We start from the raw sequence: 57671 nt of genomic DNA on the forward strand, positions 1-57671 counted from the left end.
AGCAGGCGGTCGACATGCTGCAGCGGCTCAAGCAGCTCGGCGTCCAGCTCTCCATCGACGACTTCGGCACCGGGTATTCCAGCCTTGCTTACCTGAAGCGCTTCCCGATCGACCTGCTGAAGATCGACCAGTCCTTCGTGCGCGACATCACGCTCGACCCGGACGACGCCGCCATCGTGCTGTCGGTGATCTCGCTGGCGCACAGCCTGCGGCTGCAGGTCATCGCGGAAGGTGTCGAAACCGCGGAGCAGCTTCACTACCTGCATGAGCATGGTTGCGATTACCTGCAGGGCTATTTCTTCAGCCCTCCGCTCGCCGCAGCCGAGGCGGGCCTGTTGCTGCGGAGCGGCAAGCATCTGCGACTGCCGGGCACGGCGACGCCGCGGGCCACGGCGGCAGAAGGACTTCAGTCCGCAGGTTAATATCCGGGGACCGGAACTTTCCGCGGGGGCGGAATCGAAACGGTAACCTAGACCGCGGAGGCATGCATGACTGCAAGCAGGAAGGAACGGGATACATTCGGCGAAATCGAGGTGCCGGCGGAGCGGCTGTGGGGCGCCCAGACGCAACGCTCGCTGCACCACTTCGCCATCTCCACCGAGCGTATGCCGCAGGAGCTGGTGACGGCGCTGGCCATGGTGAAACGCGCGTGCGCGGCGGTCAACCGCGCCCTCGGCACCCTGCCGGAAGCCAAGGCCGATGCGATCATCGCCGCAGCCGACGAGGTGATCGCCGGCAAGTGGCCGCAGGAGTTTCCGCTGTCGGTCTGGCAGACCGGCTCCGGCACGCAGTCGAACATGAACATGAACGAGGTGCTGGCCAACCGCGCATCGGAACTGCTTGGCGGCGTGCGCGGCCAGGAGCGGCTGGTGCATCCGAACGACGACGTCAATCTCGGCCAGTCATCCAACGACATCTTTCCCACCGCCATGCACGTGGCGGCCGCCATCGGCCTGATGAAGGAGCTGCTTCCGGCGCTGCACACGCTGCGCGCGACCCTGGACCGCAGGCGCGACGCTTTCGACGACATCGTGAAGATCGGCCGGACGCATCTGCAGGATGCGACGCCGCTGACGCTCGGCCAGGAGTTCTCCGGCTACGTTGCCCAGCTGGACCACGCGATGTCGGTGATCAAGGCGCCCATGCCGGGCATCTTCGAGCTGGCGGCAGGCGGCACCGCCGTGGGCACCGGGCTCAATACCCACCCGGAATTCGGCAAGCGGGTCGCGGCGGAGCTGGCGCACCAGACCGGCGTGCCTTTCACGAGCGCGCTCAACAAGTTCTATGCGCTGGCCGCGCACGATGCGCTGGTAGCCGGGCACGGCGGGCTGAAGACGCTTGCCGCCGCGCTGATGAAGATCGCCAACGACATTCGGTGGATGGCCTCGGGGCCGCGTTCCGGGCTCGGAGAAATTACGATCCCCGAGAACGAGCCCGGCAGCTCCATCATGCCGGGCAAGGTCAACCCGACCCAGTGCGAGGCGCTCACCATGTTGTGCTGCCAGGTCTTCGGCAACGACGTCGCGATCAATTTCGGCGGTGCATCGGGCAACTTTGAACTGAATGTCTTCAAGCCGATGATCATCCATAACTTCCTGCAAAGCGTCCGGCTGCTCGCCGACGGCATGCGCAGTTTCGACGCCCACTGCGCGCACGGCATAGAAGCCAACCGCGAGCGTATCGGCGAGCTGATGGAACGCTCGCTCATGCTCGTGACCGCGCTCGCGCCGCACATCGGTTATGACAAGGCCGCCCAGATCGCCAAGCATGCGCACAAGGAGGGCAGCACGCTGAAGCAGGCTGCGCTGGCCCTCGGGCATGTCAGCGAAGCCGACTTCGACCGCTGGGTGCAGCCGAAGGCGATGATCGGCCCGAGCGCATAGGCGGGCACAGGGTTACTCCCTGATCGATTGCGTCACCTGCTCGCGGAACCAGCGGTTGGCCGGGTCGGCGTCCACGTTCGCATGCCAGTACAGGAAGATGTCGAAGGCTGGTACGTCGAGCGGGAAGGGCAGGATCTGGTTGCCCAGCTGCCGGTTGGCGATCTGCGCGTAACGCCCGGGCATCGTGAGCAGCATGTCCGACTGGCTGACCACCCGGCAGGCCGCGTAGTAGTGCTGGCAGCGCAGCCGGATGTGCCGCTCCAGTCCGAAGCGGCTCAGCTCGAAATCCTCCAGGCCCGGCCCGCGCCGCCGCGAGCTGGCCAGGATGTGGTCCTGCCGCAGGTAAGTCTCGATGTCGATGGCGCCGTCGATCTGCGGATGGCCCTTGCGTACCACCACCACCGTCGAGTCCCGGTAGATGCGGGTGCGCATCACCTCGCTTGGCAGCGGCAGCAGCACGTCGATCGCGCCGTCCAGGGTGCCTGCCGCCAGTTCACCGACCAGTTCCCGCCGGTCCGCCTGTATCGCCGCCACGTCGACCAGCGGCGCGCGCTCGAGCACGCGGCGCAGCAGCGGCGGCAGGATGGTCGCCTCGAGCACGTCGCGCACCGCCAGGTTGAAGGTCTTCGCGGTACTCGCAGGATCGAAGCTGCTCACGCCGTTGAGGGTGACTTCCAGTCCGCGCAGCGCCCGCCGCACCGGTTCGATCATCGTGCGCGCAAGCGGGGTGGACACCATGGCATGGCCCTGCCGCACGAACAGCGGATCGTTGAAGATCTGGCGCAGCCGGCCGAGCGCGTGGCTGATCGCCGGCTGTGTCAGGTTCAGCTTCTGGCTGGCGCGCGTGACGCTGCCTTCGGTGTAGATCGCTTCGAAGACGGTGAACAGGTTGAGGTCGACCCTGGATATATGCATGGCATTGATGGAGCGGGATAATAACTATTCATTTGTTAGATTCTAGTCCCGGCGATATGCTCTTCGCAATCCGACATTTGCAGCGAAAGCATCGACATGGGACAGATCTATCTCGTCCGCCACGGGCAGGCGTCCTTCGGCAGCAGCAACTACGACCAGCTTTCCGAGCTCGGCATCCGGCAGTCGCGCCTGCTCGGCCAGTGGTTCGCCAAGACCGGGACCCGCTTCGACCGGATCCTGACCGGCGCCATGCAGCGCCACCGGCAGACCGCCGATGCCTGCATCGCGGAACTGTCGGCGGAACAGGTCGGTGCGGCGGAGTGGTTGAGCGATGCGGACTTCAACGAATACAACCATCACGAAGTGCTGGTCAGGCATCGGCCCGACTTCGCGGATCCGCGGCAGGTGAAGGCCTTCCTCGCATCGCAGCCCAATGCCAAGCATGCATTCCAGGAGATCTTCCAGGTCGCAATGGGGCGCTGGATGGAGGGAGAGTTCGACAGCGAATACGGCGAGCCCTGGCCGGTGTTCCGCCAGCGCTGCTGCGGCGCGCTGCAGCGTGTGCTCGATGGCGCGGGCAAGTCGCAGAACATCCTCGTTTTCACCTCGGGCGGCACCATCGCCACCATCTGCCAGCAGGTGCTCGGTTTGGGCGACCGGCAGGTCGCGGAGCTGAACTGGTCGCTGGTCAACGCCGCAGTCACCAAGCTGTTCTACCAGCCCGGCCGCGTCACCCTCAGCTATCTCAACAACTACGCCCACCTCGAATGGCTGGGCGAGCCCGGCACCGTCACTTATCGTTAGGACCGACATGCAACCAGAAAACCTGTTCGACCTCGGCGGCAAGGTCGCCCTCGTGACCGGCGCCAGCCGCGGCATCGGCGAATCGGTCGCGCGCACGCTCGCCGCGTACGGCGCGCATGTGATCGTCTCCAGCCGCAAGCAGGATGCCTGCGAAGTCGTCGCCGCGGCGATCTGCGACGCCGGCGGCTCGGCCGAGGCCATCGCATGCCACATCGGCGAAATGGCGCAGATCGAAGCGCTGTTCGCGGCGATCGCGGAAAAGCACGGCCGCCTCGATATCCTGGTCAACAACGCGGCCACCAATCCGTACTTCGGCCATATCCTCGAGACCGACCTGTCGTCGTTCCAGAAGACGCTGGACGTCAATATCCGCGGCTACTTCTACAGCTCGGTGCACGGCGCCAGGCTGATGGTGAAGAACGGCGGCGGCAGCATCGTCAACGTCGCCTCCGTCAACGGCGTGATCCCGGGCGATGCGCAGGGCATCTACTCGATCACCAAGGCGGCCGTGATGTCCATGACCAAGGCTTTCGCGAAGGAATGCGCGCAGTCCGGCGTACGGGTGAACGCGCTGCTGCCCGGCGCGACCGACACGAAGTTCGCCTCGGCCCTGGTGCAGAACCCCGCGGTGCTGAACAAGATGATGCCGCACGTGCCGATGCGCCGGGTGGCGCAGCCGGACGAGATGGCGGGGGCCGTGCTCTATCTCGCGTCCCCCGCCGCGAGCTACACCACGGGCGCCTGCCTGAACGTGGACGGCGGCTATCTGCTGGGCTGATTCCGTTTTGCAGTGAGCGTGGCAGGAGACGCCTGAAAAGCGCGGGCAGGGCGGCAGGTCCGCCCTGCAAACCGCCTTCGGCACCTGGCGCCCCGTCAGACAACGATGAGGAGAACGGCATGCATGCACCCAATCCCGACTTTGCCGCCAGGCTGGAAAAAGTCGTGCTGGCGATGCCCCTGGCCCGGGAAATCGGCCTGGCCTTCAGGTCGATAACAGCCGGTGCGGTGGAGCTGGAGATTCCCTATCGCGAGCAGCTGAGCTTCCGGCCCGGTCAGATGCAGGCCACCGCGATTTTCGCCGCCGCCGATTTTGCCGCCGTCGCCGCCGCCGCCACCTTGCTGCCGCCTGGCTGGGCCAACGCCACCATCGACTGCGCCTTGAAGATCATCGGCCCGGCCGACGGCGGAAAACTGGTCGCGCGCGGCAAGGTGGTCAACGCAGGCAGGCTGCTCACCGTCAGCAGCGCCGAAGTCTACTCGGTGCGGGACGGCCGCGAGGCGCTGTGCGCCACCGCGCTTGCCACCGCCCGCAATATCGAACCCCGGCAGTAACCCCTTTTTCTTCGCGCGCGTGCGCAACATCCCAGGAGTAATTGATGGACTTCGAATACAGCCCCAAGGTGCAGGAGCTGCAAAAGCGGCTCAACGCTTTCATGGACGAGCACATCTATCCGAACGAGGCGAAGTTCTATGCCGAGATCGAGGCGAACAGGGCCAAGGGCAACGCCTGGATCCCGACAGTGCTGATCGAGCAGCTCAAGGACAAGGCACGCGCCCAGGGCTTGTGGAACCTGTTCCTGCCTGAGTCCAAGCGCGGCGCCGGCCTCACCAACCTGGAGTACGCACCATTGTGCGAGATCATGGGGAGGGCGCTGTGGTCGGCTGAGGTGTTCAACTGCTCGGCGCCCGACACCGGCAACATGGAGACGCTCGAACGCTACGCGAGCGAGGAGCTGAAGCAGCAATGGCTGGTGCCGCTGCTGGAAGGGAAGATCCGCTCCTGCTTTGCGATGACAGAGCCGGCGGTCGCTTCCTCCGATGCCACCAACATCGAGGCCTCCATCGTGCGCGACGGCGACGAATATGTGATCAACGGGCGCAAGTGGTGGTCGTCCGGGGCCAATGATCCGCGCTGCAAGGTCTTCATCTTCATGGGCAAGACCAACCCCGGCGCGGACCGGCACCAGCAGCAGTCGATGATCGTCGTGCCGCGCGATACGCCGGGCGTGAAGATCCTGCGCGCGCTGCCGGTGTTCGGCTATGACGATGCGCCGCACGGACACGGCGAAGTGGTGTTCGAGAACGTGCGGGTGCCGGCTTCCAACATCCTGCTCGGCGAGGGGCGCGGCTTCGAGATTGCACAGGGCCGTCTCGGGCCGGGCCGCATCCACCACTGCATGCGGCTGATCGGGCTGGCCGAGCGGGCGCTGGAAGACATGTGCCGGCGCACGCTGCAGCGCGTCGCCTTCGGCAAGCCGGTGGCGGAGCAGACGGTGACGCTGGAACGCATCGCCAATGCGCGCATTCTGATCGACCAGGCGCGTTTCCTGGTGCTCAATGCCGCCCACATGATGGATACCGTCGGCAACAAGGTCGCCGCCAAGGAAATCGCGATGATCAAGGTGGCGGCGCCCAACATGGCGTGCCAGGTGATCGACTGGGCGATCCAGGCGCACGGCGGCGGCGGGGTGTCGAACGACTTCGGCCTGGCGTATGCTTATGCGCAGGCGCGGACCCTGCGCCTGGCGGATGGCCCGGACGAGGTCCACCGCAACCAGATCGGCAAGCTGGAACTGAAGAAATACAAGTAGCCGCACGGAGGACTGACACGACAACATCGCTGTCACGACGATGACTGAGGGGCCCTGCTGCCGCGGAAACGGCGGCCGGGCTCCTTTTTTCCTTTCGGGCCGAATAAACAGGAGACCATAGATGGATAGCATCAGCACGCAGCAACCCTGGACCAGGAATTACCCGCCCGGCGTGCGCTGGGACGCGCCGCTGGAAACGATGCCGGTCCAGCAGCTGCTGGACGAGGCTGCAACCAGGTGGCCGCAGCAGCCCGCGCTCGACTTCATGGGGAAGCGCACCCGCTACGAGGCGCTGCAGCAGATGGTCGATCGTGCCGCGCGCGGCTTCCAGGCCCTCGGCGTGAAACCGGGCATCAACGTCGGTCTCTACCTGCCCAACACGCCGCACTACGTGATCGCCTTCTTCGGCGTGCTCAAGGCAGGCGGCACGGTCGTCAACTATTCGCCGCTGGACGCCGAGAAGGTGCTCGAGCACAAGGTGGAAGACAGCAGCACCGACATCATGGTCACGCTGGACCTGAACGTGCTGTATCCGCAGATGGCGAGGCTGCTCGGCCGCAGCCGCCTGCAGAAACTGGTGGTCGGCAGCATCGCGGAAATGAGCGCCGCCCCCGACGCGGTGCGCGCGCAGATGGCACAGGCGGGCATGCTTGCCCCGGTGCCGGAGGACGGCCACCATCTGCGCTTCGCCGATCTGCTGGACAACGACGGTGCGTTCCAGCCCTATCCGGTAACGGATCTCGAGAACACCGTCGCCGTCCTGCAGTACACCGGCGGCACGACCGGCCTGCCGAAAGGCGCGATGCTCACGCACGCCAACCTCACCGCGGCATGCAGCCAGATCCGCGCCGCCGTCGGCGGCGAGACGCCGGTACTGGAGGAGGGCAGGGAACGGGTGCTGGCGGTCCTGCCGCTCTTTCATATCTATGCGCTGACGGTGAACATGCTGTTCGGCCTGAGGATGGGCGCGGAGCTGATCCTGCATACCAAGTTCGAGGTCGACGCGGTGGTGCGTGACCTGAGCGAGAAGAAGGTGACGGTATTTCCCGGCGTGCCGACGATGTACACCGCCATCATCAACTATCCAGGCATACGCGAGCACGACCTGTCGTCGCTCAAGTTCTGCAACTCCGGCGGCGCGCCGCTGCCGGTCGAGGTCAACCAGGCGTTCCAGCGTCTGACCGGCTGCTGCCTCGTCGAGGGCTGGGGCATGACCGAGACCTCGCCCACCGGCACCTTCACGCCGGTGCGCGGCATGCAGAAGGTCGGCTCCTGCGGCATGCCGACAGTGGGCGTCCACCTCAAGTTCGTCAGCGTCGACGACCCTGCCCGGGAGGTGGCGCGCGGCGAGCGCGGCGAGATGTGCATCAAGGGCCCCAACGTGATGAAGGGATACCTGAACAAGCCCGATGCCACGGCCGCCTCGATGACCGCCGACGGCTATTTCCGCACCGGCGACGTGGCATGGATGGATGAGGACGGCTTCGTGTACATCGTCGACCGCACCAAGGACATGATCCTGTGCGGCGGCTACAACGTGTACCCGCGCATCATCGAAGAGGCGATCTATGAGCATCCGTCGGTGGCCGAGGTGAGCGTGATCGGCGTGCCCGATGCTTACCGCGGGCAGTCGCCGAAGGCCTTCATCGCGCTGAAGCAGGGGGCGCCGACGCTGACCCTGGAAGAGCTCCGGGAATTCCTGAAGACCCGCCTCGGCAAGCATGAAATGGTGCAGGAGATGGAGCTGCGCGCGAGTCTGCCGAAGACGCCGGTAGGGAAGCTTTCGAAGCGCGAACTGGTCGAGGAAGAGACGCGCCGGCGCAGCACGTCCTGATCCCGGCCCGGTCCGGCAGGAGAGCCTGTGCGGTGGACGGCGGTGGCAAGCATGCTGAAGCAGGATGCTGCCCCCGTTACGGACTTCATAGCGCAATGTGCTGCGGAAGCTGGGCGAAGAGGATACGACCGATGCGGTAGAGCAGCGAAGGGCGAGCCAAAGAGGGGCGAGGCAACGAAGGGTAGTACGGAGGGGAGAACAGGCGGGACTACGGGGAGGGGGGATGTGGCGCGGAGAGAAGGCTCCGCGCCACTGGATCAACGATGGGGTGCAAGCCGTCCTGGTCCCTCATCGATCCGTCGAGGCCGGGTCATTAACGCGGGGTGCCGCGCCTGACCAGGTTCACGATTGCGAGCAGGATGACGGCACCAAGGAACGATACCAGCAGCGAAGAGATACTGAAGTCGTTCTGATTGATGGTGCCGGTGCCGAACAGCGGAGCAAGCAGCCAACCGCCGAGCAGCGCACCTACGATACCTACGACGATGTTGAGCAGCATGCCCTGGGAAGCATCCGTACGCATCACGAGGCTGGCAAGCCAGCCGAGAATACCACCAACAACAATCCAGATAATGAAGTTCATCTTTACCTCCTATGTATGTTGAAAGACTGGCTACTTCATAGACTGGCCGCCTATGATTTGGTTCATCAGTGCACCTTGTCCGCAAAGCATGGCAGGAGCTGCTGCCGCAAGAGTGCGGTCCTGTCCATGGCGTTGCGACTGCCGGTCCGCCGATGCGCCAATTCGCATGCGGCCATTCCTAGATGCCCGATCCGGGACCATGCACGCGTCCTTCATGCGGCCCTGCTATCCGGGCCTCCCGTCCTGTCCACCACGATGCCTTCGGCTTGCACGGGCAGGGGGGAGAATCCTTCTTCATCCTCGACCAGGGCGGCCGACCCCGGTCTCGATTTCGTCAACTTGCTTGCAAATGCATAGGCATCCTCCTTGTCGTCGAATGACGCGAGCGGTTCTTCATAACCCTTCTCCGAAACATCCCATCGCCCGCGCAAGCCGGGCGATACGCAAATAACGAGCGGTTCCTGCCAGTCAGGGCGCATGCCTTCGTTCTCCTGTAGTGATATCCGCTGCGGCCCGCGACCGCGTCCGCGCCGGTGCGCATGCGGTCCGCGCTGCATGGTGCGCGCGTTGTGCCGGCATTCCTGCATGTCTGTCTTCATTGCCGCTCCCGACTCGGTTGAACGTGCAGGCCGTGCGATGGCGGCCTCCGGTCGCCCCGTGGCGGGTGCAAGTCCTGTGCCTGTCCGTCCGATGCCTGCGCTGGCGCCACATTCGTTATCTTTTGTAAATGTTCCAGTTAAGCGTTGAAAACAATACATCTTGGGTAGCAGGACGCGGCTTGCTACGCATCAAACCGCCATTGGCAATGACCATGTAAAGAAGAGGCTTGAAACCCGCGCGGGGAGCAGAACGGCATGAAGGACGACGGGACGGAGGCTGCTGCAATTTTTTGGGGTTCAAGGGGAAACTTAATTCGGGTCAAGTTGTCATTTGTTACACCCAAGTAGCATTTGTTTCATTATTAACTTGAGGAGTCCACCATGGCCGAACATGCGCTGGCAGGGCAAGAGACTTACGATCCCAACCGTCTTCTTGATACGCTGCTTGAAAAGATGAACCTGAAGAACGACGCTGCGCTCTCGCGCTTGCTGGAGGTAGCGCCGCCCGTGATCAGCAAGATCCGCCACCGCCGGCTGCCGGTCGGTGCATCGCTGCTGATCCGGATGCACGAGTCCTGCGGCATGAGCATCCGTGAACTGCGCGACCTGATGGGCGACCGGCGCACCAAGTATCGCCTCAGCGATGCGCAGGGCAAGCCGAAGCCCACCCCGGAAGTGCAGTCCCAGCCCAGCCAGTCCACTCACCTGCATTGAGGCGCAGGAACCCGTAACCAGGCCTTTGCACCAGGCCAGTGACCACGCGTCGCTGACTGATGCAAAGTCGGTTTGCGGCATGCGGGACCTGCGGGTCCCGTTCTTGTTTCCGCACTTCATTCTCCTCCGCGAGCGCAACGATCATCGGCGGCGGCCGGCGTCATTTCTCCGGGAGCGGGGCATCGACAGCGGGGTAGGCATGCTTACGCGCCAGAAAGAAAGTCGACACCGCATTGCGGCAGGAGCGTGCCTGCGGGTGCGCGAGGCGGCGCCGTGACGATCGCCAGTTTTCGCTTTTACGCGGAGTTGAACAACTTCCTCGGTCCGCATCAGCGACAGCGCCGCTTCGACCATCCATGCGCGCGGGACGCCAGTGTCAAGCACATGATCGAGGCGCTCGGCGTGCCACACACCGAGGTCGGCATGATCCTCGTCAACGGGAGCGCCGTCGGGTTCGGGCATCGGCTCGGGGACGGCGATGCGGTGAGCGTTTATCCGGCATTCTCCCGGTGCGACGTCGGAACGGGAAGTCTTCTGCGGTCGCCTCCGAGCGGCGGCTGCCGTTTCGTGGCCGACGCCCACCTCGGCTTGCTGGCGCGGCAGCTGCGCATGCTCGGATTCGACGCGTTGTACCGCAATGACTACCGCGACGCCGAAGTGGCGGAGATCTCCGCCGCCGAGGACCGCATCGTCCTCACCCGCGACCGGGACCTGCTGATCAGGAAGGAGATCGTGCACGGCTGCTACCTGCATGCGACTGCCTGTCCGGGGCAGGTGACCGAGGTGCTCGTCCGCTATCGCCTGGCCCGGGCCGCGCGTGTCTTCACCCGCTGCCTGGATTGCAACGGCGTGCTGCATGGCGTGCCGAAGGCGGCGGTGGCGCACCGCGTGCCGGCCGCCAGCCGGCAGGTCTACGAACGCTTTTATGAATGCACGGGATGTGCGAAGGTCTACTGGGAAGGCTCGCATGTGCAACGCATGCGGCAGCAGGTCCAGCGCCTGCTCGGCGCCGCACGACTTCAGGAGGACGAACCGTGAACAAGCCGTTTTCGCCCGCCTGCGCACGCAACAGCGCGCCCATCCTGGCCGTCCTGCGCACGCAGTTCTCGACGGCGCGCAACGTGCTCGAGATCGGCAGCGGAACGGGCCAGCATGCTGCCTGCTTCGCCGCCGCATTGCCGCATCTGACCTGGCAGACCAGCGATCTCGCGGAAAACCATGCAGGTATCCTGGCGTGGATGGCGGAGGCCGGGTCGCCGAACCTGCTGCCGCCGCTGAAGCTCGACGTACAGCACGACGCCTGGCCTGCGGGTCCGTTCGACGCGGTCTTCACCGCCAACACCTGCCACATCATGTCCTGGGACGACGTCCGCGCGATGTTCGCCGGTATCGGCCGCGTGCTGGCGCCGGACGGCACCGTCTGCATATACGGGCCATTCAATGTCGACGGAAGGTTCACCAGCGAAAGCAACGCCCTGTTCGACGCGGCGCTGCGGTCGCAGGCGCCGCACATGGGCATCCGCGATATCGGGGCCGTTAACGACCTGGCTGCCCACGCCGGGCTTGTCCTGGTCGAGGATGCCGCCATGCCGGCCAATAATCGCCTGATCACCTGGCGCAAGCCGACCGCTTGAATCCCGCGGCGGCACGGCCGGTGGCCGGCGTCCGCCAGCCTTCGCCCTTGCCGGATGGACGCCTGTGCCAGTCCCGCCCGGGCGTTCCGGATACAACAGTACTCCGGTCATTTTCCGCGGATTTATATTGCTTTTAAGGCAATTATTTTGAGAAATATCAAGCGGGTACGCTATAGTTGCCACTTAGAAAAAGCCGGCTGTCGCTCCACCGCCGGCGCGTCAGAGCACACTCTCCAGGCGAATCAACAACATGAGACTTCGTTCCCGTCTGCTGGCAGCAAGCCTTGCTGCGGCATGCGCTTATCCTGCCTTGGCCGTCGCCCAGGACGGCATCGGCCGATTCGACATCAGTCGATTCCAGGTCGACGGCAATACCCTTCTCGACCCGGCTGCGGTGGAACGCGTGCTTGCGCCCTACGCCGGTACGGGCCGCGATTTCGGCGACGTGCAGATGGCGCTGGAGGCGCTGGAGGCGGAGTACCGGGCGCGCGGCTACAACCTGGTCCAGGTGGCCCTGCCGGAGCAGGAGCTGAACCACGGCGCGGTGCGGCTGCAGGTAGTCGAGACGCGCATCGGCAGGATCCGGGTGGAGGGCAACAGCCACTATGACGAGGCCAACATCCGGGCAAGCCTTCCGGGCCTGCGCGAGGGCCGTTCGCCCAACCTCGGCGAGGTCTCGTCCAGCCTGCGGCTGGCGAACGAGAACCCGGCGAAGAAGACGACGCTGCAGCTGCAGGGAGGCGGCCGCGACGACGAGGTCGATGCGGTGCTGAAGGTTGCCGACGACAAGCCCTGGCGCATCGGTGCGAGCGTGGACAACAGCGGCAACAAGACGACCGGCGAGGCGCAGCTGACCGTGCAGTACCAGCACGCCAACCTCGGCGGACGCGACCATGTGATGAGCCTGCAGTACACGACCGCCATCGAGAATCCGAGCCAGGTCAGCGTCTATGGCATCGGCTACCACATCCCGCTGTATTCCCTGGGCGATTCAATCGACTTGTTCGCCAGCTATTCGGACGTGAACTCGGGGACGGTCCTGGCCGGTATCGTCAACCTCGACGTGAGCGGTCGCGGCAGCGTCGCCGGCATCCGCTACAACCAGGTGCTGCGACGGGTCGGCGACTACGAGTCGCGCCTGAGCTACGGGCTTGACCACAAGGCCTTCGAGAACAACATTTCGCTGCAGGCGGTACCCAATGCACAGCTGGGCAACGACATCACGGTGCATCCGCTCAGCGTGACTTATGCCGGTAGCTGGGCGGCGGCCGGCAGCGAGCTCAGCTTCAGCCTCAGCGCGCTGCACAACATCGCCGGCGGCGACAAGGGCGGCGGCGCGGATTTCGAGCGGGCGCGGGCAAACGCCTCGAAGAACTACAAGATCCTGCGCTACAACGCCGCCTTCGGCAAGGCGCTGCCAAACGACTGGCAACTGCGCTTCAGCCTTTCCGGGCAGCAGACGGGCGATGCCCTTGTGCCGGGCGAGCAGTTCGGCGCCGGCGGCGCTGGCACGGTGCGCGGCTTCGCCGAGCGCGACCTGTCGAACGACGTCGGGCGCCTGTTCAGTGCCGAGATGTACACGCCCAACCTGTGCGGCGCGATCCAGGGCATCGCCTCGCAGTGCCGCGCGCTCGCCTTCTTCGATACCGCCTACGTTCGCCGCAACGAGGCGCTTCCCGGCGAGCAGCGGGACGCCTCGATCGGCAGCGTCGGCCTCGGTTTCCGGCTGGCGCTCGGCAAGGCGGTCAGCATGCAGCTGGACTACGGCCATGTGATCGACGGCGGCAACACCAAGTCGAAGGGCGACGACCGGCTGCACGTCAAGCTCGGCGTGAGCTATTGACGGCCGGCGGCGCAGCACCGGAATGGATACGCGGCGGCCGTGCGCGCGGCACGCCTGGCAAGCGGATGAAAGGGGAGAGATGAAAACCGATTCGACAATGCGCCATGCAGGCGCTGCAGGCACCGGGCGGGGCAGGTCCTTGCGCCGCCGCCTGTTGCCGCTGCTGGTCGCCGGCTGCTTCGGGCCGGCAGCCTGGGCCAATCCGCAAGGCGCACAGGTGGTCGCCGGCCAGGCCAGCTTCAGCCAGCAGGGCGCGGTGCTTTCCGTGACCAATTCCCCGGGCGCGATCATCAACTGGCAAAGCTTTTCCATCGGCGCGGGCGAAACCACGCGCTTCATCCAGCAGAACGCCGCCAGCGCAGTGCTCAACCGGATCACCGGGCAGGACCCGACGACGATCCTCGGCACCCTGCAATCGAACGGCCGGGTATTCCTGGTCAATCCGAACGGCATCCTGTTCGGCCAGGGCGCGCGCATCGACGTCAATGGACTGGTCGCATCCACCCTCAACATCAGCAATGAGGATTTCCTTGCAGGGAAGATGCGATTCGGGGGCGGCGGCCAAGCCGGCAACATCGTCAACCAGGGCGCGATCACGACGCCGGACGGCGGCCAGGTCTACCTGGTGGCGCCGAATATCGAGAACACCGGCATCATCCATACGCCCAAGGGCGAAGTGATGCTTGTCGCCGGCCATACCGTGCAGCTGGTCGATTCGACCAATCCCAACCTGCAGGTGGTCCTGAGTGCGCCGGACAACCAGGCCGTCAACATCGGCCAGATCCTCACCGAAGGCGGGCGCGCCAGCATCTACGGCGCGCTGATCAGGCAGCGCGGCATCGTCAGCGCCGACAGCGCGGTGGTCGGCGAGAACGGCAAGATCGTCTTCAAGGCCAGCAGGGAAACCCTGCTGGAGGCGGGCAGCGTCACCAGCGCAAGGGGCGCCGGCAAGGGTGGCGAGATCCAGGTGCTGGGCGAGCGCGTCGGCCTGATGGGCAACGCCGGCATCGACGCCAGCGGACAGGCGGGCGGCGGCACCGTTCTCGTGGGCGGCGACTACAAGGGCGGCAATGCCGGCGTGCAGAACGCGAAGCGCAGCTTCGTCTCGGCCGATGCCAGCATCAGGGCCGATGCGGTTGCCAGCGGCGACGGCGGCAAGGTGATCGTCTGGGGTGATGAAACGACGCGCGCTTACGGCAGCATCAGCGCACGCGGCGGCGCGCAGGGTGGCAACGGCGGCTTTGTCGAGACGTCCGGCGCCTACCTGGACGTGGCAGGGATCCGGGTCGATACGCGCGCGCCGAAGGGCGAGACCGGCACCTGGCTGCTCGATCCGCGCGACATCTTCGTGCGCGGCAGCTCCGCGACCGCGCCGGAAGACGTCGATGAATTCGGCGACAACGGAACCGCTGATTCGGAGATTGCGGCCTCCACCATCAGCAGCGCAAACTCCAGGGTCGTGCTGCAGGCCCAGCGGGACATTCATTTCGACAGCGCGGTGAACATGGGTGCCGGCGGTAGCCTCCTTGCCCAGGCCGGCAACGATATCAATGTCAATGCAGAGATCCGCACGGCGGGCGGCGAGGTCGAACTGCACGCGAACTACGCGGACTACGATTCCGAGACCACCGACTATGCGACCGGCTTCGGACGCGTCAACGTCAATGCGGATATTTCGACTGCCGGCGGCGACATCCGGCTCAGGGGCGTGGAGGCGAATATCGCCGCTGCGGCCACGCTTGATTCAGGCGCCGGCAACGTCGACATCGAAGTGACGGACAAGATCACCAACAACGGCACCATCCTGGCGCAGGACCGGATCGCGCTGACGGCCGACAAGATGAACCTGGTTGGCGCCATCAGGACCGGCGCCGATGGCGAGGTGGTGCTTGTCGCGCTCGGCGCAGCGGAACTGGGATCGACCGATTCCTACGACACGGCGACTGCCACGCTGCAGCTCAAGGATGAAGAGCTCGACACCATCCAGACCGGCACGTTGCGCATCATTGCGCCGGATGGCATCAACGTCAGCACGGCGATCCACCCCGCGCAGGTAGGACGGGCGCTCAGCCTCGTCAGCGACCAGGGCATCACCCAGTCCGTCGGGGCGACCATCGCCGCACCCGCCCTGGCCATGAGCGCACGCTTTGTCGACCTGCAGGAGGCCAACGGCGTCGGCGTCATTGCCGCCTCGGTCGACGAGGACTTCAAGTTCCGGACGGTCAACAAGCTCACGGTCAGCGAGATCGACGAGATTTCCGGCATCACCCGCTACGGCTATCTCGGTTACTTCAGCGAATCGGAGAGTTCGTCGTCGATGTCTCCCGGAACGATCCTGCTGCAATCGGATTCCGCACAGGGCATCAACCAGGACTTCAACGGTGACATCGACACCGGCGGAGCGACGCTGGTGCTGCGCTCGTCCGGTTCGGTCCAGCTCACCAATGAAGGCAACATCATCGACAGCCTGGCGGCAAGCGTCAGCGGCGGGCTGGACGTGTACAGCGACTACGACATGCAGGTCACGACCTCGTCGAACGGCATCACCGGCGTGACCGCCGGCGGCCCGGTGCGCCTGCGCACCGGCTACGACGCCCTGCTCTCGATCGATGCACAGGTCAATGCCGGGGCGCACGAAGTCGACCTGATCGCCGACCGCCTCGCGCTGAATGCGATGGTGTACGGCAGCGAGGCCAGCATTCGTCCCTATACGCCGGGCCGGTCGATCACCGTCGGTCAGGAAGAGTGCGTCATCGAGGGCTGCCTGAGCATCGTCAACCTGCACCGCATCGCCGCCGCCACCATCGGCATCGGCCGCGATCCGCTGGATTACCAGTACGACCCGTACGAGCCGTATTACGGCTACGGCTACAGCGGCCCGATCCATGTCGCCGGAATCACCAACACCGGCAGCGGCGCGCTGACCGACCGCAACAGCGCGACCACGCTGATCGGCCTGCTCAGCAGTGAAGACGTGACGCAGGGCGGCGCGATCGACGTCGACAGCCTCGGCGCGGTGGCGGGCGGAGCAGTGACGCTGAACCATGCCGGCAACCGGGTCGGGCGGGTGTTCGGCGCGGCGCTGGACGGCGACTTCAGTTTCGTCAACGTCGGCGAGCTGAGTATCGGCGCGCCGCTCGGCCTTGACGAGCTCTACGACACGATGGGCATCTGGGCCGCAAACGGCAATATCAGCGTGTCCAACACCGGCCACCTGAAAGTCGCAGGCACCGCCAGCGTGCTCACCGGGACAGGCAACATCGACCTGGTCGCGCACAGTCCCCTGACAGTGGATGGGACGGTGGCCTCGGGCACCGGCACCATTTCCCTCGAAGCCGCGTCGAGCAGCAGCCCCGACGACATCCTGACCATCAACGGCGTGGTGACGACCGGGGGCCAGGTATCGCTGAAGGCAGGAGAAGGCATCGTCATCAACGGCATCGTCCACAGCGCCAACCTGGTGCAGGCCGGCGGCCAGGGAGCCGAGCAGGCCGGCATCGTCCATCAGGCACAGAACACCGTCGTGGCGACCATCGCCCAGGCGACCGAGGCGATCATCGCCAGGACGGCGAACAGGAAGGACATGCTCGACCCCGCAGACGAGGACGAAGGCAAGGACAAGAAGGGCGCAGGCGCGGACAAGGATGAGGGAGCGAAGAAAAATGAGAAAGCCAAGAAGCTGTACTGCAACTAGGCTGCTGGCGCTGGTCGCGTCCGCATTCGCCGCGCTCGCGGCGAACCCTGCATGCGCCGGGATCGCAGGTACCGTGGTCAACCTCAACGGTCCGCTGGTGGCGAAAAAGGCCGATGGCGCCGTGCGGGTGCTGACGCTGAAATCGACGGTGGAAGAGGGCGACGTGCTGGCGACCGAGAAGGGCACCTATGCGCGCATCCGCTTCGTCGACAACAGCGAGATCACGATGCGCCCGAGCTCGCAGTTGAAGATCGACAGCTTCGTGTTCGAGGAGTCGAAGCCGGAAAAGGACAGCGCAACATTCAGCCTGGTCAAAGGCGGCCTGCGTGCGGTGACCGGCGCACTCGGCAAGCGCAACAACGAGCGCTTCGGCATGAGCACGCCGACGGCGACGATCGGCATCCGCGGGACCACCTTTGTCGTCCACTACGTTCCGCCACCCGCAGGCGGAGGCGGCTACGGCGCCGGTCCCGACGCCGGCGGCGGCGCCCGGAAAACCCCGTCGAAGGAACTGTCGCCGTCACAACAGGCGCAAATGGATGGCTTGCTGCAGAGTCTTTCGGCGGGCAAGGCCGACGGAAACGCTGCAAGCGGCGTCCCGCAGGATGCGACGAAGAAGCCAGCTGACCTCGCGACCGGTCGCCTTCCCATCGATCCGGCAGCGGGGATGAAGCCGGTGCAACCCGTGTCCAAGCAACCGCAACCCGGCCAGCCGCCGTTGCTGCCACCCGGCCTGCACCTGCAGGTCGTCGACGGCGCCATCGTCGTCACCAACGGCGGCGGAGGGCTGGGTTTCAGCGCGGGGCAGTTCGGCTATGTCCCGGGTCCGGCACAGGCGCCGGTCATCGTGCCGCCGAACCCGAACCTGCAGTTCACGCCGCCGCCGTCGTTCTCGTCGTCCGCCGCGCCGCAGACCGGCCCTGGCCGGGAAGGCGACGACGGCGTCGATTGCGAGGTGCGCTGAGGCGCGCCGGGATGTGCCGGGCTGCGTTTCCGGCCACGGCATACGCCGGTCGCACTGCGGCTGGCTTACGTCCTGCCCCCGGGCAGCGGGCAGGCGGTGCGGGCAGGGGGATGCGGCGGGCTACTTGATGCAGACCGCGCGCACCTGCTTGATGTCCGTGATGCCGGACAGGATCTTCTCGATGCCGTCCATCTTGAGGGTCAGCATGCCGTCCTCCAGCGCCGCCGCCAGCAGGACCGCGACACGGCTGTGTTCCTGGATCAGGCGCTTGAGCCGGTCGCTGCCCAGCATCAGCTCATGCAGGCCGACCCGGCCCTTGTAGCCGCCGCTGCACTGGTCGCAGCCGACCGCGCGATACAGCCTGAACTTGCCGTCCGGCCCCGCATAGTGCTTCTTCCAGTTCGCCAGTACCGCCTGCCGGCCCGCTTCCGGCTCCTTGAAGGCGTCGGTATTGCGCAGTTCCTCGCAATACTCCGCCAGCAGTTGCCGCAGCTCGTCCGACGACGGCTCGTACGCCATCTTGCAATGACCGCATAGCCGCTTGGCGAGGCGCTGGGCCAGCACGCCGAGCAGGGCGTCGGCGAAGTTGAACGGGTCCATCCCCATGTCCAGCAGGCGCGAAATCGACTCCGGGGCACTGTTGGTGTGCAGCGTGGCGAACACCAGGTGGCCGGTGAGCGATGCCTCGATGCCCATTGCCACGGTTTCCTTGTCGCGCATCTCGCCGACCATGATGACGTCGGGGTCGGCACGCAGGAAGGCCCGCATCGCCGTCGCGAAATCGAGGCCGCTCTTGCGGTTGACCTGGACCTGGCGCAGTCCCTTCTGGGTGATCTCGACCGGGTCTTCCGCGGTCCAGATCTTGGTCTCCGGCGTGTTCAGGTGGTGCAGCACCGAGTGCAACGTGGTGGTCTTGCCGGAACCGGTGGGGCCGCAGACGAAAAACAGGCCGTACGGCTTGCTGACGGCGGATTTCAGCCTTTCCAGGTTGTGCTGCAGCACGCCGAGCTTGTCCAGCGGGATGGGTTCGCCCGCCGCGAGGATACGCATGACGATGTCCTCGACGCCGCCGGCGGAAGGAATCGTCGCGACGCGCAGCTCGATATCGAGCGGGCCGAACTTCTTGAACTTGATCTTGCCGTCCTGCGGCTTGCGGCGCTCCGAGATGTCGAGGTCGCACATGATCTTGATGCGCGCGGCGATCGCGCTGCGGTAGCTGGCGGGGATCTCGATGTAGGGTTCGAGCGAGCCGTCCTTGCGGAAGCGGATGACGGTCTTTTCCTTGCCCGGACGCGGCTCGATGTGGATGTCGGAGGCGCCCTGGCGGTAGGCGTCGATGATGACCTTGTTGACCAGCTTTACCAGTTCGTTCTCGGCCGCGGCGGACAGGTCGGCCTCCGACACCTCGCCATCCTCATCGATGTCGTCCATGCCCGACAGCAGGTCGCCGACGGAGGTGAGGTCGCCCTCGGCGCCGAAGAAATGGTCCACTGTCTGCCGGAATTCGGCATTCGTGGTGACCCGGTACGCCAGCTTCGCCTTCGGGAAGATGTTGTTGATCATCCGGGCATTCCTGACCTGCTCGGGGTCGGTGGCCAGGATCACCACGCCATCGACGCCGTCCTCGACCGGCACCCACTGGTTCTGTTCGACGAACTCGCGTTTCAGGTTCCTGAGAAGGTCGACCGGTTTCACCCGGTCCGGCTTGAACGGCTCGTACGGCACGCCGAAGAACTTGCCGAGCGCCTGGCCGACGGCCGGCAGCTTCACCTGGAATTCCCGCACCAGCACCGCCTCCAGGTCATCGCTCTTGCGCCGCGCCGAGCGCGCCGCCAGCTCCAGCTCGCCTGCCGACAGCACGCCTTCGGTGATGAGCGGGTCGTACTTGGAACGGATGACGGACACCGGGCGGATGCGCTGCGTGTACGCGATGGCGAGCGTCTTGCACAGCTCCCGTACCCCTTCCTCGACGATGCCCGAGAACGTGCTGCCGTCACGGTTGTTGATCAGCTGGATCACGCCGAGCAGCTCATTGCTGCGCTCGTCGACGAACGGAGCGGCCAGGACCTGCTTGGTGCGGTAGCCGGTGCGGCGGTCGACCTCGCGCAGGAAGTGCAGCTCGGGCGAATGCCGCTTGAGCTCCGCGTCGTCGTACACGTCCTGGATGTTGACCAGCTTGCGGGTGAGCGCCACGTAGCCGGCGACGCTCTGGTCCGAGATCGGCAGCTTCAGCTGATTGACCGAGTTGAGGCCGGTCTTGATCTTGGAGACGATGGAGACCTTGTCCTCGGCAACCGCATAGATGGTGAGGCGATCGGCGAAGAAGAGGTCGCAGATGTCCTGCGACAGGTCGAGCATGATCTCGTCCACGTTGCTGGTGGCGTGGATCTTGTTCGTGACCGCCTGCAGCTTCTTGAAGAAATTGAGGCGGACGTTCACGTCGTCCGCCTGGCCGTTGCCTTTGAGTGTGGTGCCGGGAACAGCGCTCATGTCATTTTGTCCATTCATCTCCGCGGCTGCGCCGCTGCGCCGCGCGCAATGCCGCCATCATAAATGAACGCGGCAGCGAAATGTATCCCATCCTCGTGGTACTTCACCGGGTCCGCCCGCGGTCATATCCGGCGCCGAACGTGTCGCAAGCGTGCCGATTCAGTCTACAATCGTCGAAAAAACGCAAAGGGAGGAAGCACATGGGTGGGCATCCAAACGCGCGCGGGCCGGTGCATCCCCGTGATGCCGGCGCCGGCCGCAAGGCAGTCGCATCATGAAGCTGCAGGTGCTCGGCTGCGCCGGCGGCATCGGTGGCCAGGAAGGCCACACCACCAGTCTGCTGGTCGACGACGACATCCTGCTCGACGCCGGCACCGGGCTTGCCGCACTCGATCTCGACCGTCTAGTCAGGATCGATCACGTGTTCATCACCCACAGCCATCTCGACCATGTCGCGGGGCTCGCCTTCCTGCTGGACGCAGTGCTCGGCAAGCGCACGGGGCCGGTGACGGTGCATGCGAGCGGGATGGTGATCGCCGCGCTCAGGAGGCACCTGTTCAACTGGGTGCTGTGGCCCGATTTCGGCATGATCCCGGACGAGGCCGCGCCGGTGCTGCGCTGGTCGGAAACGGCGGCGGGCGTGCCCGTCACGCTCGGCGACCGCACCCTCGTGGCCCATCCGGTCAACCACACAGTGGGCTCCTCCGCCTGGTGGGTGCACAACGACCGTTCCGGCTTCCTGTTCACCGGCGACATGGCGTCGACCCCGGCGCTGTGGAGCACGATGAGCGAGGAGCGCCGCCTGCGCAAGGTGATCGTCGACTGCTCGTTTGCCAATGCGGATCGCGACATCGCCGACCGCTCCCTGCATTTCTGCCCCGCCTCCCTGCTGGAGGACATACGCAGCCTGCCGGATGCGGTCGAGGTCCTGATCTACCACCTCAAGCCGGGGCATGAGGAACTGATCATGCGTGAACTGCGGCAGCACAGCGGCCCGCGCGGCTTCACCGCGCTGCGGCGCGGCGACACGTTCGAATTCTGAATCCGCCGCCCGGCCCAAGCGACACGAGAGCAAGCATGCGCAATCCCAGGCAATCCGACATCGCGCTGCGACTGGAGCAGCTGACCGAACTCAGCCTGGAACTCGGCACCGGGCATGACACCAACGTGCTGCTCGAAAAGATCCTGCGTACCGCGAAGGGCATGGCCAATGCGGACGGCGGCACGCTGTACCGCGTCGCTCCCGACCGCCGCAGCCTGCGGTTCTCCATCTCGGTCAATGACACGCTGTCGATGTACGTGGGCGGCGTCGGCGGCAGCGCGAACGAGATTCCCGACATTCCCCTTTTCAATGCGGACGGCAGTCCGAACATGGGCGCGATCGCCGCCTGCGCCGCCCACACCGGGCGCTCGGTCAACATCGAGGACGTCTACCAGGCGGACGGCTTCAATTTCTCGGGCATGCGCCAGTTCGACCAGGCCTTCGGCTACCATTCGCAGTCCTTCCTGACGGTGCCGATGCAGGACCATGAAGGCGAGGTGATCGGCGTGCTGCAGCTGATCAACGCGAAGGACGCCGGACGCGGGGCGGTTTGTCCATTCAGCGAGACCGACCAGCGGCTGATCGAGGCGCTTGCCTCGCAGGCGGCGATCGCGCTTACCAACCAGCAGCTGATCGCGCGCCTGGAAGACCTGTTCGAATCCTTCGTCAAGCTGATCAACATCGGCATCGACGAGAAGTCTCCCCATACCGGCCGCCACTGCGAGGCGGTGCCGGAATTGACCATGATGCTGGCCGACGCCGTGCACCGCACCGCATCGGGCCCGCTCGCGGGCTTCCGCATGACCGATGCCGACCGCAAGCAGTTGTGGCTGGCCGGCCTGCTGCATGACTGCGGCAAGATCACGACGCCGGTTCACGTCGTCGAGAAAGCCACGAAGCTCGAGACCATCTTCGACCGGATTCACCTGGTGGACACCCGCCTCGAGGTAGTCAAGCGCGATGCCGAGATCCGCGCGCTCAAGGAAAAGCTGCGGCACGGGGCGGACAGCACGCATCATGGCGAGATCAATCGCGTGCTGTCGCAGGAACTGGCACGCATCGACGAGGATCGGGCGTTCCTGCGGCGCGCCAACATCGGCAGCGAAGGCATGACCGAGGACGACCAGCGGCGCGTGGCCGATATCGCTGCCCGCTACCGCTGGATCGGCCCGGACGGCAACGAGCGCCCGCTGCTCGACGAGGAAGAGACGGCCAACCTCTGCATCCGCGCCGGCACCCTCAACCAGCAGGAGCGCGAGATCATCAACAACCATATTTCGGTCACCATCCGCATGCTGGAGTCGCTGCCCTGGCCGAAGCATCTGCGCAACGTTCCCGAATACGCGGGCGGCCACCATGAACGGATGGACGGCAACGGCTACCCGCGCGGCCTGCGCGGCGACCAGATGTCGGTGCAGGCCAGGGTGATGGCGATTGCCGACATCTTCGAGGCACTGACCGCAAAGGACCGGCCGTACAAGAAGGGCAAGACGCTGTCGGAGTCGCTCCAGATCCTCGGCGGCTTCCGCCTGCGCAACCATATCGATCCCGACCTGTTCGACATCTTCATTCGGGAAAAGGTCTACCTCGAATATGCGCGGCGCTACATGGATCCGGCGCAGATCGACGAAGTCGACGAGAGCAGTATCCCCGGCTATGTTCCCTGAATCCTGAAGGAGCGCCGCATGCGCCGCCTGCTTTCCCGATACGGCGCCCGCTGGGCGCTCGCCCTGGTGCTCATCGTCGTCGCCGAACTGCAGGTGCTGCATTACCTCCCGACCACGCTGGTCGACCGACTGGACGTGTTCGCCTACGACGTGCGGATGCGGGTGCAGGCCGGCGGCCTGGATCCGCGCGTGGTGATCGTGGACATCGACGAGAAAAGCCTGGCGGCGCTCGGCCGCTGGCCGTGGAGCAGGGACACCATCGCGCGGCTGGTGGACAAGCTCGACAACAAGTACTTCGTGCGCACGGTCGGCTTCGACGTCGTGTTTTCCGAGGCCGACAACAGCTCCGGCTACAGCAAGCTCGAAGCGCTGGCGCACAATGAGCTGAAGGAGGTCGAGGGCTTCGGCGAGCTGGTGCGCGCGCTGAAGCCGCGCTTCGACTACGACGCCCGCCTGGCGCGTGCGCTTGACGGACGGCCGACGGTGCTCGGCTACTACCTGTCCAACGAGGAGGAGGCAGTCAGCAAGGGCATGTTGCCGCCGCCTGCCTTTGCCGCCCCGGACCTCGGTGGATACAGCGTGGACGCCTATGCCTACCGGGCCTATACCGGCAACCTCGACAAGCTGCAGGAAGCGGCGCGCGCCGGCGGCTTCTTCAATCCGACGCCCGATGCCGACGGCACCATCCGCCGCCTGCCCCTGCTGGTCCGTGTCGGCGACGCGTACCACGAGTCCCTCGCGCTGGCCACCGCCCGCGTGGCGCTCGGTGCCACGGCGGTCGTCCCGGTGTTCTTCACGGAGGACGAGACGCTGCTCAGCGGCGAAGCCCACCAGCAGTACGGCGCGCTGAAGGCCATCCGGCTCAACAGCAAGCCCCGTCCCACCGTGATTCCCCTCGACCGCGACCTCACTGCGCTGGTGCACTACCGCGGCACCGGCGGGCCGCGCGGCGGCCAGTACCGCTACGTGTCCGCGGTCGACGTGCTGCAGGAGAAGGTGCCGATGGAGACGCTGGCCGATGCCATCGTGCTGGTCGGCACCACCTCTGCGGGGCTGAAGGACCTGCGGGCGACGCCGGTCAATATCGATTATCCCGGTGTCGAACTGCACGCCAACATCATCAGTTCCATTCTGGATGCGCAGTTCAAGCACGAGCCGGATTTCAGCATCGGCATCCAGCAGCTGCAGACCGCCTTCATCGGCATTGCGCTCGGCCTGCTGCTGCCGGTGCTGGCGCCGCTGTCGGCGATCGCGGTCTCGCTCGGCGCGGCGGCCGGCGTGGTGGCGCTCAACCTGTGGATGTACCAGTCGCTGGACTGGGTGCTCCCGGTGGCGGTGCCGCTGCTGCTGGCGGCGGCGCTGTTCATCGCCAACCTCGCCTGGGGTTACCTGTTCGAGTACCGGAAGGGGCGGGCAATGGTCAACCTGTTCGGCGAGTACGTCGCGCCGGAACTGGTGGCGGAGATGGCTGCCAACCCGGAGAGCTACAGCATGGAGGGCGAAAGCCGTGAACTCACCGTGCTGTTCTGCGACGTGCGCGGCTTCACCACGATCTCCGAGGGTCTCGACCCGAATGCGCTGCGCGAATACATCAACCTTTACCTGACGGCGATGTCGGAGGATATCCGGGGCAATCGCGGCACCCTCGACAAGTACATCGGCGACGCGGTGATGGCGTTCTGGGGGGCGCCTGTCGCGCTGCCCGACCACGCCGCGCGCGCGGTCGCCACCGCGCTCCGGATGCAGGCGACGGCGGCCGGACTGAACAAGGATTTCGAAGCCCGCAACTGGCCGCCCCTGAAGATCGGCATCGGCCTCAACACCGGGGAAATGCGGGTCGGCGACATGGGATCGAAGATCCGTCGCGCTTATACGGTGATGGGCGATGCGGTTAACCTGTCATCGCGACTGGAAGGCATCACGAAGGTCTATGGCGTCGGCATCGCGGTCGGCGCGGCGACCAGGGCGGCCGCGCCGCAATACGCCTACCGCGAGCTCGACCGGGTGCGGGTGAAGGGGAAGAATGCGCCGGTGCCCATCTACGAACCGATCGACCTCGAGGCAGAGCTCGATGCCGCCCGTCGCGACGAGCTGGCGCAGTGGCACCAGGCCCTGGCCCTGGTGCGCGCACAGCAGTGGGATGCGGCCGGGGCGCTGTTGCATGCCCTGCTGGAGATCGATCCCGGCAGCGGCCTGTACCGCCTCTATATGGAGCGCATCGACTGGTACCGGCAGCATCCGCCGGGCGACGATTGGGACGGCGTCACCACGTTCGAAACGAAGTAGGCAGGGCAAACCTGCGGTGTGCCTGTCACGCCGCGGTGTGTCCGTCATCGTCGAGCCGGTCGCGCATGCTGCCGAAGTGCAGCGCGTATTGCCGGGTCAGCTCGGCGCCGAAGAAGAAGATCTGGGCAGAGTAGTACACCCAAAGCAGCAGGGCGATCACCGATCCGGCCGCGCCATAGCTGTCGGCCACGTCCCTGCCGCCGAGATAGGCGCCGATCAGGTTCCTGCCGACCCCGAACAGCAGGGTGGTCACCAGCGCCCCGACGATGACGTCGCGCCACGGCAGGTGCACCTGCGGCAGCAGCTTGAAGATTGCCGCGAACAGTCCCGCGATGACGAGGAAGGAAATGCCGGAGGACAGCGGCAGCAGGATGAAGGCGGCCTGTGCCCAATAGCCGGACACCTCCTTCTGCAGCACCGACAGCGCGGCATTCACCGACAGCGAGACCAGCAGCAGGAAGGCCAGCACCAGGATCATGCCGAACGAAAGCAGGCGCGTGCGAATGAACTCGATGATGCCGGACTGGTGCGAAGGCGGCACGCGCCAGATCTGATCGAGACTGTCCTTGAGCTCGCCGAACACGGTGGTCGCGCCGACTGCCAGCAGGAACAGGGCGGCGACCGTGGCGGCCAGCCCGGTCTTTTCGTTGCGGGCATTGGCAAGCAGCAGCTGTATTGCCTCCGCCCCCGCGTCGCCGACAAGTCCGTTGATCTCGTTGAAGATGGCGCCGCGCGCCGCCTCCTCGCCGAACACCGCGCCCGCGATGGCAAGGACCATCACCAGGATCGGCGCGAGCGAAAACAGGGTGTAGTAGGCGAGCGCCGCGCCCTTGCTCGCTGCCCGGTCTTCGACCCAGCTTCCGGCGGCCGCCACCAGCATCCGGCGAAGCTGGTGCAACAGCGGGCGGCGGGGCAGGGCGGCCATGCGGATACCGTGGGGGAAGTGGGAATGAGCCGATTATGTCCGCCGGCCCCGGGTCCGCCCTGATCTTCCACAAGCGAATCCGCCTGCGGGATTTGTGGCAGCGCAGGCGCCGCTCAGGAGGCCCCGCCGGCGCGGCCGCGCCTTTCGTGCCCGCGCACCAGGCGGCCGGGCGAAACCGCCGCGCGGCATGCGTCGCGCAATCCCGCCGCGGCGCTCTCGTAGTTGAAACGGCCGACGATCGAGATACTGCTGGCCGATGCCTCTTCCCAGGCGCGCCGGTCCTGCAGCAGCGCCGCGGCATGGTCGGCCCAGGTGCCGACGTCGAGTTCGGCCACGCTGCCGTTGCGGCCGTCGATCACCAGTTCGCCTGCAACGCCCGCTTCCGGCGAGACCAGGACCGGCAGGCCGGCGGCACAGGCCTCGTTGGTGACCACGCCCCAGGGATCCCAGCGGGTCGGGAACAGGAAGATGCGCGCGGCGGCATAGATCGCCGGCAGGTCATCGTGCGAGACGAAGCCGCGGAAGCTTGCGTTGACCTTGCCGGCGTGCCGGGCGGCCGCATCGCGCAGTGCCTGTTCCTCGTTGCCCGCGCCGACGAACATGATGCTGACCCGTCGCTGCAGGCGTTCGGCGGCGGCGATCGCCACCTCGAGCGCGAACAGCGGATTCTTGACGGCCTCGATCCGTCCGCAGAACAGGAAGTCGACCGGACGGTCGTCGAACGCGGCGCCATTGGCGAACTCGTCGTTGTCGACGCACAGGCAGGAGGTATAGCGCCGCGCGACAGGAATGCGGTACTGCTCGAACAGGCGGTGTCCGCCCCGGCTCGCCGCAACGAAGCTGCGCGAGCGGGCATACACGATGCGGCGGACGGTACGATGCAGACTGCTCAGGCCCTGCTCGGAGATATCGGTGCCGTCGGTCATGACGACATGCGGTATGCCGCGCGCAACCGCATACGCGAACGCATAAAGATGGGTCGGGTTGAATCCGCCCGTCACCACCACGTCCGGCGCGAATCTGCGCAGCGCGGAGATCACGCCGGGGTTATTGTGAATGTAGCGTCCATTGCGGGTGATGACGTGTTCGCGCAGGAACACGTGCCCGAAATCCAGTGGCGGAATTTCCCACTGGCGGTTGGGCTCGCGCCGGCTGCACAGGACGACCTGCAGCGCGACGTCGGGCATGCGCGCCAGCGTCCTGTAGAACGGCACGCGGTACGGCGGCAGCTCATTGGAAATGAGGGCGATCCTCAGCATGGGTAAGTCTCTTCGTTATTGATTCTTTTTGGTGCAGTCGCGTTTGCGCCTGCCCGATAACCTGCAGGACCGGGGCAGCATGCCCGGCCACGCAATGAATGAGTTGCGCTGCAGCGCACGGTTCCTTGCACATGCCGTCTACCTGCAGCCAGCTTGACCGATGCCAATGTCAGGACGACGACACGCAACGCCGTGCAAGGAAAACGCCGCCGCGCGAACCGCTACAATGGCTGCGCCGCGGCCTTCCGGCTGATCTGCCGCAAGCCGGCCGGTTTTTTTGCTTTTTCTGTGTCCGAGCCGCAAACCGGGAAGCCTATCGCGCTTTTCTTTTGCTAGAATCAGACCCTTTTCTAGAAAGGAATATTGATGAACAAGACCGAACTCGTCGATGCCATCGCCGCTGAATGCGATCTGTCCAAGGTCGCTGCACAGCGTGCACTCGATTCCGCGATCAACAACATCGTCAAGGCCGTGAAGGCAGGCGACACGGTACAGCTGGTCGGTTTCGGCAGCTTCGGCTGCGGCAGCCGCGCAGAGCGCACCGGCCGCAATCCGCGTACCGGCGAGGAGATCAAGATTGCCGCCGCGAAGACCGTGAAGTTCACCGCCGGCAAGGCATTCAAGGACGCGGTCAACGGCTGATCGCCACCGGGCCCGGGGGCGAAAGCAGGAAGCCTCGCCGCCGGCGCGAAGCTTCCGGTTTTCACCCGCTCGCCGTTTCCCCGTTTCCTGGTTTGCGATTTTCGTCGCTTCGCGCGGCGGAGGTCGTCATCGACAGCGCGGCCTTCGCGCATCGCCTTCACCACAGCTGCCCTGCATCTGCAAAGCCGGGGGCCCGTCCTGGCGCCTCAAGCATCACATCTCGCGCATCGTGCTCATCGTGCGACAGCGGCGCGGTTCAGCGTTTTTCCCCTGTTTCCATCTCGGCACGCGAGGCAGCCGCGAGCAGCTTGAGGATGTCCGCCACTTTCGCCGGCTTCACCAGGTGGTGGTCGAATCCTGCCTGCCTCGAACGCGCGAAGTCATGCGGTTGTCCGTACCCCGTCAAGGCGATGAGCAGCGCATTGGCATGTGCCGGCTGCGCACGTAGCTGCCTGGCCAGTGCGTAGCCGTCCATGTCGGGAAGGCCGACATCGAGCAGGAACACCCGCGGCGCGATGGCGCCGGCTTTTTCCAATGCCTGCCCGGCATTGAAGCAGGCGCTCGCGTCGTAGCCGCCCGCCCGCAGCAGCATCGTCAGGCTTTCGGCGGCATCGACGTTGTCGTCGACAATCATCACCCGCATGCCGGTTTCGGCATGACGCGCCTGTGCCGGTTCCTCCGGTAGCGCATCGTTCACCGCCGAAGGCAGCAGGCGCGGCAGTGTCACTGCGAAGGTGCTCCCCTTGCCAGGGCCGTCGCTGTATGCGGCAACCTGGCCGCCATGCAGCTCGACCAGGTTTTTCACCAGCGGCAGACCAAGGCCGAGGCCGCCCTGCGAGCGATCGGGTGCCCGCTCGGCCTGCGTGAACAGTTCGAACACGTGCGGCAACAGCGCCGCCGCGATGCCGACGCCGTTGTCCTGCACGAGGATGCGGACGTCGCTGTCGTCCGCGGCGAGCCTCAACGCGATCGAGCCGCCATCCGGCGTGTACCTGGCGGCGTTGTTGAGCAGGTTGGCCACCACTTGCACGAGGCGCGTGCGGTCGCCGCAGGCGAACAGCGCATCGTCGTCGGCCTGGACCGCGAGACGATGCCCGCGCGCCGCGATCAGCGAACGCACCTGTTCCACCGCACCGGCGACGACGCTGTGCATTTCCACCGGCTGCATGTCGAGCTTGATCAATCCGCCGGTGACGCGCGCGACGTCGAGCAGGTCGTCCACCAGTCCGGACATGTGCGCAACCTGGCGCGCGATGACGTCGCTGGCCTGGTTGATGCGCGGATTGTCGGCGCTTTGCAGGCGGAGCAGTTCGGCCGCATTGCTGATCGGCGCGAGCGGGTTGCGCAGTTCGTGCGCGAGCATCGCCAGGAACTCGTCCTTGCGCCGGTCGGCGGCGCGCAGCGCCTCGTGCGCGCGTTTTCTCTCCGTGACGTCGTAGCCTTCGACAAAGATGCCGGACACCGTGCCGTCGTGCTCCGTCAACGGCTGGTAGACGAAGTCGACGTAGTGCTCGGTGTCCGCCGCGTCCGGGTCGCGTCGCAGGCGGATTTGTGCCTCGCTGGCGAAGTAGGGCTCGCCGCTGCGGTAGACCTGGTCCAGCCGTTCGATGAAGGCCTGTCCTTCCAGTTCCGGCATGGCGTCACGCACCGTCCTGCCGATCAGCAGGCGGGTGCCGACCAGGCGCGTGAACGCCGCATTGGCCAGTTCGAAGACATGATCCGGTCCGCGCAGCACTGCCATGAAACCCGGTGCCTGCTCGAACAGCTTGCGCAGGCGCTGGTGTTCGGCCGCGAGCTGGGCATTCAGCGCCTCCTCGGCCCGGCGCCGTTGTTCTTCGGCGCGCGCGAGTTCGAGCGCGGCCCAGGTCCGCTCCGTCACATGTTCGGCGAGCATCACCTCGTCCGCAGTCCAGCACCGCGGCGCCGGATCGTGCAGGTACATCAGCGCATGCAGCCGGCCGCCCTTGCGCAGCGGCACCGCAAGCACGGCGCGGGCGCCGCAGGCGGCATAGGTGGCGGCGCAGGGCGCGGTCAATGCTGCGGCCTCGACGTCGTCGACACAGATGGTGTGACCCTCGCGCAGCGCCTGCAGGGCCGCCTTGCCGAAGGCACGCAACGGGCCCGCCGCGCCGGCCAGCGGCGCCAGGCGCCCATCGGTCCATTCGCCGGCAACCGATATCGTATCGTCCGGCGGCGCCACCTCGCCGTAGCCGGCACGCGCGACGCGCAGCAGGCGGCCGATCGCTTCCGATGTCGTCGACATGATCGTCGCGGACTCGGTGAGGCCGCGCACGCGGTCCGCCAGCTGCAGCTGGAATTCCTGGCGGCGCTCCAGCAGGACGCGCGCCGTGGTCTCGGTGCATGCGCACAGCATGCCCGCAATCCTGCCGCTCTCGTCGCGCGCCGGCGAGTACGAGAACGTGAACCAGGTCTGTTCCTCGTGTCCGTTGCGCAGCATCAGCAGCGGCAGGTCTTCGTGGAACGTGGCCTCGCCGGCGAGGGCGCGCCCGACCAGCGGGCTGACCACGTCCCAGATCTCTTCCCAGATGTCGCGGAAGCGGCCGCCCATTGCTTCCGGATGCTTTGCGCCCAGTACTTCCGCATAGGGGGCGTTGTAGATGAAGCCGAGCTCCGGCCCCCAGGCAAGGAACATCGGAAACTTGGAATCGAGCATCATGCCCGCCAGGGTGCGCAGCGCCGGCGACCAGGTCTCGGGGTGGCCGAGAGGCGAGCGCGACCAGTCGCGCTCGCGCATCAGCGCCCGCATCGCATCATCGCCGGACAGGAAATCGAAGTCCCGCGACATCGTCATTCTTTCGCTCCCGGCGAGCTCGCCGGCGTCGCGGCGGATAGGGCGCGGGGAATGCTGGTCCGGTTCATGTCGGGTTTCTTCTCTTCGCGTTCGATGCGTATGGGGTGACAGCGTGCGCTGCGACAGGTTCGCAATGACGGTCTGCAGGGAGGGGCGAAGTGCGGGACAATACGGCGCATGCATCCAACCGCCAATCGAAGAAGCGCGACAGCGCCATTGCTGCTTGCCCTCACACTGTTCCTTGTCAGCCTCAATCTGCGTCCGGCCCTCTCCGGCATTGCGCCCCTGCTGGAAGCCCTGCGTGCTGCGACCGGCCTGTCGGCGGCCGGCGCCGGGGTCCTCACCACGCTGCCGGTGCTCTGTTTCGGCCTGATCGCGCCGCTCGGTGCTTTGCTGGCCGCCCGCTTTTCGACCCGCCGCACGATCCTGGGCTGCCTGCTGCTGCTTGCGGCGAGCCTCGCCCTGCGGGTGCTTGGCGGCTTGCCGGCACTTTTCGCGGGAACGTTTTTCGCCGGCGCCGCGATCGGCATCGTGATGGTACTGCTGCCAGGAATCATCAAGCGCGACTTTGCGCAAAGCATCGGACCGATGACGGGGCTTTACACGATGGCCCTTTCCCTGGGGGCCGCGCTCGGCGCGGGCCTGGCGGTGCCACTGCAGCAGCTGGGCGCCGGCGACTGGCGCATCTCGCTGGCCTTCTGGGCCTTGCCGGCGCTTGCCGGCGCAGCGGCCTGGGCGGCCGCCGCGCCGCCGGACCCGGCGGCGCCCGCCGAGAGCCGCGGCCGGCCGGCAGGATTGCGCAGCCTTGCCGGCAGTCCCCTGGCCTGGCAGGTCGCCGGCTACATGGGACTGCAGTCCCTGCTGGCCTACTGCGTGTTCGGCTGGCTGCCAACCATCCTGATCGACCGCGGATTGAGTCCGCTCGCCGCCGGCGCGGTGCTGTCGGTGTCGATCGCGGCGCAACTTCCGGCCACGCTGGTGGCGCCGTGGATGGCCGGCAGGGGCAAGGACCAGCGCGGCGCGGTCCTGGGCCTGGTCGTGCTGATGATGGCGGGCCTGTTCGGCGCCATGTATGCGCCGCTCGGACAGGTATGGTGGTGGGCGGTGATCCTCGGTGTGGGGCAGGGCAGTTCCTTCACGGTGGCCACGCTGCTCGTGGTGCTGCGCTCCCCTGACGCGCGTACCGTGGCTGCCCTGTCCGGCATGACCCAGCTGGTCGGCTATCTGCTGGCCGCGTGCGGTCCCTTCCTCACCGGACTGCTGTACGGCTGGACCGGCGGCTGGGATGCGCCGGCCCTGTTCTTTGCCGTGGCCGCGCTGTCGGCCCTGGCCGCCGGCCTGGGCGCCGGGCGCAAGCTGCATGTGCACCCCGGCGGAATCGTGCGGCAATGAGCGTTGTCAGCGTGAACCTCGTTCGCCGCCGGTAGAATCCCCGCATTCCCACCCTTCCTTCGCCAGGTTCTTTTCATATGGGAAACACCCCTCAGGCTGCGCCGGCCCGTCCGCGCTGGCGCTGGCTGCGCCGCCTGCTTGCCGGCGCAGTGATCCTGCTGTGCCTGTACACGCTGTTCGGCTTCCTGCTGTTGCCCGCGCTGGTCAAGTCGCAGGCGGAGCAGCGTATCGGCGACAAGCTGCAGCGCGCCGCGCACATCGGGAGCGTCGAATTCAATCCGTTCACCCTTGCGCTCGGCATGCATGATTTCAGGCTGATGGAGCCGGACGGCAAGACCGTGTTCGCCTCGGCGGATGCGTTGCGCGTCAATCTCGCGGCGGAGTCCCTGCTCCAGCTGGCGCCGGTGATCCAGCAACTGCGCCTGGATGGACCGCGCCTGCACCTGGTGCGCAAGGATGCGCACAGCTACAACTTCGACGACATCCTGGCACGGCTCGACCAGGAACCGCCTTCCGAGGAGCGGGCGCGCTTCGCCGTGAACAACATCGAAGTCGCCGGCGGCCGCATCGACTTCGACGACCGTCCGGCGAAGGCCAGGCACGTGGTGGCCGACATCCAGCTTGGCGTACCCTTCATCTCGTCGCTGCCGTCGCAGGTGGAAATCTTCGTGCAGCCGCTGCTGAGCGCGAAGGTCAACAACACGCCTTTCGTCCTCAAGGGAAAGGCGCGTCCGTTCGCCGACACCCGCGAGGCGACGCTGGCGCTGCAGGCGGACGACGTCGACCTCACCCGGTATCTCGGCTACCTGCCGTCGCGCCTGCGGGTGCGGGTGGGAAGCGGGCGCCTCGACATCGACATGACCGCCAGCTTCCGGCAGGCGCCGGACAAGGCGCCCGCGCTGGTGCTCGACGGCGAGGCCCGGGTGCAGGCGCTGCAGGTGCTGGAGCCCGACGGCCGTCCGGTGCTCAAGCTGGCGGAACTGGTGCTCGGGCTGAAGCAGGCGAATGTGCTCGCGCCGCGCATCGACATCGCGCGCCTGACGGCGACCGGCCTGCAGGCCGATGCCGCCCGCGGGCCGGACCGCATCTGGAATTTCTCCCGCCTGCTGCCCGCGACACCGGACAGCGCGCCGCCACCGCCCGCGGGCAATGCGCCGGCCGCGGGCGGTCTGGCCGGGGTGACGCTGCAGGAATTCAGCCTGCGTGACGCGATGCTGCGCTATGCCGACCATTACACCCCGCAGCGGGTGACGCTGGAGCGGTTCGACCTCGGCGTGCGCAAGCTTGCCGTCGACCTGCAGAAGCGGAACATCCGCATCGGCGAGATCACTTCTTCCCGCGCCGACCTGCTGATGCTGCCGGCTGCTGCATCAGGTGCTGCCGACGTGTCCGGGCCGCTCGGGGCGACGCGGGGACAGCCGGCGCCGGCGAAGCCGCCGGCACGGGAGGGAGCGAAGCAGGCCCCGAAAGGCGTATCGAAGGCGGGACCGAAGCCGGGACCGAAGGAAGCATCGCAGGAAACACCGAAGGAAGCGACGGGCGCGCGGCCCTACCAGTACGCGATCGACGCGGTGCGCATCTCCGGCTGGTCGGCGCGACTGGAGGACGGCGCACAGGCGCAGCCGGCGTCGACCACCGTCGCCCCGCTGACGCTCACCGTGCGCAATCTGTCCTCGGCCCCGGGCGCGCTGGCACAGGTCGCACTGGACGCCGGCGTTAATCGCACCGGCCGCCTGGCGGCGGAGGGCAGCATCGCGCTCGTGCCGCTGCAGGCCGACCTCAGGCTCGACCTGAAGGCGGTCGACCTGCTGCCGCTGCAGCCCTATGTCACCCAGCACATCAACCTGCGCATGACGCGCGGCAACCTGAACGCGAACGGCAGGCTGCAACTGGCGATGGACAAGGAGCAGGGGCTGCAGGGCGGCTTCAAGGGGGATGCCGGCCTGGGCAATCTCGCCACCGTCGAGAAGGATGACAACACCGATTTCCTGCGCTGGAAGACGCTGGCGATGTCGGGCGTCGACCTCCGGCTGCAGCCGCTGGCGCTGTCCATCGAAAACGTCGCGCTGGACGATTTCTTCGCCCGGCTGATCATCGATGCGAACGGACGCATCAATCTGCAGGACGTGATCCGCGCCGCCCCTGCGGCCGCCCCGGCCGCCCCCGCAGCCGCGGCCGCGCCTGCGCCCGCCCCGGCCGGCACATCGACCGCGCGGGCGCCCGCGAAGAACCCGCCGATCACGGTGCGCAAGGTGACGCTGCAGGGCGGCCGGGTGCGCTTCACCGACAACTTCATCAAGCCCAACTACAGCGCCAGCCTGTCGCAGTTCGGCGGCGTCGTGTCGGGACTGTCCTCCGACCCGGCCAGCAGCGCTGCAGTCGATCTGCGCGGCGAAGTCAACAATGCCCCGCTGTCGGTGGTCGGCCGCCTCAATCCGCTGCGGGGCGATCTTTTCCTCGACCTGAAGGCGACGGTGCGCGGCATGGAACTGGCGCCGCTTTCGCCCTATTCCGGGCGCTACGTGGGCTACGGCATCGAGAAAGGCAAGATGTCCTTTGAAGTCGCCTACCGGATCGAGGAGCGCCGGCTCAACGCGGAGAACCGCCTGGTCCTGGACCAGCTGGTATTCGGCGACAGGATCGACAGCCCCGATGCGCCCAGCCTGCCGGTGCGGTTCGCCGCGGCGCTGCTCAGCGACAGCAACGGCGTCATCGATATCAACCTGCCGATCGCCGGTTCCTTCGACGATCCCCAGTTTTCCGTCGGCGGTTTGCTGCTGCGGGTGCTCGGCAATGTGATCGTCAAGGCCGCCAGCCAGCCGTTCCGGCTGCTCGGGGCGATGTTCGGTGGCGGCGGCGAGGAAGAGCTGTCGACCCTGGAGTTCGAAGCCGGTCGCGCGCAGCTGCGGCCGGACGCGGAGAGCAAGCTCGGCACGGTCGCCCGTGCGCTGGCCGAGCGGCCGGCACTGAAACTGGACATCGCCGGCCGGGTCGATCCCCGGTCCGACCTGCCGGGGCTCAAGCGCGCCGCGGTGGACCGCAAGGTGCGCAGTCTGAAGGCGAGGGATCTGGCTGCCGGCGGCGGCGAGGCGCCGCGCCCGGGCAGCGTGAGCGTGACGCCGGAAGAGTATCCCGACCTGCTGCGCCGGGTCTACCAGGAGGAGCCCTTCGACAAGCCGCGCAACCTGCTCGGGCTGCCGAAGTCGCTGCCTGTGGAGGAGATGGAGAGGATGATTGCCGAGCATGCCGCGCCGGACCAGGACGATCTGGTCGCGCTGGGCAACCAGCGGGCAGCGACGGTGCGCAACTGGCTGGTCAGGAACGGACAGGTACCCGCCGAGCGCATTTTCCTGCTGGCGCCTCGCATCGGCACGCCCGAGGGCGGGCAGGGCGGCACCCGCGCCGAACTTGCGCTGCACTGAGCGGCGCCGGCGGCACGGAAAAAGCTTGTAACTCCGTTTGACGCGTTGTCATTCCGTCATGACCATCTGGTGCTTTGCACTGGAGGAAACCGATGCGATCTCCATTCGCCGCCATGCCGGCAGGCGCATGCGCTGCCATGCTAGTTCTCGTTGCCGCCGCCATGCCCGCCGACGCCCGTACGCCGCCCGTGGAGCAGCAGGCGGCCGCCTTGTTCGGCCTCGAATACGCTGCCGTCGCTCCTGGCGCGGCGATCCTGCCCGGCCGGTCGTCCTGCACGGAAGCCGGGGAGAGCATGCTGCTGGTCGAGGGCGCCGAGCAGTCCGGCTGGACCGCCGGCGCCGCCGACTGCGGCGGGCGCCGGGTAGCGCTGCTGAAGCGCCGCATGGGCGAACAGGACGGGCGCGTGCAGTGGCGCATCGAGGATGTGCTCCTGCTGCCGCCCATGGCGCCGGAGCGGGCAAGGCCGCGCCGCCTCGCCCGGCCGGAGGAGTGCGCGCTGGCGGACGGCGCAGACACCTCCTTCCTTGCGGTGCTGCGCGAGCGCCGGCCCGGCGACGACCGCCCGCCAGTGGTCGAGCAGTTATGGACCTACGACCTCGCGCGCGGCCGCCTGTTGCGCCAGCCGGCCTCGCAGCTTGCGTGTACCGGCCATGCCCCGGACTGAGGACACGGTAATGCCCTTGATGCATGCTTTTCCTGCATCGGGTAGTTCTTCGGCAGCAAGCACCGCGACGCCGCTGCGGCTACAATCCTGCGTTACGCAAAAGGAGCAGCAGCATGAAAGACGATTTTTCGGAAAAGGACTGGCAACGCCTGTTGCGCCACCTGGGCGAAGACCCGGAACGGCAGGGCCTGCGCGACACGCCGGCGCGGGTCGACAAGGCATGGCGACACTGGACTTCCGGCTACGGCAAGGATCCGGCGGAGATCCTCAAGGTGTTCGAGGACGGCGCCGAAAAATACAATGAACTGATCGTGGTCCGCGGCATTCCCGTGTACAGCCACTGCGAGCATCACCTGGCGCCGTTCTTCGGCACCGCCACCGTTGGGTACACCCCGAACGGCAAGATCGTCGGCCTGTCCAAGCTGACCCGCCTGGTCGACTGTTTCGCCAAGCGCCTGCAGGTGCAGGAACGCCTGACGATACAGGTGGCGGAAGCGCTGATGGAACATGTGCAGCCGCTGTCGGTCGGCGTCGTGATCCGCTGCCGCCACATGTGCATGGAAAGCCGCGGCATCCAGACGCCCGGCGAAGAGACCGTCACCTCCGCGCTGCTCGGCGAAATGCGCACCAATCTCGGCCTGCGCACCGAATTCCTGTCGCTCGCACGCGAGAAGGAATAAGGGCGTCCGGCCGGCGGCCGCGTCAGTGCAGCCGCACCGGCGGCGTCACCTTGGTCCGGATCCAGTGGGCCAGCGTCTGCGCTGCCATCCGCGCGAAGCCGTGCAGCGCCATCACATGCTTCTGGTACATCAGGCGGTACAGCAGCCGCGCCGTCCAGCCGCCCACCAGCACTTCGCGGCCGCTGGCGCCGGCCAGCGCGCCCACCGCGGCGGACGGTCCGAGCGAAACCAGCGAGCCGTAGTCGCGGTAGCGGAACTGCGGCAGCGCGTCCTTCCATTCGCGGCTCAGCAGGTCGGCCAGGAACAGCGCCTGCTGGTGCGCGACCTGGGCGCGCGGCGGCACCGCCGCCCCCTTCACCGGGCAGACGTGGCTGGAACAGTCTCCGAGCGCGAATATGCGCACGTCGTCCACCGTCTGCAAGCTGGGCGTCACCATGACCTGCTTCAGCCGGTTGAGGGTCAGGCCCAGGCGCGTGCATACCTCCGGCGCCTCCACCCCGGCCGCCCACAGGGTGATATCGGACGGATAGCAGTTGCCGGCGCTGTCATGCACCGCGTCCGCATCCACCCTGGCGACCGCGGCCCCCGTGCAGATCTCGATGCCGAGCCGGCGCAGGTGTCGCGCTGCGCGGCGCGACAGTCGCGGATTGAGCTGCGGCAGCAGGCGTTCGCCGCGCTCCACCAGCCGGATCCGCAAGTCGCTCGCCGGATCCAGGCTATGCACCTTGTAGCGCGCCAGCTCGCGCACCGTATGGCTGAGCTCCGCAGCCAGCTCCACACCGGTGGCGCCGCCGCCGACAATCACGATGTCGACCGGCGTGTAGGCATGCCGGCTGCTGGCCCGCATGCAGCTGGCGATGAACCGTTGCCGAAAGCGCTCGGCATCCTGCACATGGTCCAGCGTCAGCGCATGCTCCGCCGCGCCCGACGTGCCGAAGAAATTGGTGACCGCGCCGAAGGCCAGCACCAGCCTGTCATAGGGAATGGCGCGGGCCGGCTGCATCTCGCTGCCGTCCGCGGCCCGCCAGGCGCCGACACGCAGCATGCGCCGGGCGCGGTCGACACCTTCCACCTCGCCGCAGACGAAATGAAAGCCGTGCTCGGCCGCCTGCGCGGAATAATCCACCTGATACACCTGCGGGTCGAGCTTGCCTGACGCGACCGTATGCAGCAGTGGTTTCCAGAAGTGGGCCGGCGAGCGGTCCACCAGGATGATGCGCGCGCGTCCCGGACGGCCGAGGGTGTTGCCCAGGCGGGTGGCGAGCTCCAGTCCGCCCGCGCCTCCTCCTGCAATCACGATGGTCTGCATGTTGGTCTCCTGCTGATTGAAATGCCGCATGCGTCGCATGCGGCCGTGCGGCATGCGCCGTGTCAGGCGGCGGGGCGGTGCTGCACCGGGCGGCGCAGCACCGGCCGCTGTCCCAGCTGGCCGTGCTTGAGCGACCGCAAGGTGGAGAAGCTGACGTAGCGCCGGTCGGCCGGTACACCTTGCCTGCCGATCAGGTCGCGCAGTTCCTGCAACTGGGGACACCAGAGGTCTGCGCCGGAAATGCGGGCGACATCACGGGCATAAGGGGTGGATGCCATCGTCCAGATGCCGGCGCGCTGGGCGGCCGCCAGTCCGGGAACCGCGGCATCCACCGCCGCGCATTGTTCCGGGTCCACGGCCATCGTGCGCATCGCCAGCCGGTGGGCGTCATCCTGCGGCGCCCCGGCCGCGCCGATGAAGCGGGCACCGCCGACGACGACGGCAAACGTGTTGTTGACGTCGTTGCCGAACGCCTGCTGCAGCAGCGCGTCCGCGCAGGACGAAGACATCTCGGTAACCACCGCCAGCTTGCAGCCGCTGGCGATCGCTTCCTCCATCAACGACGTGCAGCCCGCGTGGCGCGCGGGCGGTTGCGCCTGGAGCCGACGACGGAAACCGGCCTCCGCCGCCTCCTGCAAGGCGGCCGCGACGTTGGGCGCCATGCTGCGGCCTGCCTGGACGATGGCGCGGGAGGCGCCATGCAGTCGCGCAGCCTCGCGGAATTGCCCGAGGGACCACTGCAGTGCGACGCCGCACTCTGCGAAGGCCGCATTGCATGCGTCGAGATGGGCTTGTTCGGTGTCGAATATCACGCCGTCCAGCGCGAGGATGAGAGCTTCGATTGCCATGATGGGCCTGCCTTTATCGTTGGAATGTGCTCCGACGGCGTCTCGCTTCCGTCGACTGTTAGCGTTAATATAAGCGCCGCAAATGCAAAAGAAAAATTAATTTTTGTAGCTGATTGATAAGGAAAAGCTTATGCATCACGCGAGCTTCAAACAGCTGGAGGCCTTGTTGCTGGTGGCCCGCCATGAAAGCGTTTCCCGAGCCGCGGAGGCGCTGCACGTGACGCAGCCGGCGGTTTCGCTGCAGTTGAAGATGCTGGAGGAGGCGGCCGGCACGCCGCTCACCCGCAAGGTCGGGCGCGGCGTGCAGCTCACCGCGGCAGGGGAGGTAATGGCGGACTTTGCCGAGCGCATCCTGCACATGTGGGACCAGGCCACGGACGAGGTCGCCGCATTGCGCGGCGTGATCAGCGGCACCCTGCGCATCGGCGCCATCACGACTGCCGAATACCTGCTTCCACCCATCCTCGTGCGCTTCACCAGCGAGCGGCCGGACGTGCGCATCAAGCTGCAGGTCGGCAACCGCAACGACATCATCAACATGCTGAGCAAGCACGAGATCGACCTCGCGATCATGGGTACGCCGCCGCGCGAGCTGCGTACGAACGCCGCGGTGTTCGCGCACCACCCGATGGCCTTCGTCGCCAGTCCCGATCATCCGCTGATGGCGAAGCGGGAGGTCCGGCTGGAGGACGTGATGGAAGCCAACCTGCTGGTGCGTGAACGGGGCTCGGGCACGCGCACCGCGATCGAGAAGATCTTCAAGGAGGCTGGGCAGACATTGCGCATCGGCTCCGAACTGTCGAGCAACGAGGCCATCAAGCGCATGGCCGTCGCCGGGCTCGGCGTGGCCTTCCTCTCGGGCTATGCGTGTACCCTGGAGTTCGACGCGGGGCTGGTCGGCATGCTGCCGATGCCCGGCAACCCGGTCGAGGCCGACTGGTACGTGATGCACCTGACCGACAAACCTATCCCCACGGTCGCGGCCGCCTTCCAGGATTTCGCGATCGAGCATGGCCGGGAAGCCGCAATGCAGCTGCTCGAACCGTTCTACCGTTCCGGCGCCAAAGGGCGCCGGGGCAGGAGAAGCCAGTGAGGAGCCGGTAGCAGGTATTGCGCGAAATCAAATTCTGCAATGCAGTCGCATGCATACTCCGGCCAATCTCGCCTGCCATCGCTGACCCGCCCGTACAGCGTTTCATTCTTGTGCACCGCACCCAAGCCGTCGCGCGGTTTTCCCCGTCGCGCGGAAGTGAAAGACTGGAAGTTTTGCTATGCAAAACAATGTTCCGTTTTCGTTGACACCTTGCTCTGCTATCGGTTAGCTTTCTCGCAATCCCTCGGGATCCCGTAACAACAATAACGCCGGGCCTGTTGCACCGCGCGAGTAACCCTGGAGACTACAACTTGGAGCTCATACTTCAGCAATTCCTCAATGGTCTGACGCTGGGGGGCGTGTACAGCCTCGTCGCGCTCGGCCTGACCCTGGTCTACGGCATCCTGCACGTACCCAACTTCGCCCACGGCGCGTTCTACATGGCGGGCGCTTTCGTCGCCTTCTCGCTCATGAGTTCGCTTGGCCTCAACTACTGGCTGGCGATGGCCGGCGCAGCCGTCGCCGTGGCGCTGCTGGCGGTGATCGCCGACCGCCTGGTGTTCCACCCGCTGCGCAACTCTCCCGGCCTGCATCACATGATCGCCGCCATCGGCATCCTGCTGTTCCTGGAGTCGAGTGCGCAGGCAATCTGGGGCGCCGACTTCCACCGCATGCAGACGCCCTACAGCGGCATCCTCGAATTCGCCGGCCTCATCATGCCGCAGCAGCGCCTGCTGATCGTCGTCGCCGCCTTCGCATTGATGGTCCTGCTGCATCTCTTCCTGCACAAGACGACCACCGGGGCGACCATCATCGCCATGGCGCAGAACCGTGACGGCGCCGCGCTGGTCGGCATCGATGCCAACCGGGTGGCCATGCTGACCTTCGCCATCTCCGGCGTGCTGGCGGCGGTCGCGGCCACGTTGTACGCGCCGATCAACCTGGTGTATCCGGCCATGGGCCACCTGGTCATCACGAAGGCGTTCGTCATCATCGTCCTCGGTGGCATGGGCAGCGTCGGCGGCGCGATCGTCGGCGGCCTCATCATCGGATTCGCAGAGGCCTTCGGTGGCTTCTACCTGTCGACCGACTACAAGGACATCATCGCCTTTGCCCTGCTGGTCGTCATCCTCTCCGTCCGCCCGCAAGGCCTGTTCAGCAAAGGAGTGCGGTAAGCATGAAATACATTGAAGGCAAGATCGGCTGGGCCATCCTGGTGGCGCTCGCCCTGGCGTTCCCGTTCATGGCGTCGAACGATTACCTGCTGACGGTGATGTCGCTCGCCTACATCTACGCGATCGCGACCATCGGACTCAACCTCATCACCGGCTATACCGGGCAGTTCAACCTGGCGCATTCCGGCTTCATGGCCATCGGCGCGTATACCGTCGGCATCCTGACGGTCGACCACCAGTGGCCGTTCTGGATGGCGTTCGTGCTGTCCGGCTTCGTCGCCGCCGCCGTCGGCATTCCGGTCGGCATAGTGTCACTGCGGCTGAAGGGACACTTCTTCTCGATCTTCACGCTGTGCGTCGGCTACATCATGTTCCTGCTGATCGAGAAGTGGGAAAGCCTGACGCACGGCACGGTGGGCATCATCGGCATCCCGGCGCCGGAGAACTTCCTCGGCATCGACTTCGATACGCCGCGCGGGCAGTACTACATGGTGCTGTTCTTCCTGGTGATCAGCGTGTGGATCATGCACCGCATCGTCACCTCGCTGCTCGGCCGCACGTTCATGGCGGTGCGCAACAGCGAGGAGCTGGCCGAGGCGCTGGGCATCAACCTGATGCGCAACAAGGTGCTGGCCTTCACGCTGTCGGTGTTCTATGCCGGCATCGCGGGCGGCCTGTATGCAGGCGCGGTGCGCTTCCTCGGCCCGGGCCTGGCCGGCGTCGAGCATACCTTCGACATGACCATGTTCATGCTGGTCGGCGGCATCGGCACCCTGTTCGGACCCTTGCTCGGCTCGATCTCGATGCCGTGGCTGACGCAGTACCTGCAGTTCCTCCAGGACTACCGCTTCATCGTGTTCGGCCCGATCCTGGTGGCGCTCGTCATCTTCCTGCCGAATGGCATCGTCGGCACCTATCTCGCATGGAAGGCCCGCGCGGCCTACCGCAAGGCGGCTCCGGCCGCGGCACGTGCACCCGGCGCGCAGGATGTCGCGCCCGCAAAACAGGAGAAGCCGTCCCATGCTTAAGATTGAAGCACTCAACAAGCGCTTCGGCGGCCTGGCTGCCGTGCGCGACGTCAGCACCACGATCGAGGAAGGCAAGATCAACGCGATCATCGGCCCCAACGGCGCCGGCAAGACGACCTTCTTCAACCTGATCTCCGGCGCGATCCAGCCCACCTCGGGGAAGATCGTCTTCAAGGGACAGGACGTGACCAACCTGCCGGCCGACCAGATGGCCCGCCTGGGCGTATCGCGCACCTTCCAGACGACCAGCCTGTTCGACCGCGCCACGGTGCTCGACAACCTGATCGTCGGCCACCGGCTGCGCACCCGTTCCGGCCTGATGGACGTGCTGCTGGGCAGCCGCCGGCTGAAGGAAGAGGAGAAGAAGTGCCGCGAGAAGGCGCGCGACGCGCTGGATTTCGTCGGCCTGTCGCATGTGGCCAACCGCATCGCCGCCGATATCTCCCAGGAAGAGCGCAAGCGCGTCGCCTTTGCGCTGGCCCTGTCGACCGACCCGACGCTGGTGCTGCTGGACGAACCCGCCGGCGGCGTCAATCCGGAAGAGACCGTCGGTCTCGCCGAACTGATCCGCAAGATGGTCAGGAGCGGCCTGACGGTCTGCCTGATCGAACACAAGATGAACATGATCATGAACCTCGCGGACAAGATCATGGTGCTCAGCTACGGCGAGAAGATCGCCGAAGGCACGCCGGACGAGATCCGTTCGAATCCGGTGGTCATCGAAGCTTACCTGGGGAGTGAACATGCTGCAGCTTGACAAGGTCTCGGTGAACTACGGCAGCTTCCGGGCTCTTGATAACGTCAGTATCCATGCGAAGCAGGGCGAGCTGGTCGTGCTGCTGGGCGCCAACGGCGCCGGCAAGAGCTCGATCTTCCTGACCATCAGCGGCCTGAACAAGGCGGCAACCGGCAGCATCAAGTTCGGCAGCAAGGAACTGGTCGGCATGAAGCCGTCGCAGATCGTGCACGACGGCGTGGTGCACTGCCCGGAAGGCCGCAAGCTGTTCACGGCCATGACGGTGCTGCAGAACCTGATGCTCGGCGCCTACGTGCACCGCAAGGACAAGGAAGGCGTGCAGCGCACGCTCAAGGAAGTATTCGACCTGTTCCCGATCCTGCACGAGAAGCGCGACGTCAATGCGGGCGCACTGTCGGGCGGCCAGCAGCAGATGGTGGCGATTGGCCGCGCCCTGATGGGAAGGCCCAAGGCGCTGCTGCTGGACGAGCCCTCGCTCGGCCTGGCGCCGCTGGTGGTCAAGCAGGTGTTCGACGTTATCGAGAAGATCAACAAGGCGGGCACCACCGTGTTGCTGGCGGAACAGAATGCCTTCGCCGCGTTGAAGATCGCCAACCGCGCCTACGTGATCGAGAACGGCCACATCGTTCTGGAGGGATCGCGCGACGAACTGCTGAACAACGAGCAGGTGCGGAAGGCGTACATCGGTGCATGATCCGTATTAAAGTAGGTACCGTCGCTTCCATGAAGGCGGCGGATGACTCGGCAGCAATCAGATCCACCTCAAGGAGACAAAGCAAATGAAGAAGCAACTCGGTGCACTGACCCGCATCTCGGCGGCGATGACCATGGGCCTGACCCTCTGCGGCGGCGCGCTGGCGCAGGAAGTCGTCAAGATCGGTTTCTCGGGCCCGCTGTCCGGCGGCGCCGCGCTGTACGGCAAGAACGTGCAGGCCGGCATGGAAATGGCGATCAATGAAATCAATGCCAAGGGCCTCGACGTCGGCGGCAAGAAGTACAAGCTGGAACTCGTGTCGCTGGACGACCAGTACAACCCGAGCCAGACCGGCGTCAACGTGCAGCGCCTGATCCAGCAGCACAAGACCCCGGCGGTGCTGGTGCCGCACTCCGGCGGCATCTTCGCTGTCCAGGCCTTCAACGAGAAGGCCCCGGTGCTGCTGCTGGCCTACACCTCGCTGCCGCAGGTCACCGCGCGCGGCAACAAGCTGAGCGTGCGCATCCCGCCGGAATTCACCGGCTACATCGATCCGTTCATCAAGGCCACGATGACGAAGTTCGGCAAGAACGTCGCCATCGCCAACGCCGACCATGACTACGCCAAGGCATGGACCGCCGCATTCAAGCCGGCCTGGGAAAAGGCGGGGGGCACGGTCGTCGCCGAGAATCCGATGTCCTACAACAAGGCCACCGACTTCTACTCCGGCGTGAGCCGCGTGATGCAAGGCAAGCCGGACGTGCTGTTCGTCGGCGGCGCCTCCGAGCCGACCGCGCTGGTGGTCAAGCAGGCCCGCGAACTGGGCTTCAAGGGCGGCTTCATCATCATCGACCAGGCCAAGATGGACGAGATGGCCAAGGTGATCGGCGGCTACGGCCCGATCGAAGGCTCGATCGGCGTGCTGCCGCTGGTGGAAGACGAGCGCAAGGAAGCCAAGGCCTTCGTCGAGCGCTTCCGCAAGATCCACTCGCGTGACCCGAGCTCGGAAGTGTCGCTCAACTACAGCGCCGTGCACGCGACCGCGCTGGCGATGAAGCTGGCAGGCACCGTGTCCGACCCGGTGGCGATCCGCGGCAAGATGGATGCGGCCTACAAGCAGCTGCCGGCCGAGTTCAACCCGAACAGCATCGACGGCGTCGATGAAAAGGGCGGCTCGCTCGCCGACACTTACGTCGGCATGGTCGAAGGCGGCAAGGTCAAGAACCTGAGCCTGCGCAGCCTGTCCGCTGCCAAGTAAGTCAGCAACGCAGCAGATGACAAGCCGGCAGCAATGCCGGCTTGTCGCATTCTGTGGCAGCCCTCTCCAACGAACAACAGAAGAATCCCCATGGAACAACGCGCAAAGGCAGTCGTCTGCCGTGAAATCAACCAACCGGTAGTGGTCGAGGAAATCATCGTCGAGGCGCCGCGGCGCGGCGAAGTCATGATCAGGATGGCGGCGTGCGGCGTCTGTCACAGCGACCTGTCGGCGACCAATGGCACCATTCCCTTTCCGCCTCCCGTGGTGCTGGGCCACGAGGGCGCCGGACGCGTCGTCGCGGTCGGCGAGGGCGTGACCGATTACAAGGTGGGCGATCATGTGGTGAGTTCCTTCGTCAGCATGTGCGGCAAGTGCCGCTACTGCCAGACCGGACGTCCCCAGTTGTGCGACCAGGCGGGCAAGGCGATGACCACGCTGCCCGACGGTACGGTGCGCACCCGCGACCTCGCCGGCAATCCCCTCAACGTCTTCTCCGGCTGCGGCGTGATGGCCGAATATGCGACCCTGCATACCGACAATGTGGTCAAGATCGACCAGCAGGTGCCGCTGTCGCGCGCCGCGCTGATCGGTTGCGGCGTCATGACCGGCGTGGGTGCGGCGGTCAACACCGCGAAGGTGGACGCCGGCTCGATCGCGGTCGTGTTCGGCTGCGGCGGCGTGGGCCTGAACGCGATCCAGGGCTGCGCGATTTCCGGCGCCCGCATGATCGTCGCCGTGGACACCTCGGACGCCAAGCTCGAGATGGCCCGCCAGTTCGGTGCGACCCACACCGTCAACAGCAAGACCGAGGAAAACGTGGTCAAGACCATCACCAAGCTGACCGAAGGCGGCGCCGACTATGCGTTCGAATGCGTCGGCCTGGGCGAAATCGCGGCACAAGCCTACGGCGTGCTGCGCAAGGGCGGCACGGCGGTGGTCGTCGGCGTGGCCAACCAGAAGGACATGACCTCGATCCGCACCGCCTCGCTGACCTTCGGCGAGAAGACGCTGACCGGCAGCTATTTCGGTTCGGCGCGCCCCCGCGAGGATTTCCCGAAACTGATCGGGCTGTACCGCGCGCAGCGCCTGAAGCTGGATGAACTGATCACCCGCACCTACAAGGTCGAGGAAGCGCCGCAGGCCTTCGCCGACATGCAGGCCGGACGCAATGCGCGCGGCGTGATCGTATTCGAATAACAGGAGACCAACATGCAGAAACGCGACCAGTTCTACATCAACGGCAAGTGGGTACAGCCGTCCGGCAGCAAGACCATCGAAGTGTTCAATGCCTCCACGGAGGAGGTGATGGCGACCATCCCCGAAGGCGACGACAATGACGCCGACGCGGCCGTCGCCGCCGCGCGCGCGGCTTTCGACGCGTGGAGCGCAACCACGCCGGCGCAACGCGCCGACTACCTGCGCAAGATCCACGAGGGACTGAAGGCACGCAGCGACGAGCTGGCGCAGATCATCGCGGGTGAAGTCGGCATGCCGCTGAAGCTGGCCGCCGCCATCCAGGTCGGCTCGCCGGTGGCGAATTTCGGCTACTACGCAAAGATGGTCACCGGGTTCGAGTGGGAAGAGACCGCGGGCAATTCACGCGTGCTGCGCGAGCCGGTCGGCGTCGTCGTCGCCATCACTCCCTGGAACTATCCGCTGCACCAGATCGCCGCCAAGGTGGCCGCCGCCATGGCGGCCGGCTGCACCATCGTGCTCAAGCCGTCCGAAGTGGCGCCGCTGAACGCCTTCGTGCTGGCGGAGGTGATCGACGCGGCCGGCGTGCCCCCGGGCGTGTTCAACCTGGTCACCGGCCTCGGCCCTGGCATCGGTGAAGCACTGGTGCGGCATCCCGACGTCGACATGGTGTCCTTCACCGGTTCCACCCGTGCCGGCAAGCGGATCTCGGAAGTCGCCGCGGCGACCGTCAAGCGCGTCGCGCTCGAGCTCGGCGGCAAGTCGGCGTCGGTGATCCTGGAAGATGCGGATCTCGCCAGCGCGGTCAAGGGCACCGTCAACGCCTGCTTCCTCAACAGCGGCCAGACCTGCTCCGCCCACACCCGCATGCTGGTCCCGGAATCGCGCTACGAGGAAGCGGCAAGGATTGCCGCAGAAGTGGCGAAGGGCTTCACCGTCGGCGATCCGTTCGGCGGCAGCGCCAAGCTCGGCCCGCTGGTGTCGGCGGCACAGCGCGAACGGGTGCAGAACTACATTCGCAAGGGCATGGAGGAGGGCGCCGAGCTGCTTTGCGGCGGTCCCGACGCGCCGGCCGGCCTGGACCGGGGCTACTACGTCCAGCCGACGGTATTCGGTCGCGTCAAGCCGGACAGCACGATTGCACAGGAAGAGATATTCGGGCCGGTACTTTCGATCATCACCTACAAGGATGAGGACGAGGCGGTGCGCATCGCCAACAACACCTTGTACGGACTGGCCGGCGGCGTCTGGGCGGGCTCGGACGAGCGGGCGCAGCAGGTCGCGCGCCGGCTGCGGACCGGGCAGGTCGACATCAACGGCGGCACCTTCAACCTGTTTGCGCCGTTCGGCGGCTACAAGCAGTCCGGCCGCGGACGCGAGATGGGACCGTACGGACTGGAGGAGTTCCTCGAGTACAAGTCGCTGCAGTTCAAGCCGAACGCGCCGGCGCTGACGGCGAAAGCGCCTTACTGAGGCGTTGCGGCGGCCGCCGCGCGGGCCATCCCCGTGGCGGCCACGGGCGTCGTCGCCATCGGCGGCGACGCTCCGGTCGCCATTTCCTTCACAGCAGCTGCATCAGCTGTGCCCGCTTGACCGCGGCATTCCGCTTGCTCACTTCCAGCTTGGCGAAGATGCTCTTGACATGCGTCTTCACCGTCTCGGGCGTGATGTTCAGGACGTTGGAAATCTCCTTGTTCGACTTGTCCTGTGCCAGCAGCTTCAGCACGCTTTCCTCGCGTGGACTCAGGGTGACGGCTGGCCGCCGCTGCAGGGCCGCGCCGCTATCGAGCAGCTGCGCCAGGTAGTCTTCCACTTCGTTGCGCCGCGTGCCGGCGGGCGCGTGCCGGCGGTAGAGCGCATGCATCAGCGTCAGGTCGGCCGGCTGGGACAACACGGTCGCGCCCAACCCGGCCTTGCGGGCCGCCGCCAGCGTCAGCTCGAGGCGTTCGACCCCGCGATGGATATCGGCGCAGCGGAAGAGGGCATCGGCCAGCGACATGCCGGCCAGGATCGCGAGGTAGCCGTCGCCGCACTGTTCCGCATTGGCGAGCACGCTGGCCAGCACCTCCCGCGCCTCGGCCGGCCGCTCGCTCGTGATCGCATGCCGCGCCTCGGCCAGATCGGCATAGGCATGCAGCTCATGCAGAACACCGGCGCCACCGGCTGCCGCGCGCGCCCGCAGCCGGCGGATGTGGGCAAGGCGGGCGGTGGCCCGCTCGGGCGCGCCGGCGCGCAGCAGCGCGCACATCTTTTCGTAGGCACACTGGACCTGCGCCTGCAGGCTGCCGGCGGCGGAAGCGATGCCGTCCCAACGATCGAGCAGGGCCTGTTCCAGCGCGTGCTCGCCGCGCAACATCGCGCTGCGCGCCGCCGCGGCGAAACTCCGCGCAATGACGTCGGGATAGCCGCTCTGCGCCACCAGGTCGAGCGACGGCACCAGGGTCCTTTCCGCCTCGTCGAACGCCAGTGCTTCCTGCTGCAGCACGCCCAGCATGGCCGCGCACAGGGCGCCGGGTACCGACACCGGGCCGAGGCGGCTGCTCGCCAGTGCATGTCCTTCCTCCAGACAGCGGCGCGCCTCCGGCAGGCGCAGCCGGGTCAGTGCCGCCAGTCCGAGCAGGACCTGGCGATAGATGGTCGACAGGAAGGTGTACTGGTCCACCGGCGCGCGCGACACCTCGGTCAGCACTTCATGCATCTCCTTCCAGCGGCGCGCGCGCAGATGGCAGTAGCCGGCAACACAGCGCACCGTCTCCGTCAGCGAGGCATAGATAGGCGCCTGCTGCAGGCACTCCCACGACAGATGCAAGGCCTCGTCCAGGCGTTCGCCCCGCGCGGCAAGTACCGAACGTATTGCCTGCAGGTGCCAGTACACGGTGCGTGCCTCGGGCACGCCGGCCAGTCCGTCCAGCCGCGACTGGATCAGGTCGAGCAGGCGGTGCAGTCCCGCCTCGTTGCCTGGCGCCGCCAATACCCGGGTGAGCGCGATGGTGAGCAGGATCTTGATGTTTGCATCGGGGTCCTCGCCGAGTCCGAGTTCACCGTCCCACTCCCGCAGCGTGAGCAGGTCGCCGCGGTAGAACAACAGGGGGGCCGCCTCGTCCACCCACTGCAGGGCCAGCTGCCGGTCGCCGGCGCGCAGCGCGAGCGCAACGGCCTCGCGCCAGTGTCCCTGTCCGGCGTGCCAGTGCCCGGCGCGCCGCAGGATGGACGCTGCCTGCTGCGTCGGTACGCGCGCGAGCATGCCCTGGCGCACCAGGTCGTGGCAGGTGAACCAGTGATCGTGTTCCGAGACGCGCGACAACAGGCAGTGGACATGTTCAAGCCTGCGGAACAGCTCCCTGGTCTGCGGGATGCCGCTCAGGTCGGCAAACAGGGGCGCGCACATGCGACCGGTAACGCAGGTCGCGTCCAGCAGGGCGATTTCGTCCGGCTGCAGGCGGGACAGCACCGCTTCCAGCAGCACGCCGAGGTGGGTCTCGGCGAGGAAGCTGCTGCGTCCGCTGAACATGCTGTCGTTGCCGTCCATGCCGGAGGCGGCGAGGATGCCGAGGGCCGCCGGCCAGCCGGCGGTCAGCCGGTGGGCGGCGGTCGCTGCCGTGTCGGCGCGAGCATGCGATGCGAACAGCGCGACGGTCTCGGCATCGTTGAAGCGCATCTCTGCCGCATCGACATATTCGGCCTCGCCGTGGCAGGCGCGCAGCAGTGCTTCGGGCGGCAGCGGTCGCGACAGCAGCACCAGGTGCAGCGTCGCCGGCGCATGGCGCAGCAGGTACAGCACCGCGCCCAGCGCTTCGTCTTCCAGCAGGTGCAGGTCGTCGATGAAAAGAAAGAATTCGCCGTGCTGCTGCGCGATGCGGTTGATGACGGTGGCCGTCATCTGGACCGCGTCGAGGCCGTGCGTGGGGATGCGCTCGCCGGCATCCTGCCCGTCCGGTGCGAAGGCCTGCTCCACCGCGAAAGCGAGATACTCGGCAAAACGCCCGGGAGCATTGTCGGACTCTTCCAGCGAGAGCCAGGCAAGGCGATGCCCCTGCCGCGACAATTCGGCCGCCCATGCGGCCCCGAGCGTGGTCTTGCCGAAGCCGGAAGGCGCCAGCACCAGCGTCAGCCTGCAGCCCGCAATCCGCTCGACGCGTTGCAGCAGGCGGGTGCGCTGCACGGTCCGGGCCGCTGGTCTCGGCGGCCGAACCTTGGGAAGTAGGAGCGGCGTCCGCGCGCCATCCTGCATCATCACTGTTCCTCTCCGGATCGTTTAGAGCGTCATCATTCTACCCACGGAAGGTCGCTCCCGCGCCGTGCGCCGCAGCAATCGAACGTCAAAAAAAAAGGGGATGCCGAAGCATCCCCAAGCGCGAAATCGCGCGCACGGAACCGCAGGTGCGGCGATCAGGAGCCGGTCCAGAATGCGCAGTGATGGCGCGCACCGAAATCGCTGTTGGTGACCGAGGTGCCGGGTTCCAGCGACATGCGGGTGTCGGCGGCGGCACTGTACACCGGCCACGCAGGTCCGGTGCCATTCGGATTGCCGTTCTTCGCGAACTGCGTCCAGTAGTTCACCATCTGCGTCTTCAGCGCTTCCTGTCCTGCGGTGTAGGTCACGCCGGCGCGCGTCGTCGGGAACAGGTACTGGATCTCGGCCGCGTGGTAGGCGCCCCAGCGCGGGCGGGTGGCCGGCGGCAGATAGATCATCGGTGCGTTCTGGTCGTTGAACTCGTAGGCGTACACGGGCGTGCCGCTGGCGGTGCGGAGCCGCTCCGCGACCCGGCCGCTGCACGCGAACAGCAGGTCGGTCGCGATCGCGTCGTATGCCTCGGCCAGCGTCGGGTAATCCGCCTGCGGGTACTCGGCATCTACCTCCGCGAAGGTCTTTCCTGTGGCGGCGGTCAGCGCGGTCACCCGTGCCTGGTAGTTCGCCGGCGTGAACGGTCCCTGGCTTGGTTGCAGGTCCAGCCGCGCGGCGGAGAGCAGGCTGTACTCGTTGGTATTGCTGCCCTCGATGGTCGGCACCTTGTTGAAGTTGCCGGTGGTGAAGGCGGAGCGCACGCTGGTGGTCAGCACCTTGTTGTCGATAATGGGCGAGATGACCGCGCCGGTGCTGGTCGCCAGGATCTTCTCGACAGTCAGGCCGCGCAGGCAGGAGAGGCTTTGGTCCGTGCAGCCGGCGGCGTTGGCGAAGGCGGTGCCGCCGGTTTGCGCCGCGGCCAGGCCGGGCTGGTCCAGCGAGTAGGCGCCGCTCTGCACGATGGCCTTCTGGAATAGTCCGGCCGCGAGCGGCGATGCGAGGTGGGAGTACACGCTGAAGCCGCCGGCCGACTCGCCGAAGATGGTGATGTTGCTGGGGTCGCCGCGGAAGGCCGCGATATTGGCCTTGACCCACTTCATCGCGGCCTGCTGGTCCATCAGGCCGTAGTTGCCGGACGACCCCTGCTCGGTGCTGAGCGCGGGGTGGGCGAGGAAGCCGAGCGCGCCGAGCCGGTAGTTGACGGTAACCACGGCGATCCCGCGCTCGGTGAACTTGCTGGTGTCGTAGGCATTGCTTTCGCCGGACGTGAAGGCGCCGCCGTGGATCCATACCATCACGGGGAACGGCCCGTCGCCCTTGGGCGTGAAGACGTTCAGGTAGAGGCAGTCCTCGTTGGTGCTGGCCCCGCCGAAGGCACCGCCGGCCTGCGGGCAGGTGCCGCCGAACTTGCTGGCATCGCGCACCTCGGTCCAGCTTGCCGCGGGCTCCGGCGCCTTCCAGCGGCGCTCGCCGGTGGGCGGTGCCGCGTAAGGGATCCCGAGGAAGCGCAAGGTGTTGTCGGCGTCCACGCCCTTGACGCTGCCCTTGTCGGTGCGGACGACGGTCACGTCCGGTGCCACTGCCTCCGGCGCCGCCACCGGCGGATCGTCACCGCCGCCGCTGCCGCACGCGGTCAGCGCGAAACCGGCTGCGAGGGCAGCCAGCAGGTGCAGGGTCGGGCCGGTGCTGGATGGAAAAGGTAACTGCATGTGCTTGTATCCGTTGTCGTTGTAGGTGTTGTTGTTCTTGTGCCACCCACTATAGAGACGACCATCCATCCGAAACATCCCCCGGAAGGGGGAGGGGCGAATCGCGGTGCCAGCGCGCGCACGGGCGACATGCTGTCGATGAAGAAAGCCCGGGCACAAAAAAAACCGCCCGTCTTGCAACGGGCGGTCCTTCGGGATGCGGTAACCGCAGGGTTGCGGCTAGACCTTCATTCCCGGCAGGTTGAGCGAAGCGGTATTGCCGCCGTCAACCGGCAGCGCCTGCCCGGTCACGTAGCTGGCGTCGTCGCTGGCCAGGAAGGCGATGACCGCGGCCACTTCCTGCGGCCGGCCGTAGCGCCGCAATTCGCAGCGCGAGCCCAGCTTTTCTTCCTTGCCCGCCGCGCGTGCGCGCTCGAACACCGGGGCGGTCATGCCGGTCTCGATCAGGCCGGGGCAGACCGCGTTGACGCGCACGTTCCATTCGCCGAGGTCGCAGGCGGTGGTCTGGGTCAGGTTGATGACGGCGGCCTTCGACGCGCTGTAGGCATTGCCGCCGGCGCCGGAGCGGACGCCCGCCACCGATGCGGTATTGACGATCGCGCCGTGGCGCTGGTCGCGCATCACGCGCGCCGCATACTTGGTGAAGTGCACGGCGCCCATCACGTTCACCGACAGGATCTGCTGCCAGACCTCGGTGCGGGTTTCGGTGATCGCCGAATAGTCGCCGCCGGAAATGCCGGCGTTGTTGCACAGCACGTCGAGCCTGCCGAAATGGGCAACCACGTCGCTCACGCATTGTTCGACTGCCGCCTCGCTGGCGATGTCCAGCGCCCGGAACCAGGCGCCGGATTGCGCCGGCAGGCTGCCCGCAACTTCCGCCAGCGCCACCTCGTTGCGGTCCACCAGTGCCACCCGGGCGCCTTCCTGGGCCAGCCGTTCCGCCACCGCACGGCCGATGCCGCTGGCCGCGCCGGTGACGATCGCCACCTTGTTCTCGAATCGCATTGCTGTCTCCTCCATCCTGTATTTCAGGCTTCCATCAATTCAGGCTGTGGCTCTCTCAGGCCTTCATTTCCTGTTCCTGCAGTTCACGCCACTGCAGCTTGCCGGTCGACGACTTCGGCAGCGCATCGACGAACTGCACGATACGCGGGCTCTTGTACGCCGCCATGTTGTCATGCGCCCAGTCGATGATCTCCTGCTCGGTGATCTTGCCTCGGAACGCCTCGCGCAGGACGATCACGGCCTTCACCGTCTCGCCGCGCTTCGGGTCGCGCGCGCCGATCACGCACGCCTCCTGGATCGCCGGATGTTGGTACATCAGCGCTTCGACCTCCGCCGGCCAGACCTTGAAGCCGGATGCATTGATCATGCGCTTCAGCCGGTCGACCATGAAGAAGTAGCCTTCCTCGTCGGTCCGGGCGAGGTCGCCGGTGCGCAGGAAGCGCTTGCCGTCGATCTCGACGAAAGTCTCCTGCGTGGCCTCCGGGTTGTTCCAGTACCCGGCCATCACGTTAGGCGCGCAGACCACCACTTCGCCGGTCTCCCCTGGCGGCAGCTCCTTGAAGGTGGACGGGTCCACCACGCGCGAATCGACATTGAAGATCGGAATGCCAAGGCATTGTTTCTTGGGCCGTTGCGGCGGGTTGATATGCGTGGCCGCCATGGTTTCGGACATGCCGTATCCCTCGACGTAGGGGATGCCCACCAGGTCCTGCAGCTTCTGCGCGACCGCCTCCGGCATGGCCGCGCCGCCGCCGCGGATGCCGCGCAGGCTGCTCAGGTCGTACTCGGCGATCTTCGGATGTGCGAGCAGGTCGACCACCATGGTCGAGATCACCTGCAGCGAGCGCACCTTGTACCGCTGTATGCATTCGGCGGCGACCTCGCGGTCCCAACGTGGCAGGACCACCATGGTGCTGCCCAGGTAGAGCGGTCCGTTCATGCTGCCCTGCATGCCGGTGACGTGGAAGAACGGCAGCACCGACAGCAGCACGGTGTCGGTCACGGTGTTGAACCACTGCATGGTGGCGGCGACGCTGAACATCACGCCGCGATGCGTGTGCATGCAGCCCTTGGGATTGCCGGTGGTGCCGGAGGTATAGGGCATCACGCAGAGATCGTCGGGTCCGGCGGTATGCGGACCGGGCCGCAGGTCACGCGCCAGCACGTCGTTCCAGGCCGTGACGCCCTTGCCGGCAATCGGCTGGCGCGGGGCACTGACGAAATCCGGCACCCGCAGGTCGGTCGGCCGCTTCAGGTAGTCGGAGTAGGTCGCCACGATGGCATGCTCCAGACCCTCGCCGAGCAGCGGCGAGAGCTGGTCGAACAGGTCCTGCGGCACGAAGGCCGTGGTCGCCCCGGTGTCCTTCACATAGTGCCGCAGCTCCTGCGTCAGGTTCATCGGATTCACGGGCACCACCACCGCATCGGCGCGCAGGATGCCGTAGTAGGCCAGCACGAACTGCGGACTGTTCTGCATGTAGATCAGCACCCGGTCGCCCTTCTTCACGCCGCATTCCTGCTGCAGGAAGCCGGCGATCCGCTCGGTCTCGTCCTTGAACTCCGCGAAAGTGATCGGCGTGTCGTAGAACAGGATGTAGGGCTTGTTCGGAAACCGCGCGGCCGATACTTCCAGGTTGTAGTACAGGCTGGTTTCAGGCGATGTGAGGTGGTACGGCAGGGTGCCGGGCCAGTAGGCCAGGTGGCGGTCGGACATGTTGTTTCAGCTCTTGTCGTTGATCAGCGTTCGATGTAGCGGGCGAGCTCCAGCTTGGCGATGGCATTCCGGTGCACCTCGTCCGGGCCGTCCGCAAGACGCAGTGTACGGGAACTCGCGTAAGCCTGCGCGAGACCGAAATCCTCCGACACGCCGCCGCCGCCGTGCGCCTGGATTGCCCAGTCGATCACCTGGCAGGCCATGTTCGGCGCCGCCACCTTGATCATCGCGATTTCCTTGGCGGCCGCCTTGTTGCCCACGGTATCCATCATGTGGGCGGCGTTGAGCACCAGGAAGCGCGCCTGGTCGATCAGGATGCGGGAGTTGGCGATGCGCTCGCGCGTCACGCCCTGGTCCGCCACCTTGCGGCCGAACGCGGTGCGCTGCAGCGTGCGCTTGCACATCTTCTCCAGCGCCCGCTCCGCGCGACCGATCAGGCGCATGCAGTGGTGGATGCGGCCAGGCCCGAGGCGGCCCTGGGCGATCTCGAAGCCGCGGCCCTCACCCAGCAGGATGTTGGACACCGGCACCCGCACGTTCTCGAAACGCACTTCCGCATGGCCATGCGGCGCATCGTCGTAGCCGAATACCGGCAGGTGGCGCAGCACCGTGACGCCCGGCGCATCCATCGGCACCAGGATCATCGACTGCTGGCGATGGCGGTTCGGATTGTCCGGATCGTTCTTGCCCATGAAGATCAGGATCTTGCAGCGCGGGTCGTTGGCGCCCGAGGTCCACCATTTCTGGCCGTTGATCACGTAGTGGTCGCCGTCGCGCTCGATGCGGGCCTCGATGTTAGTGGCGTCGGAAGAGGCGACCGCCGGCTCGGTCATCGCGAATGCGGAGCGGATCTTGCCTTCCAGCAGGGGCAGCAGCCATTCCTGCTGCTGCGCCTCGGTGCCGTAGCGCACCAGCGTCTCCATGTTGCCGGTGTCGGGCGCGGAGCAGTTGAAGACCTCGGAGCCGATCGGCGAACGGCCCATGATCTCGCACAGGGGCGCGTATTCCAGGTTGGTCAGGCCGGCGCCGTATTTCGACTCCGGCAGGAACAGGTTCCACAGGCCGGCGGCCCGCGCCTTCTCCTTCAGGCCCTCGATGGTCTTGGTCGGCACCCACGGGTTGCCGTTGCGGCGGGCCGCGTTCATTTCCTCTTCAAACGCCTTTTCCGCCGGATAGACATGCTCGTCCATGAATGCGGTGACGCGCTTCTGCAGGTCCTTGACCTTGTCGGAATACATGAAAGTCATTGCCGTTCTCCTGTAAGAGGTTATTGCTTCTCGATCTGCTCGACCAGCCGCCATGCCTGCTCGGCCAGCGGGCGGGTCCGTTTTGCGGTGTTCGCGGCTTCCGCGCTGGCGGCGTTGCCGAGCTGTACCCGCTTGGCGATCCCCTGCAGGATGCCGACCAGGCGGAACATGTTGAACACCATGTAGTATTCCCAGTTCGCCTTGGACACGCCTTCGCGGCCGGTGCGCCGGCAGTATTCGGCCAGGTATTCCTGCTCGTCCGGAATGCCGAGTTCGGCCAGCGGCAGCCCGGCCAGGCCGCGCGACTGTTCCGGGTTCATGCGGAAGGTCATGCAGTGGTAGGCGAAATCCGACAGCGGATGGCCGAGCGTCGACAGTTCCCAGTCGAGCACCGCCAGGATGCGCGGCTCGGTCGGATGGAAGATGACGTTGTCGATGCGGAAGTCGCCGTGCACGACCCGGGTCTCGTCATCCGACGGGATGTTTTTCGGCAGCCACTCGATCAGGTTCTCGACCGCCTCGATGCGCTCGGTCTCGGAGGCGCGGTATTGCTTGGTCCAGCGCGCCACCTGGCGTTCCAGGTAGCTGCCCGGCTTGCCGTAGGTCTCGAGCCCGACCGCGGCGTAGTCGACGCTGTGCAGCGCCGCGATCACCCGGTTCATCTCGTTGAAGATTTCCTTGCGCTGCGGGGGCGTCATGCCGGGCAGGGCGGGGTCCCACAGGATGCGCCCCTGCACGTAGTCCATGATGTAGAACATCGTGCCGATCACCGACTCGTCCTCGCACAGCGCATAGGTGCGCGCGACCGGCACGTCGGTCTGCGCCAGCGCGGTGATCACGCGGTACTCGCGGTCGACCGCGTGCGCCGAGGGCAGCAGGGTACCGGGCGGCTTGCGGCGCAGCACGTACTGCTTGCCGCCTGCCGACAGCAGGAAGGTCGGGTTGGACTGGCCGCCCTTGAATTGTTCGACCGTCAGTTCGCCGCTGTAGCCTTCGACGTGCTCCTGCATGT

General features: G+C 66.3%; 45 protein-coding genes (2 of these 45 running past the window's edge). 30 read left to right on the forward strand and 15 right to left on the reverse strand.

From position 1 onward, the window contains the following. Nucleotides 1-422, forward strand: the end of a protein-coding gene (locus tag VIM12_RS18575; RefSeq protein WP_331943435.1) for a bifunctional diguanylate cyclase/phosphodiesterase. 2470 nt of this gene lie to the left of the window's left edge; 422 of the gene's 2892 nt are visible here — the last part of the coding sequence; the start codon falls outside the window, past its left edge; it ends in the stop codon at nt 420-422. Between the two features lie 66 nt (nt 423-488). Continuing rightward, nucleotides 489-1883 carry a class II fumarate hydratase gene (fumC, locus tag VIM12_RS18580; RefSeq protein ID WP_331943437.1) on the forward strand — a complete coding sequence of 465 codons (1395 nt, stop codon included), beginning with the start codon at nt 489-491 and terminating at the stop codon, nt 1881-1883. Nucleotides 1884-1895: 12 nt separating this feature from the next. Here fumC and VIM12_RS18585 read toward each other — a convergent pair whose 3' ends face one another. Then, nucleotides 1896-2798: a LysR family transcriptional regulator gene (locus VIM12_RS18585; RefSeq protein ID WP_331943439.1), complete on the reverse strand. Its 903-nt coding sequence runs from the start codon at nt 2796-2798 to the stop codon at nt 1896-1898. A gap of 96 nt (nt 2799-2894) precedes the next feature. On the opposite strand from VIM12_RS18585, the gene VIM12_RS18590 reads away from it, so the two are divergent. The 5 genes from VIM12_RS18590 (at nt 2895) to VIM12_RS18610 (ending at nt 8027) form a co-directional block, all read left to right on the forward strand. Beyond that, the gene (locus tag VIM12_RS18590) at nt 2895-3602 is read left to right on the forward strand and encodes a histidine phosphatase family protein (RefSeq protein ID WP_331943441.1); all 708 of its coding nucleotides are present in this window, start codon (nt 2895-2897) and stop codon (nt 3600-3602) included. 7 nt (nt 3603-3609) lie between these two features. Next, the gene (locus tag VIM12_RS18595) at nt 3610-4380 is read left to right on the forward strand and encodes an SDR family oxidoreductase (protein WP_331943443.1); all 771 of its coding nucleotides are present in this window, start codon (nt 3610-3612) and stop codon (nt 4378-4380) included. A 119-nt stretch (nt 4381-4499) separates the two neighbouring features. Continuing rightward, a complete protein-coding gene (locus VIM12_RS18600) occupies nt 4500-4934 on the forward strand; it encodes a hotdog fold thioesterase (protein ID WP_331943445.1) in 435 nt (144 codons plus the stop codon). Nucleotides 4935-4978: 44 nt separating this feature from the next. After that, entirely contained in the window at nt 4979-6193 is a 1215-nt protein-coding gene (locus VIM12_RS18605; RefSeq protein ID WP_331943447.1) for an acyl-CoA dehydrogenase family protein, read from the forward strand. A gap of 121 nt (nt 6194-6314) precedes the next feature. Beyond that, nucleotides 6315-8027 (forward strand): long-chain fatty acid--CoA ligase, encoded by a 1713-nt coding sequence (locus VIM12_RS18610; protein ID WP_331943449.1) that lies wholly within the window; start codon nt 6315-6317, stop codon nt 8025-8027. 313 nt (nt 8028-8340) lie between these two features. Here VIM12_RS18610 and VIM12_RS18615 read toward each other — a convergent pair whose 3' ends face one another. Beyond that, nucleotides 8341-8610 (reverse strand): GlsB/YeaQ/YmgE family stress response membrane protein, encoded by a 270-nt coding sequence (locus VIM12_RS18615; protein WP_331943451.1) that lies wholly within the window; start codon nt 8608-8610, stop codon nt 8341-8343. 212 nt (nt 8611-8822) lie between these two features. Further along, nucleotides 8823-9209, reverse strand: a complete 387-nt coding sequence (locus VIM12_RS18620; protein ID WP_331943453.1) for a hypothetical protein — start codon at nt 9207-9209, stop codon at nt 8823-8825. Nucleotides 9210-9590: 381 nt separating this feature from the next. Here VIM12_RS18620 and VIM12_RS18625 point away from each other — a divergent pair, with 381 nt between their 5' ends. The 6 genes from VIM12_RS18625 to VIM12_RS18650 all read left to right on the forward strand — a co-directional run bounded on the left by VIM12_RS18625 (nt 9591) and on the right by VIM12_RS18650 (nt 18058). Next, entirely contained in the window at nt 9591-9923 is a 333-nt protein-coding gene (locus VIM12_RS18625) for a hypothetical protein (protein ID WP_331943455.1), read from the forward strand. A 273-nt stretch (nt 9924-10196) separates the two neighbouring features. Next, entirely contained in the window at nt 10197-10961 is a 765-nt protein-coding gene (locus VIM12_RS18630; protein WP_331943457.1) for a Mut7-C RNAse domain-containing protein, read from the forward strand. Further along, complete coding sequence (locus tag VIM12_RS18635; RefSeq protein WP_331943459.1) at nt 10958-11557, forward strand: DUF938 domain-containing protein; 600 nt, start codon at nt 10958-10960, stop codon at nt 11555-11557. Before VIM12_RS18630 ends, VIM12_RS18635 begins: the two co-directional genes overlap by 4 nt. A 250-nt stretch (nt 11558-11807) precedes the next feature. After that, nucleotides 11808-13400 carry a ShlB/FhaC/HecB family hemolysin secretion/activation protein gene (locus tag VIM12_RS18640; protein ID WP_331943461.1) on the forward strand — a complete coding sequence of 531 codons (1593 nt, stop codon included), beginning with the start codon at nt 11808-11810 and terminating at the stop codon, nt 13398-13400. A gap of 79 nt (nt 13401-13479) precedes the next feature. Beyond that, nucleotides 13480-17094 carry a filamentous hemagglutinin N-terminal domain-containing protein gene (locus VIM12_RS18645; protein ID WP_331943463.1) on the forward strand — a complete coding sequence of 1205 codons (3615 nt, stop codon included), beginning with the start codon at nt 13480-13482 and terminating at the stop codon, nt 17092-17094. After that, nucleotides 17063-18058: a FecR family protein gene (locus VIM12_RS18650; protein ID WP_331943465.1), complete on the forward strand. Its 996-nt coding sequence runs from the start codon at nt 17063-17065 to the stop codon at nt 18056-18058. Before VIM12_RS18645 ends, VIM12_RS18650 begins: the two co-directional genes overlap by 32 nt. A gap of 120 nt (nt 18059-18178) precedes the next feature. Here VIM12_RS18650 and VIM12_RS18655 read toward each other — a convergent pair whose 3' ends face one another. Beyond that, nucleotides 18179-20548, reverse strand: a complete 2370-nt coding sequence (locus VIM12_RS18655) for a GspE/PulE family protein (RefSeq protein WP_331943467.1) — start codon at nt 20546-20548, stop codon at nt 18179-18181. Between the two features lie 274 nt (nt 20549-20822). On the opposite strand from VIM12_RS18655, the gene VIM12_RS18660 reads away from it, so the two are divergent. Genes VIM12_RS18660 through VIM12_RS18670 form a run of 3 tightly spaced genes read left to right on the forward strand, consistent with a single transcriptional unit; the run spans nt 20823 to nt 25543 of the window. Continuing rightward, nucleotides 20823-21590 (forward strand): 3',5'-cyclic-nucleotide phosphodiesterase, encoded by a 768-nt coding sequence (locus VIM12_RS18660; RefSeq protein ID WP_331943469.1) that lies wholly within the window; start codon nt 20823-20825, stop codon nt 21588-21590. Between the two features lie 35 nt (nt 21591-21625). After that, the gene (locus tag VIM12_RS18665) at nt 21626-23257 is read left to right on the forward strand and encodes a GAF and HD-GYP domain-containing protein (protein ID WP_331943471.1); all 1632 of its coding nucleotides are present in this window, start codon (nt 21626-21628) and stop codon (nt 23255-23257) included. A gap of 18 nt (nt 23258-23275) precedes the next feature. Next, complete coding sequence (locus tag VIM12_RS18670) at nt 23276-25543, forward strand: adenylate/guanylate cyclase domain-containing protein (protein ID WP_331943473.1); 2268 nt, start codon at nt 23276-23278, stop codon at nt 25541-25543. Nucleotides 25544-25568: 25 nt separating this feature from the next. On the opposite strand, the gene VIM12_RS18675 is transcribed toward VIM12_RS18670, so the two are convergent. Together VIM12_RS18675 and VIM12_RS18680 are read right to left on the reverse strand one after the other, a co-directional pair. Further along, nucleotides 25569-26468, reverse strand: a complete 900-nt coding sequence (locus VIM12_RS18675) for a YihY/virulence factor BrkB family protein (RefSeq protein WP_331943475.1) — start codon at nt 26466-26468, stop codon at nt 25569-25571. Nucleotides 26469-26581: 113 nt separating this feature from the next. Continuing rightward, nucleotides 26582-27727 (reverse strand): glycosyltransferase family 4 protein, encoded by a 1146-nt coding sequence (locus VIM12_RS18680; RefSeq protein ID WP_331943477.1) that lies wholly within the window; start codon nt 27725-27727, stop codon nt 26582-26584. Between the two features lie 153 nt (nt 27728-27880). Here VIM12_RS18680 and VIM12_RS18685 point away from each other — a divergent pair, with 153 nt between their 5' ends. Continuing rightward, on the forward strand, nt 27881-28063 hold the full coding sequence (locus VIM12_RS18685) for a hypothetical protein (RefSeq protein ID WP_331943479.1): 183 nt from the start codon (nt 27881-27883) through the stop codon (nt 28061-28063). Nucleotides 28064-28093: 30 nt separating this feature from the next. Continuing rightward, complete coding sequence (locus tag VIM12_RS18690; protein WP_331943481.1) at nt 28094-28369, forward strand: HU family DNA-binding protein; 276 nt, start codon at nt 28094-28096, stop codon at nt 28367-28369. Between the two features lie 256 nt (nt 28370-28625). Here the strand turns inward: VIM12_RS18690 and VIM12_RS18695 are convergent, their stop codons facing one another. Continuing rightward, a complete protein-coding gene (locus VIM12_RS18695; RefSeq protein ID WP_331943482.1) occupies nt 28626-31181 on the reverse strand; it encodes a hybrid sensor histidine kinase/response regulator in 2556 nt (851 codons plus the stop codon). A 177-nt stretch (nt 31182-31358) separates the two neighbouring features. Between VIM12_RS18695 and VIM12_RS18700 the strand changes: the two genes are divergently transcribed. From VIM12_RS18700 to folE, 4 genes are all read left to right on the forward strand, one after another. Further along, a complete protein-coding gene (locus tag VIM12_RS18700; RefSeq protein WP_331943484.1) occupies nt 31359-32573 on the forward strand; it encodes an MFS transporter in 1215 nt (404 codons plus the stop codon). A 77-nt stretch (nt 32574-32650) separates the two neighbouring features. Continuing rightward, nucleotides 32651-35995 carry a DUF748 domain-containing protein gene (locus tag VIM12_RS18705; protein WP_331943485.1) on the forward strand — a complete coding sequence of 1115 codons (3345 nt, stop codon included), beginning with the start codon at nt 32651-32653 and terminating at the stop codon, nt 35993-35995. A 137-nt stretch (nt 35996-36132) separates the two neighbouring features. Continuing rightward, a complete protein-coding gene (locus VIM12_RS18710) occupies nt 36133-36660 on the forward strand; it encodes a hypothetical protein (RefSeq protein ID WP_331943487.1) in 528 nt (175 codons plus the stop codon). Nucleotides 36661-36773: 113 nt separating this feature from the next. Then, nucleotides 36774-37340 carry a GTP cyclohydrolase I FolE gene (gene folE / locus VIM12_RS18715; protein WP_331943489.1) on the forward strand — a complete coding sequence of 189 codons (567 nt, stop codon included), beginning with the start codon at nt 36774-36776 and terminating at the stop codon, nt 37338-37340. Between the two features lie 22 nt (nt 37341-37362). On the opposite strand, the gene VIM12_RS18720 is transcribed toward folE, so the two are convergent. Next, on the reverse strand, nt 37363-38649 hold the full coding sequence (locus VIM12_RS18720) for an NAD(P)/FAD-dependent oxidoreductase (protein ID WP_331943491.1): 1287 nt from the start codon (nt 38647-38649) through the stop codon (nt 37363-37365). A 62-nt stretch (nt 38650-38711) separates the two neighbouring features. Beyond that, nucleotides 38712-39497, reverse strand: a complete 786-nt coding sequence (locus VIM12_RS18725; protein WP_331943493.1) for an HAD family hydrolase — start codon at nt 39495-39497, stop codon at nt 38712-38714. A 130-nt stretch (nt 39498-39627) separates the two neighbouring features. Here VIM12_RS18725 and VIM12_RS18730 point away from each other — a divergent pair, with 130 nt between their 5' ends. The 8 genes from VIM12_RS18730 (at nt 39628) to VIM12_RS18765 (ending at nt 48172) form a co-directional block, all read left to right on the forward strand. Beyond that, nucleotides 39628-40590: a LysR family transcriptional regulator gene (locus VIM12_RS18730; protein ID WP_331943495.1), complete on the forward strand. Its 963-nt coding sequence runs from the start codon at nt 39628-39630 to the stop codon at nt 40588-40590. 311 nt (nt 40591-40901) lie between these two features. Beyond that, nucleotides 40902-41765, forward strand: a complete 864-nt coding sequence (locus VIM12_RS18735; protein ID WP_331943497.1) for a branched-chain amino acid ABC transporter permease — start codon at nt 40902-40904, stop codon at nt 41763-41765. 2 nt (nt 41766-41767) lie between these two features. Further along, complete coding sequence (locus tag VIM12_RS18740) at nt 41768-42793, forward strand: branched-chain amino acid ABC transporter permease (protein ID WP_331943499.1); 1026 nt, start codon at nt 41768-41770, stop codon at nt 42791-42793. Beyond that, nucleotides 42786-43550 (forward strand): ABC transporter ATP-binding protein, encoded by a 765-nt coding sequence (locus VIM12_RS18745; protein ID WP_331943501.1) that lies wholly within the window; start codon nt 42786-42788, stop codon nt 43548-43550. The genes VIM12_RS18740 and VIM12_RS18745 overlap by 8 nt, the downstream gene beginning before the upstream one ends. Next, nucleotides 43537-44244 carry an ABC transporter ATP-binding protein gene (locus tag VIM12_RS18750; protein ID WP_331943503.1) on the forward strand — a complete coding sequence of 236 codons (708 nt, stop codon included), beginning with the start codon at nt 43537-43539 and terminating at the stop codon, nt 44242-44244. Before VIM12_RS18745 ends, VIM12_RS18750 begins: the two co-directional genes overlap by 14 nt. Before the next feature lie 85 nt (nt 44245-44329). Next, nucleotides 44330-45502 (forward strand): ABC transporter substrate-binding protein, encoded by a 1173-nt coding sequence (locus VIM12_RS18755; protein WP_414691807.1) that lies wholly within the window; start codon nt 44330-44332, stop codon nt 45500-45502. Nucleotides 45503-45592: 90 nt separating this feature from the next. After that, a complete protein-coding gene (locus tag VIM12_RS18760) occupies nt 45593-46702 on the forward strand; it encodes a Zn-dependent alcohol dehydrogenase (RefSeq protein ID WP_331943505.1) in 1110 nt (369 codons plus the stop codon). 12 nt (nt 46703-46714) lie between these two features. Then, nucleotides 46715-48172, forward strand: coding sequence for an aldehyde dehydrogenase family protein (locus VIM12_RS18765; RefSeq protein WP_331943507.1), 1458 nt, complete (start codon nt 46715-46717; stop codon nt 48170-48172). Nucleotides 48173-48260: 88 nt separating this feature from the next. Here VIM12_RS18765 and VIM12_RS18770 read toward each other — a convergent pair whose 3' ends face one another. The 6 genes from VIM12_RS18770 to VIM12_RS18795 form a co-directional block, all read right to left on the reverse strand. Next, complete coding sequence (locus VIM12_RS18770; protein WP_331943509.1) at nt 48261-50861, reverse strand: LuxR C-terminal-related transcriptional regulator; 2601 nt, start codon at nt 50859-50861, stop codon at nt 48261-48263. A gap of 227 nt (nt 50862-51088) precedes the next feature. Further along, a complete protein-coding gene (locus VIM12_RS18775) occupies nt 51089-52762 on the reverse strand; it encodes a carboxylesterase/lipase family protein (protein WP_331943511.1) in 1674 nt (557 codons plus the stop codon). A 150-nt stretch (nt 52763-52912) separates the two neighbouring features. Next, nucleotides 52913-53698 carry an SDR family NAD(P)-dependent oxidoreductase gene (locus VIM12_RS18780; protein WP_331943513.1) on the reverse strand — a complete coding sequence of 262 codons (786 nt, stop codon included), beginning with the start codon at nt 53696-53698 and terminating at the stop codon, nt 52913-52915. A gap of 55 nt (nt 53699-53753) precedes the next feature. After that, nucleotides 53754-55412: a long-chain fatty acid--CoA ligase gene (locus tag VIM12_RS18785; protein ID WP_331943515.1), complete on the reverse strand. Its 1659-nt coding sequence runs from the start codon at nt 55410-55412 to the stop codon at nt 53754-53756. 23 nt (nt 55413-55435) lie between these two features. Continuing rightward, the gene (locus VIM12_RS18790; protein ID WP_331943517.1) at nt 55436-56659 is read right to left on the reverse strand and encodes an acyl-CoA dehydrogenase family protein; all 1224 of its coding nucleotides are present in this window, start codon (nt 56657-56659) and stop codon (nt 55436-55438) included. A gap of 20 nt (nt 56660-56679) precedes the next feature. Continuing rightward, nucleotides 56680-57671 carry the 3' portion of a phosphotransferase gene (locus tag VIM12_RS18795; RefSeq protein WP_331943519.1) on the reverse strand. 85 nt of this gene lie beyond the right edge of the window, so only the last 992 of its 1077 coding nucleotides appear in the window; its start codon lies off the right edge, out of view; the stop codon is at nt 56680-56682.

Origin of the sequence: Noviherbaspirillum sp. (assembly GCF_036563305.1) — a bacterium.
In the GTDB taxonomy this organism is placed as follows: Bacteria; Pseudomonadota; Gammaproteobacteria; order Burkholderiales; family Burkholderiaceae_D; genus Noviherbaspirillum.

Excerpts from the sequence above, each read along its gene's own strand:
- fumC (WP_331943437.1), top strand. The coding sequence starts at position 489 with ATGACTGCAAGCAGGAAGGAACGGGATACATTCGGCGAAATCGAGGTG.
- VIM12_RS18670 (WP_331943473.1), top strand. The coding sequence starts at position 23,276 with ATGCGCCGCCTGCTTTCCCGATACGGCGCCCGCTGGGCGCTCGCCCTG.
- VIM12_RS18705 (WP_331943485.1), top strand. The coding sequence starts at position 32,651 with ATGGGAAACACCCCTCAGGCTGCGCCGGCCCGTCCGCGCTGGCGCTGG.
- VIM12_RS18730 (WP_331943495.1), top strand. The coding sequence starts at position 39,628 with ATGCATCACGCGAGCTTCAAACAGCTGGAGGCCTTGTTGCTGGTGGCC.
- VIM12_RS18640 (WP_331943461.1), top strand. The coding sequence starts at position 11,808 with ATGAGACTTCGTTCCCGTCTGCTGGCAGCAAGCCTTGCTGCGGCATGC.
- VIM12_RS18680 (WP_331943477.1), bottom strand. The coding sequence starts at position 27,727 with ATGCTGAGGATCGCCCTCATTTCCAATGAGCTGCCGCCGTACCGCGTG.
- VIM12_RS18660 (WP_331943469.1), top strand. The coding sequence starts at position 20,823 with ATGAAGCTGCAGGTGCTCGGCTGCGCCGGCGGCATCGGTGGCCAGGAA.
- VIM12_RS18780 (WP_331943513.1), bottom strand. The coding sequence starts at position 53,698 with ATGCGATTCGAGAACAAGGTGGCGATCGTCACCGGCGCGGCCAGCGGC.
- VIM12_RS18790 (WP_331943517.1), bottom strand. The coding sequence starts at position 56,659 with ATGACTTTCATGTATTCCGACAAGGTCAAGGACCTGCAGAAGCGCGTC.
- VIM12_RS18720 (WP_331943491.1), bottom strand. The coding sequence starts at position 38,649 with ATGCAGACCATCGTGATTGCAGGAGGAGGCGCGGGCGGACTGGAGCTC.
- VIM12_RS18605 (WP_331943447.1), top strand. The coding sequence starts at position 4,979 with ATGGACTTCGAATACAGCCCCAAGGTGCAGGAGCTGCAAAAGCGGCTC.
- VIM12_RS18740 (WP_331943499.1), top strand. The coding sequence starts at position 41,768 with ATGAAATACATTGAAGGCAAGATCGGCTGGGCCATCCTGGTGGCGCTC.
- VIM12_RS18700 (WP_331943484.1), top strand. The coding sequence starts at position 31,359 with ATGCATCCAACCGCCAATCGAAGAAGCGCGACAGCGCCATTGCTGCTT.
- VIM12_RS18760 (WP_331943505.1), top strand. The coding sequence starts at position 45,593 with ATGGAACAACGCGCAAAGGCAGTCGTCTGCCGTGAAATCAACCAACCG.
- VIM12_RS18585 (WP_331943439.1), bottom strand. The coding sequence starts at position 2,798 with ATGCATATATCCAGGGTCGACCTCAACCTGTTCACCGTCTTCGAAGCG.
- VIM12_RS18650 (WP_331943465.1), top strand. The coding sequence starts at position 17,063 with ATGAGAAAGCCAAGAAGCTGTACTGCAACTAGGCTGCTGGCGCTGGTC.
- VIM12_RS18610 (WP_331943449.1), top strand. The coding sequence starts at position 6,315 with ATGGATAGCATCAGCACGCAGCAACCCTGGACCAGGAATTACCCGCCC.
- VIM12_RS18645 (WP_331943463.1), top strand. The coding sequence starts at position 13,480 with ATGAAAACCGATTCGACAATGCGCCATGCAGGCGCTGCAGGCACCGGG.
- VIM12_RS18665 (WP_331943471.1), top strand. The coding sequence starts at position 21,626 with ATGCGCAATCCCAGGCAATCCGACATCGCGCTGCGACTGGAGCAGCTG.
- VIM12_RS18710 (WP_331943487.1), top strand. The coding sequence starts at position 36,133 with ATGCTAGTTCTCGTTGCCGCCGCCATGCCCGCCGACGCCCGTACGCCG.
- VIM12_RS18655 (WP_331943467.1), bottom strand. The coding sequence starts at position 20,548 with ATGAGCGCTGTTCCCGGCACCACACTCAAAGGCAACGGCCAGGCGGAC.
- VIM12_RS18785 (WP_331943515.1), bottom strand. The coding sequence starts at position 55,412 with ATGTCCGACCGCCACCTGGCCTACTGGCCCGGCACCCTGCCGTACCAC.
- VIM12_RS18595 (WP_331943443.1), top strand. The coding sequence starts at position 3,610 with ATGCAACCAGAAAACCTGTTCGACCTCGGCGGCAAGGTCGCCCTCGTG.
- VIM12_RS18765 (WP_331943507.1), top strand. The coding sequence starts at position 46,715 with ATGCAGAAACGCGACCAGTTCTACATCAACGGCAAGTGGGTACAGCCG.
- VIM12_RS18745 (WP_331943501.1), top strand. The coding sequence starts at position 42,786 with ATGCTTAAGATTGAAGCACTCAACAAGCGCTTCGGCGGCCTGGCTGCC.
- VIM12_RS18750 (WP_331943503.1), top strand. The coding sequence starts at position 43,537 with ATGCTGCAGCTTGACAAGGTCTCGGTGAACTACGGCAGCTTCCGGGCT.
- VIM12_RS18620 (WP_331943453.1), bottom strand. The coding sequence starts at position 9,209 with ATGAAGACAGACATGCAGGAATGCCGGCACAACGCGCGCACCATGCAG.
- VIM12_RS18690 (WP_331943481.1), top strand. The coding sequence starts at position 28,094 with ATGAACAAGACCGAACTCGTCGATGCCATCGCCGCTGAATGCGATCTG.
- VIM12_RS18725 (WP_331943493.1), bottom strand. The coding sequence starts at position 39,497 with ATGGCAATCGAAGCTCTCATCCTCGCGCTGGACGGCGTGATATTCGAC.
- VIM12_RS18615 (WP_331943451.1), bottom strand. The coding sequence starts at position 8,610 with ATGAACTTCATTATCTGGATTGTTGTTGGTGGTATTCTCGGCTGGCTT.
- VIM12_RS18590 (WP_331943441.1), top strand. The coding sequence starts at position 2,895 with ATGGGACAGATCTATCTCGTCCGCCACGGGCAGGCGTCCTTCGGCAGC.
- VIM12_RS18675 (WP_331943475.1), bottom strand. The coding sequence starts at position 26,468 with ATGGCCGCCCTGCCCCGCCGCCCGCTGTTGCACCAGCTTCGCCGGATG.
- VIM12_RS18775 (WP_331943511.1), bottom strand. The coding sequence starts at position 52,762 with ATGGATGGTCGTCTCTATAGTGGGTGGCACAAGAACAACAACACCTAC.
- VIM12_RS18755 (WP_414691807.1), top strand. The coding sequence starts at position 44,330 with ATGAAGAAGCAACTCGGTGCACTGACCCGCATCTCGGCGGCGATGACC.
- VIM12_RS18695 (WP_331943482.1), bottom strand. The coding sequence starts at position 31,181 with ATGACGATGTCGCGGGACTTCGATTTCCTGTCCGGCGATGATGCGATG.
- VIM12_RS18625 (WP_331943455.1), top strand. The coding sequence starts at position 9,591 with ATGGCCGAACATGCGCTGGCAGGGCAAGAGACTTACGATCCCAACCGT.
- VIM12_RS18600 (WP_331943445.1), top strand. The coding sequence starts at position 4,500 with ATGCATGCACCCAATCCCGACTTTGCCGCCAGGCTGGAAAAAGTCGTG.
- folE (WP_331943489.1), top strand. The coding sequence starts at position 36,774 with ATGAAAGACGATTTTTCGGAAAAGGACTGGCAACGCCTGTTGCGCCAC.